The 57671-nt window shown below is 71.9% G+C and carries 49 protein-coding genes and 1 pseudogene (2 of these 50 only partly in view); 35 read left to right on the top strand and 15 right to left on the bottom strand.

Annotated features, from left to right (window positions below; translation table 11 throughout):
- From ACIQR3_RS04075 to ACIQR3_RS04060, 4 genes are all read left to right on the top strand, one after another.
- Window positions 1–474 carry the 3' portion of a GNAT family N-acetyltransferase gene (locus ACIQR3_RS04075; RefSeq protein WP_403534003.1) on the top strand. 51 nt of this gene lie to the left of the window's left edge, so 474 of the gene's 525 nt are visible here — the last part of the coding sequence; its start codon lies off the left edge, out of view; the stop codon is at window positions 472–474.
- A 99-nt stretch (window positions 475–573) separates the two neighbouring features.
- Window positions 574–873: a DUF4229 domain-containing protein gene (locus ACIQR3_RS04070; protein ID WP_403533689.1), complete on the top strand. Its 300-nt coding sequence runs from the start codon at window positions 574–576 to the stop codon at window positions 871–873.
- Between the two features lie 303 nt (window positions 874–1176).
- Window positions 1177–2493 (top strand): dicarboxylate/amino acid:cation symporter, encoded by a 1317-nt coding sequence (locus ACIQR3_RS04065; protein WP_403533686.1) that lies wholly within the window; start codon window positions 1177–1179, stop codon window positions 2491–2493.
- Window positions 2494–2579: 86 nt separating this feature from the next.
- Entirely contained in the window at window positions 2580–3293 is a 714-nt protein-coding gene (locus ACIQR3_RS04060; RefSeq protein WP_403533685.1) for a TetR/AcrR family transcriptional regulator, read from the top strand.
- On the opposite strand, the gene ACIQR3_RS04055 is transcribed toward ACIQR3_RS04060, so the two are convergent.
- Entirely contained in the window at window positions 3281–4141 is an 861-nt protein-coding gene (locus tag ACIQR3_RS04055) for a MaoC family dehydratase (RefSeq protein WP_403533682.1), read from the bottom strand. The genes ACIQR3_RS04060 and ACIQR3_RS04055 overlap by 13 nt on opposite strands.
- 1 nt (window position 4142) lies before the next feature.
- Window positions 4143–5438, bottom strand: coding sequence for a 3-oxoacyl-ACP reductase (locus ACIQR3_RS04050; protein ID WP_403533680.1), 1296 nt, complete (start codon window positions 5436–5438; stop codon window positions 4143–4145).
- A 90-nt stretch (window positions 5439–5528) separates the two neighbouring features.
- Here ACIQR3_RS04050 and ACIQR3_RS04045 point away from each other — a divergent pair, with 90 nt between their 5' ends.
- Together ACIQR3_RS04045 and ACIQR3_RS04040 are read left to right on the top strand one after the other, a co-directional pair.
- On the top strand, window positions 5529–6830 hold the full coding sequence (locus ACIQR3_RS04045) for an acetyl-CoA C-acetyltransferase (protein WP_403533678.1): 1302 nt from the start codon (window positions 5529–5531) through the stop codon (window positions 6828–6830).
- A 316-nt stretch (window positions 6831–7146) separates the two neighbouring features.
- Entirely contained in the window at window positions 7147–9102 is a 1956-nt protein-coding gene (locus tag ACIQR3_RS04040) for an AMP-dependent synthetase/ligase (RefSeq protein WP_403533675.1), read from the top strand.
- Here ACIQR3_RS04040 and ACIQR3_RS04035 read toward each other — a convergent pair.
- Both ACIQR3_RS04035 and ACIQR3_RS04030 read right to left on the bottom strand, forming a co-directional pair.
- Window positions 9099–9731, bottom strand: a complete 633-nt coding sequence (locus ACIQR3_RS04035; RefSeq protein WP_403533672.1) for a class I SAM-dependent DNA methyltransferase — start codon at window positions 9729–9731, stop codon at window positions 9099–9101. The two genes, ACIQR3_RS04040 and ACIQR3_RS04035, sit on opposite strands and share 4 nt — an antisense overlap.
- A 148-nt stretch (window positions 9732–9879) precedes the next feature.
- On the bottom strand, window positions 9880–10083 hold the full coding sequence (locus ACIQR3_RS04030) for a cold-shock protein (protein ID WP_003974443.1): 204 nt from the start codon (window positions 10081–10083) through the stop codon (window positions 9880–9882).
- Window positions 10084–10394: 311 nt separating this feature from the next.
- Between ACIQR3_RS04030 and ACIQR3_RS04025 the strand changes: the two genes are divergently transcribed.
- The 4 genes from ACIQR3_RS04025 to ACIQR3_RS04010 all read left to right on the top strand — a co-directional run bounded on the left by ACIQR3_RS04025 (window position 10395) and on the right by ACIQR3_RS04010 (window position 13996).
- The gene (locus ACIQR3_RS04025) at window positions 10395–11243 is read left to right on the top strand and encodes a menaquinone biosynthetic enzyme MqnA/MqnD family protein (protein WP_403533669.1); all 849 of its coding nucleotides are present in this window, start codon (window positions 10395–10397) and stop codon (window positions 11241–11243) included.
- A 252-nt stretch (window positions 11244–11495) separates the two neighbouring features.
- Window positions 11496–12224, top strand: coding sequence for a prepilin peptidase (locus ACIQR3_RS04020; protein ID WP_403533667.1), 729 nt, complete (start codon window positions 11496–11498; stop codon window positions 12222–12224).
- Window positions 12225–12345: 121 nt separating this feature from the next.
- Window positions 12346–13545, top strand: coding sequence for a cyclic dehypoxanthinyl futalosine synthase (mqnC, locus tag ACIQR3_RS04015; RefSeq protein ID WP_215165201.1), 1200 nt, complete (start codon window positions 12346–12348; stop codon window positions 13543–13545).
- A gap of 7 nt (window positions 13546–13552) precedes the next feature.
- Window positions 13553–13996 (top strand): imidazolonepropionase-like domain-containing protein, encoded by a 444-nt coding sequence (locus ACIQR3_RS04010; RefSeq protein WP_403533664.1) that lies wholly within the window; start codon window positions 13553–13555, stop codon window positions 13994–13996.
- 22 nt (window positions 13997–14018) lie between these two features.
- Here ACIQR3_RS04010 and ACIQR3_RS04005 read toward each other — a convergent pair whose 3' ends face one another.
- Window positions 14019–15047, bottom strand: a complete 1029-nt coding sequence (locus ACIQR3_RS04005; protein ID WP_403533661.1) for a chitinase — start codon at window positions 15045–15047, stop codon at window positions 14019–14021.
- Window positions 15048–15354: 307 nt separating this feature from the next.
- Here ACIQR3_RS04005 and ACIQR3_RS04000 point away from each other — a divergent pair, with 307 nt between their 5' ends.
- The 4 genes from ACIQR3_RS04000 to ACIQR3_RS03985 are packed head-to-tail and all read left to right on the top strand — an operon-like array spanning window position 15355 to window position 20127.
- Window positions 15355–15699: a hypothetical protein gene (locus tag ACIQR3_RS04000; RefSeq protein WP_403533658.1), complete on the top strand. Its 345-nt coding sequence runs from the start codon at window positions 15355–15357 to the stop codon at window positions 15697–15699.
- A gap of 20 nt (window positions 15700–15719) precedes the next feature.
- Complete coding sequence (locus tag ACIQR3_RS03995; protein WP_403533656.1) at window positions 15720–18041, top strand: bifunctional polysaccharide deacetylase/glycosyltransferase family 2 protein; 2322 nt, start codon at window positions 15720–15722, stop codon at window positions 18039–18041.
- Complete coding sequence (locus ACIQR3_RS03990; protein WP_403533654.1) at window positions 18038–19399, top strand: acyltransferase; 1362 nt, start codon at window positions 18038–18040, stop codon at window positions 19397–19399. Before ACIQR3_RS03995 ends, ACIQR3_RS03990 begins: the two co-directional genes overlap by 4 nt.
- 32 nt (window positions 19400–19431) lie before the next feature.
- Window positions 19432–20127 (top strand): demethylmenaquinone methyltransferase, encoded by a 696-nt coding sequence (locus ACIQR3_RS03985; protein ID WP_403533651.1) that lies wholly within the window; start codon window positions 19432–19434, stop codon window positions 20125–20127.
- 302 nt (window positions 20128–20429) lie between these two features.
- Here ACIQR3_RS03985 and ACIQR3_RS03980 read toward each other — a convergent pair.
- Window positions 20430–20696, bottom strand: a pseudogene (locus tag ACIQR3_RS03980) (PASTA domain-containing protein); the annotation flags it as partial.
- Between the two features lie 178 nt (window positions 20697–20874).
- Window positions 20875–21381: a GNAT family N-acetyltransferase gene (locus ACIQR3_RS03975; protein WP_403533648.1), complete on the bottom strand. Its 507-nt coding sequence runs from the start codon at window positions 21379–21381 to the stop codon at window positions 20875–20877.
- Window positions 21382–21480: 99 nt separating this feature from the next.
- Here ACIQR3_RS03975 and ACIQR3_RS03970 point away from each other — a divergent pair, with 99 nt between their 5' ends.
- Entirely contained in the window at window positions 21481–22764 is a 1284-nt protein-coding gene (locus tag ACIQR3_RS03970; protein WP_403533645.1) for a geranylgeranyl reductase family protein, read from the top strand.
- 47 nt (window positions 22765–22811) lie between these two features.
- Here the strand turns inward: ACIQR3_RS03970 and def are convergent, their stop codons facing one another.
- Window positions 22812–23438: a peptide deformylase gene (gene def, locus ACIQR3_RS03965; protein WP_403533642.1), complete on the bottom strand. Its 627-nt coding sequence runs from the start codon at window positions 23436–23438 to the stop codon at window positions 22812–22814.
- A gap of 175 nt (window positions 23439–23613) precedes the next feature.
- Window positions 23614–24453: a C40 family peptidase gene (locus ACIQR3_RS03960; RefSeq protein WP_403533639.1), complete on the bottom strand. Its 840-nt coding sequence runs from the start codon at window positions 24451–24453 to the stop codon at window positions 23614–23616.
- A gap of 721 nt (window positions 24454–25174) precedes the next feature.
- Here ACIQR3_RS03960 and ACIQR3_RS03955 point away from each other — a divergent pair.
- The 14 genes from ACIQR3_RS03955 to nuoN are packed head-to-tail and all read left to right on the top strand — an operon-like array spanning window position 25175 to window position 41258.
- Window positions 25175–25534, top strand: coding sequence for an NADH-quinone oxidoreductase subunit A (locus ACIQR3_RS03955; protein WP_003992243.1), 360 nt, complete (start codon window positions 25175–25177; stop codon window positions 25532–25534).
- Between the two features lie 14 nt (window positions 25535–25548).
- Window positions 25549–26103 carry an NADH-quinone oxidoreductase subunit B family protein gene (locus tag ACIQR3_RS03950; RefSeq protein ID WP_029381065.1) on the top strand — a complete coding sequence of 185 codons (555 nt, stop codon included), beginning with the start codon at window positions 25549–25551 and terminating at the stop codon, window positions 26101–26103.
- Window positions 26100–26840, top strand: a complete 741-nt coding sequence (locus ACIQR3_RS03945; protein ID WP_403533636.1) for an NADH-quinone oxidoreductase subunit C — start codon at window positions 26100–26102, stop codon at window positions 26838–26840. The genes ACIQR3_RS03950 and ACIQR3_RS03945 overlap by 4 nt, the downstream gene beginning before the upstream one ends.
- Window positions 26837–28159, top strand: coding sequence for an NADH-quinone oxidoreductase subunit D (locus tag ACIQR3_RS03940; protein ID WP_403533634.1), 1323 nt, complete (start codon window positions 26837–26839; stop codon window positions 28157–28159). Before ACIQR3_RS03945 ends, ACIQR3_RS03940 begins: the two co-directional genes overlap by 4 nt.
- Window positions 28156–29040 carry an NADH-quinone oxidoreductase subunit NuoE gene (gene nuoE / locus ACIQR3_RS03935; protein ID WP_403533631.1) on the top strand — a complete coding sequence of 295 codons (885 nt, stop codon included), beginning with the start codon at window positions 28156–28158 and terminating at the stop codon, window positions 29038–29040. Before ACIQR3_RS03940 ends, nuoE begins: the two co-directional genes overlap by 4 nt.
- On the top strand, window positions 29037–30389 hold the full coding sequence (gene nuoF, locus ACIQR3_RS03930) for an NADH-quinone oxidoreductase subunit NuoF (RefSeq protein ID WP_403533628.1): 1353 nt from the start codon (window positions 29037–29039) through the stop codon (window positions 30387–30389). Before nuoE ends, nuoF begins: the two co-directional genes overlap by 4 nt.
- Window positions 30386–32890: an NADH-quinone oxidoreductase subunit G gene (locus tag ACIQR3_RS03925; RefSeq protein WP_403533626.1), complete on the top strand. Its 2505-nt coding sequence runs from the start codon at window positions 30386–30388 to the stop codon at window positions 32888–32890. The genes nuoF and ACIQR3_RS03925 overlap by 4 nt, the downstream gene beginning before the upstream one ends.
- A complete protein-coding gene (gene nuoH / locus ACIQR3_RS03920; RefSeq protein WP_403533623.1) occupies window positions 32887–34290 on the top strand; it encodes an NADH-quinone oxidoreductase subunit NuoH in 1404 nt (467 codons plus the stop codon). Before ACIQR3_RS03925 ends, nuoH begins: the two co-directional genes overlap by 4 nt.
- Window positions 34283–34930, top strand: a complete 648-nt coding sequence (nuoI, locus tag ACIQR3_RS03915) for an NADH-quinone oxidoreductase subunit NuoI (protein ID WP_403533620.1) — start codon at window positions 34283–34285, stop codon at window positions 34928–34930. Before nuoH ends, nuoI begins: the two co-directional genes overlap by 8 nt.
- Complete coding sequence (locus tag ACIQR3_RS03910; protein ID WP_403533617.1) at window positions 34927–35760, top strand: NADH-quinone oxidoreductase subunit J; 834 nt, start codon at window positions 34927–34929, stop codon at window positions 35758–35760. The genes nuoI and ACIQR3_RS03910 overlap by 4 nt, the downstream gene beginning before the upstream one ends.
- A complete protein-coding gene (nuoK, locus tag ACIQR3_RS03905) occupies window positions 35757–36056 on the top strand; it encodes an NADH-quinone oxidoreductase subunit NuoK (protein ID WP_004927567.1) in 300 nt (99 codons plus the stop codon). The genes ACIQR3_RS03910 and nuoK overlap by 4 nt, the downstream gene beginning before the upstream one ends.
- Window positions 36057–36070: 14 nt before the next feature.
- A complete protein-coding gene (gene nuoL, locus ACIQR3_RS03900; protein WP_403533614.1) occupies window positions 36071–38035 on the top strand; it encodes an NADH-quinone oxidoreductase subunit L in 1965 nt (654 codons plus the stop codon).
- A 5-nt stretch (window positions 38036–38040) separates the two neighbouring features.
- Complete coding sequence (locus tag ACIQR3_RS03895; RefSeq protein WP_403533613.1) at window positions 38041–39612, top strand: NADH-quinone oxidoreductase subunit M; 1572 nt, start codon at window positions 38041–38043, stop codon at window positions 39610–39612.
- Window positions 39609–41258 (top strand): NADH-quinone oxidoreductase subunit NuoN, encoded by a 1650-nt coding sequence (gene nuoN, locus ACIQR3_RS03890; RefSeq protein WP_403533611.1) that lies wholly within the window; start codon window positions 39609–39611, stop codon window positions 41256–41258. Before ACIQR3_RS03895 ends, nuoN begins: the two co-directional genes overlap by 4 nt.
- Before the next feature lie 66 nt (window positions 41259–41324).
- On the opposite strand, the gene ACIQR3_RS03885 is transcribed toward nuoN, so the two are convergent.
- Complete coding sequence (locus ACIQR3_RS03885) at window positions 41325–41924, bottom strand: Uma2 family endonuclease (protein WP_403533608.1); 600 nt, start codon at window positions 41922–41924, stop codon at window positions 41325–41327.
- A 246-nt stretch (window positions 41925–42170) separates the two neighbouring features.
- On the opposite strand from ACIQR3_RS03885, the gene recQ reads away from it, so the two are divergent.
- Window positions 42171–44225 (top strand): DNA helicase RecQ, encoded by a 2055-nt coding sequence (recQ, locus tag ACIQR3_RS03880; protein WP_403533606.1) that lies wholly within the window; start codon window positions 42171–42173, stop codon window positions 44223–44225.
- A gap of 15 nt (window positions 44226–44240) precedes the next feature.
- On the opposite strand, the gene ACIQR3_RS03875 is transcribed toward recQ, so the two are convergent.
- Both ACIQR3_RS03875 and fahA read right to left on the bottom strand, forming a co-directional pair.
- Window positions 44241–45179, bottom strand: coding sequence for a M56 family metallopeptidase (locus tag ACIQR3_RS03875; protein ID WP_403533603.1), 939 nt, complete (start codon window positions 45177–45179; stop codon window positions 44241–44243).
- A 327-nt stretch (window positions 45180–45506) separates the two neighbouring features.
- On the bottom strand, window positions 45507–46718 hold the full coding sequence (gene fahA, locus ACIQR3_RS03870) for a fumarylacetoacetase (RefSeq protein ID WP_403533600.1): 1212 nt from the start codon (window positions 46716–46718) through the stop codon (window positions 45507–45509).
- 460 nt (window positions 46719–47178) lie between these two features.
- On the opposite strand from fahA, the gene ACIQR3_RS03865 reads away from it, so the two are divergent.
- The 5 genes from ACIQR3_RS03865 (at window position 47179) to ACIQR3_RS03845 (ending at window position 55026) form a co-directional block, all read left to right on the top strand.
- Window positions 47179–48399, top strand: coding sequence for a DegT/DnrJ/EryC1/StrS family aminotransferase (locus tag ACIQR3_RS03865; protein WP_403533598.1), 1221 nt, complete (start codon window positions 47179–47181; stop codon window positions 48397–48399).
- Window positions 48392–50875 (top strand): lipopolysaccharide biosynthesis protein, encoded by a 2484-nt coding sequence (locus ACIQR3_RS03860; RefSeq protein WP_403533596.1) that lies wholly within the window; start codon window positions 48392–48394, stop codon window positions 50873–50875. Before ACIQR3_RS03865 ends, ACIQR3_RS03860 begins: the two co-directional genes overlap by 8 nt.
- Before the next feature lie 686 nt (window positions 50876–51561).
- Window positions 51562–53397: a glycosyltransferase gene (locus ACIQR3_RS03855; protein WP_403534000.1), complete on the top strand. Its 1836-nt coding sequence runs from the start codon at window positions 51562–51564 to the stop codon at window positions 53395–53397.
- A gap of 4 nt (window positions 53398–53401) precedes the next feature.
- Window positions 53402–53860 (top strand): hypothetical protein, encoded by a 459-nt coding sequence (locus ACIQR3_RS03850; RefSeq protein WP_403533593.1) that lies wholly within the window; start codon window positions 53402–53404, stop codon window positions 53858–53860.
- 161 nt (window positions 53861–54021) lie between these two features.
- Window positions 54022–55026, top strand: coding sequence for a glycoside hydrolase family 26 protein (locus ACIQR3_RS03845; protein ID WP_403533591.1), 1005 nt, complete (start codon window positions 54022–54024; stop codon window positions 55024–55026).
- A gap of 28 nt (window positions 55027–55054) precedes the next feature.
- Here the strand turns inward: ACIQR3_RS03845 and ACIQR3_RS03840 are convergent, their stop codons facing one another.
- The 3 genes from ACIQR3_RS03840 to ACIQR3_RS03830 all read right to left on the bottom strand — a co-directional run.
- Window positions 55055–55810 (bottom strand): polysaccharide deacetylase family protein, encoded by a 756-nt coding sequence (locus ACIQR3_RS03840; RefSeq protein ID WP_403533589.1) that lies wholly within the window; start codon window positions 55808–55810, stop codon window positions 55055–55057.
- A gap of 137 nt (window positions 55811–55947) precedes the next feature.
- Window positions 55948–57381, bottom strand: a complete 1434-nt coding sequence (locus tag ACIQR3_RS03835; RefSeq protein ID WP_403533587.1) for a glycosyltransferase — start codon at window positions 57379–57381, stop codon at window positions 55948–55950.
- A 32-nt stretch (window positions 57382–57413) separates the two neighbouring features.
- A protein-coding gene (locus ACIQR3_RS03830) for a GNAT family N-acetyltransferase (RefSeq protein ID WP_403533584.1) crosses the window boundary here: on the bottom strand, window positions 57414–57671 show its 3' portion. The gene runs 807 nt beyond the window's last position; 258 of the gene's 1065 nt are visible here — the last part of the coding sequence; its start codon lies off the right edge, out of view; the stop codon is at window positions 57414–57416.

The following is a 57671-nucleotide window of genomic DNA, read 5'->3' as shown; positions in this document are numbered from 1 at the left end:
GGCGTCCTCGACCTGTGGACGGACGTGTCCAACGCGGGCGGCTCCGTCGGTTTCGTGCCGCCGGTGACGCGGGAGACGGTCCGCCCCGAGCTGGTCAAGCACCTGGTGGCCATGGCGGAGGGCCGCACCCGGCTGCTGGTCGGGCACGACGAGGAGGGGCGGGTGGCCGCCACCGCGTTCCTCACCCGCAACACCCACCGGCTGATGACCCACTGGCTGTGGCTCTACACCGTGATGGTGCACCCCCGGTACCAGGGCCAGGGGTACGGCCGTGACCTGCTGGCCGCCGCCGCCGACGCGGCCCGCTCCCTCGACGGCATCGAGGCGATACGCCTGACCTGCCGGGGCGGCCTCGGCCTGGAGCGGTTCTACGCCTCCTGCGGCTACAAGGAGGTCGGCCGCGTCCCCGGCGCGATCCGCGTCTCCCCCGGCGACGACCGCGACGACGTGATCATGCTGCTGCCGCTGAGCTGACCCCCGTACCGCCTCCCGTACCCCCGCTGACGCGCGGGCGCCCCGGCGTGCTTCACTGGACGGTGCCTCTTTGTGCCGGAAACGGAAGTGTGGATTGAGATGCTCCGCTACACGCTGATGCGCCTCGGGATCTTCGTGGGCTGCCTCGTGGTCGTCTGGGGCCTCGTCTACGCGGGGGTCTTCCCGAGCGGCCTCGGGGACTCCAACGGCATGTGGATCGTGCTGCTCTCCCTGGTGATCTCGGCCCCGATCAGCTTCGTCGCGCTGCGCGGCGAGCGCGACCGGGCCTCCGTCCAGGTGGTGAACAAGGTGGACCGCATGAAGGCCAACCTGGAGGCCAACCGCAGCCAGGAGGACGGCGTCGACGACGCGTCCCGGGCGCAGGGACAGACCTCGTAGCGGCAGAGCAACACGCGCGCAGCGCGCCAGCGCCCCGGTGATCGCCGGGGCGCTTTGCGTTGTGCGGGAGAACGTGGCCGGAAACCTCTCAAAGTCAGGCTATGGGCCTCTCAAAGTATTGGTGTTAAAGTCGGATGCATGAAGTCTGCAGCCGTGTCTCCTCTGCCCGTGAGCGTCCCGCTCGTGGCGCGGCTGCACGTGGACCTCTGCCGGTGCGCGTCCGCAAGCTGTCGCCCCTGACGTCCCCCGCTTCCCCCCTTCCGTGACGTCGGCTCAGCGCGTCCCGTCCCCCTTCAACGGAGCATGTCCGTGTCCTCACGCACGCAGTCCTTCAAGGTGCCCTTCTGGGCCCAGATCATCGCCGGTCTCGTCCTGGGCGTGCTGCTCGGCTGGCTCGCCCGCAGCCAGGACGTGTCCTGGCTGGTCACGACCCTGGAGAAGGTCGGCAGCATCTTCATCGGCCTGCTGAAGCTGGCCGTCGCCCCGCTGGTCTTCTTCGCGATCCTGGTCTCGATCACCAACCTCAGGAAGGTCAACAACGCGGCGCGCCTGGCGACCCGCACCCTCCTCTGGTTCATGATCACGTCGCTGATCGCGGTGGCCATCGGCCTCGTCATCGGCCTGGTCACCAACCCCGGCGCCGGTACCGGCCTCACGCCCAAGGACGGCTCGGTCCCCGACCACACGGGTTCCTGGCTGGACTTCCTCACCGGCATCGTGCCGACCGACGTGATCACGCCGTTCACCGAGCTGAACGTGCTCCAGATCGTCTTCATGGCCGCCGTCGCCGGAATCGCCGCCCTCCAGCTCGGCGACAAGGCCAAGCCGATCCTCACCCTGAGCGAGTCCGTCCTCGAACTCCTCCAGAAGGCCCTGTGGTGGGTCATCCGCCTCGCCCCGCTGGGCACCGTCGGCCTGATCGGCAACGCGATCGCCACCTACGGCTGGGACCTGATCGGCAAGTACGCGACCTTCACCGCCGACATCTACGTCGGCTGCGCGCTCGTCCTCTTCGTGGTCTACCCGGCGCTGCTCGCGGGCGTCGCCAAGGCCAACCCGCTGCAGTTCTTCAAGGGCGCCTGGCCCGCGATCCAGCTGGCCTTCGTCTCCCGCTCGTCGGTCGGCACCATGCCGCTGACGCAGAAGGTCACCGAGCGGCTCGGCGTGCCGAAGGAGTACGCGTCCTTCGCGGTGCCGTTCGGCGCGACGACGAAGATGGACGGCTGCGCCGCGGTCTACCCGGCGATCGCCGCGATCTTCGTTGCGCAGATCTTCGACATCCAGCTGGGCATCGGTGACTACCTGCTGATCGCCTTCGTCTCGGTGGTCGGTTCCGCCGCCACGGCCGGTCTGACCGGTGCCACGGTCATGCTGACCCTGACCCTCTCCACGCTGGGCCTGCCCATGGAGGGCGTCGGTCTGCTGCTCGCCATCGACCCGATCGTGGACATGATGCGCACGGCCACCAACGTGGCCGGCCAGGCGCTGGTCCCGGTCATCGTCTCGGCCCGCGAGGGCCTGCTCGACCGCGAGGCGTACGACAAGGCGCACAGCTCTCCGATCGACGAGCCGGAGCCCGTACGGGACCGCGAGCCGGAGCAGGTGCCGGCCGCCGCGTAGCTCTGCGGCGTATCGGAGCGGATACGGACAGAGCGGGGCGTACGGCCCGGGCGGGAGTGCTCCGCCCGGGCCGTACGCTGATGCGTATGGGTGTGGGTGTGGGCGCGGGCGCCGGAAGAAGCAAGCGGATGCCGCGGGCCGTCCGGGAGCAGCAGATGCTGGACGCCGCCGTGCGCACCTTCGGGCGGCGCGGGTACCGGGCCGCGTCGATGGACGAGATCGCCGAGCTGGCGGGCGTGTCCAAGCCGCTGGTGTACCTGTACCTCAACTCCAAGGAAGACCTCTTCACCGCCTGCATCCGCCGCGAGGCACGGGCGCTCACCGCGGCGGTGCGGGCCGGGGTGCGCCGCGAGCTGCCCGCCGACGGGCAGCTCTGGTCCGGGCTGCGCGCGTTCTTCGACCACACCGCCCGCAACCCGGACGGCTGGGCGGTGCTGCACCTTCAGGCCCGCACGCACGGCGCCCCGTTCGCCGCCGAGGTCGCCGCGATGCGCGAGGAGATCGTCGCGTTCGTGACGGAACTGATCGCCGCGGCGGCCCGGGAGGCCCGCCGCGACCCCGGCCTGCCCGGCCGCGAGGTCGCGGGGCTCGCCGAGGCACTGGTCGGCGCCGCCGAGTCGCTCGCCGACTGGGCGGGTGCCACCGAGGGCGTCACCGCCAAGCAGGCGGCGGCGACCCTGATGAACTTCGCCTGGGCCGGGCTCGGCGGCCTGATGGCGGACCGGCCCTGGACCGCGCCCGGCGACGCCGACGAGAACGAGAGCGAACACGCGGGGGAGGCGGTCGCTCAGGCCGGGTAGACGCTGCCCGTCAGGTGGACGCGGTCACGCGGGCCCCGCAGTTCGAACCGCCCGCCCCGCGCCCCGTACACCACCGTCCCCGGCAGCGGCACCGGTGCCCGGAACTCCGCCCGCACCCTGACCGCGTCCGGCGTGCCGTGTTCCGCCAGGCAGCGGGCGACGGTCCACATGCCGTGCGCGATGGCCCGCGGGAAGCCGAACAGGCGGGCGGTGAGCGGGTGGAGGTGGATCGGGTTGTGGTCGCCGGACGCGGCGGCGTAGCGGCGGCCGGTGCCGCCGGCCGGGTGCCAGGTGGCCCGGACGGGGAGCGGCTCGGGCTCCTCGCGGGCGGCTGAGCGGGCGGCTGAGCGGGCGGCCGCGGGGGCGGCCGGGTCCGTCCGGTGCCGGGCCAGGTACGTGCTGGCCGACTCCCATACGACGCCTGCGCCGGCCCGCACCTCGGTGACCACCGTCGCCTCGGTGCCCCGCCGGTGCGGTGCCAGCCCGGTGACGGACACGGCGAAGTCGTACGCCGCGTCGGCCCGCAGCGGTGCCCGCCGGGTGATGTCGATCGACGTGTGGACCAGGCCGAGCAGCGGCAGCGGGAAGTCCCGGGCGCTCATCAGCCGCATGGCCAGCGGGAACCCCATGACGTGCGGATAGGTGACCGGCAGGGTCTCCTCGCCGGTGGGGAAGCCGCAGACCCGCTCGTACGCCGTCAGCCGGGTCAGGTCGGCGCGCAGCCGGGGCAGCAGCAGCCGGGTGGGCGGGAAGCCGGCGTCCGGGCGGGGGCGTTTGAAGGGGGAGAGCAGGGCGCCCCGGGCCAGCAGCGGGGGCAGGGCGGGGACGGTCGACAGGGTGCTGGTCATCTCAGGCCCCCAGCAGGCTCTGGCCGCAGACCCGGACGACCTGGCCGTTGACCGCACCCGAGGCCGGGTGCGCCAGCCAGGCGGTGGTCTCGGCGACGTCGACGGGCAGGCCGCCCTGGGCGAGGGAGTTCATCCGGCGGCCCGCCTCGCGGATGAACAGGGGGACCGCCGCCGTCATCTTCGTCTCGATGAAGCCCGGCGCGACCGCGTTCACCGTCACCCCGTGCTCGGCCCGCGCGCGGGGGGCCAGCGCGCGGACCAGGCCGACGATCCCGGCCTTGCTCGCCGCGTAGTTGGTCTGGCCGGCGTTCCCGGCGAGCCCCGCGATGGACGCCGTCGCCACGATCCGGCCGCCGGTGCGCACCGCCCCGGCGGACAGCAGCGCGTCCGTGGTGCGCAGCACGCTCGCGAGGTTGACGTCGAGGACGGAACTCCAGCGGTCGGCGGGCATGTTGACCAGCCGGCGGTCGCGGGTGATGCCCGCGTTGTGGACGAGGACGTCCAGCCCGTCGGGGACCGCCGCCGCGATCCGCCCGCCCGCGTCGGCGGCGGTGATGTCGAGGGCGAGGGCGGTGCCGCCGAGCCGTTCGGCGACGCGCCGGGCGTCGGCCTCGGCCGCGGGGACGTCCAGTACGACGACGTGGGCGCCGTCCCGGGCGAGGGTCTCGGCGACCGCCTCGCCGATGCCGCGCGCGCCGCCGGTGACCAGGGCGGTGCGTCCGGCGAGCGGGCGGGCGGGGTCGGCCGGGGCGGCGGGCCCGTCGTCGCCGGGGCCGACGGTGATGACCTGGCCGCTGACGTAGGCCGACTTGGGGGAGAGCAGGAAGCGGAGCGTGGACTCGGCGGCGCGGGCGTCCGTGAGGCGGACCAGGTTGACGGTCCTGCCCCGGCCGATCTCCTTGCCGAGCGAGCGGGTGAAGCCCTCCAGCGCCTGCTGGGCGGCGGCCTGGTGGTGGTCGCCGGCGGCGGCCGGGGAGCCGAGCACGAGGACGCGCCCGCCCGCCGTGACCGACCGCACGACCGGGTGCAGGGCCGCGTGCACCCCGGCGAGCCCCGCCACGTCCCGGACTCCGGTGGCGTCCAGGACGACGGCGGCGGGGCGGTCGGAGGCGCCGGTCCGCAGGAAGGACAGGTCGTCCAGTTCGGACGCGCCCGCCGTCAGCAGCAGGACCTCGCCCTCCAGGGCCGGGCGCTCCGGCGACCAGCGGCGCAGCGGCGCGGGCTGCGGCAGGCCGAGCCGGCGGGTCAGGAAACGGCCCGGCGCGGTGCCGGTGAAGCTCAGATAGCGGTCGGCCATGCGTGACTCCCAGCGTCCGGTCTGCTTACCGTGGAGTAAGGTTACCGGAGGTAAGTGGTCGTCGCCGCGTGGATGAGGAGCAGGGTCGAGATGAGTCCCCTTGAGCCCCCGAGGGCCCGCCGGGTCGCGGTCGTCGGCGGTACGCGCATCCCGTTCGCCCGCTCGGACGGGCCGTACGCCACCGCCTCCGATCAGGAGATGCTGACCGCCGCCCTGGACGGACTGGCCGAGCGGTACGGGCTGCGGGGGCCCGGCGCGGTGGGCGAGTTCGTCGCCGGGGCGGTCCTCAAGCACAGCCGCGACTTCAACCTCGCCCGAGAGACGGTCCTCGGCTCGGTGCTCGATCCCCGTACGCCCGCCTACGACGTCCAGCAGGCGTGCGGCACCGGGCTCCAGGCGGTCGTCGCCGCCGCCAACAAGATCGCCCTCGGGCAGACCGAGTCGGCGGTCGCGGGCGGCGCGGACACCGCGAGCGACGCGCCGCTCGGCGTCAACGACCAACTCCGGCGCATCCTCCTGGAGGCCCGCCGGGCGAAGTCGACGGGCGCCCGGCTGAGGGCCCTGGCCCGCGTCCGCCCCGGCCACCTGGTCCCGGACATCCCGCGCAACGCCGAGCCGCGCACCGGACTGTCGATGGGGGAGCACGCGGCGGTCACCGCCCGGGCCTGGGGCATCACCCGCGAGGCCCAGGACGCACTGGCGGCCACCAGCCACCAGCGGCTGGCGGCGGCGTACGAACGCGGGTTCTTCGACGACCTGGTCGTCCCGTTCCGGGGGCTGTCCCGCGACCAGAACCTGCGGCCGGACTCGACGCCGGAGAAACTGGCCGCGCTGAAGCCGGTGTTCGGCACGGACGGGCCCGCGCCGACCATGACGGCGGGCAACTCCACGCCCCTGACGGACGGCGCGGCGACCGTGCTGCTGGCGAGCGAGGAGTGGGCGGCCGAGCGCGGGCTGGAGCCGCTGGCGTACCTGACGGCGTACGAGACGGCGGCCGTCGACTTCGTGGCCGGGGCCGCGGCGGGCAGGGATGCCGCGGGCGGCGAGGACGGGCTGCTGATGGCCCCGGCGTACGCGGTGCCGCGGCTGCTGGAGCGGACCGGGTACGGCATCGAGGACTTCGACCTGATCGAGATCCACGAGGCGTTCGCCTCCCAGGTGCTGGCCACACTGGCGGCCTGGGAGAAGCGCGGCCTGGCCCCCGTGGACCGGGCCCGCCTGAACGTGGCCGGCTCCTCGCTCGCCACCGGCCACCCCTTCGCGGCGACCGGCGCCCGGATCGTGGCCACCCTGGCGAAACTGCTCGCCGAACGGGAGGCGCCGGGCCGGGGGCTGATCTCGGTCTGCGCGGCGGGCGGACAGGGCGTGACCGCTGTCCTGGAACGCGCCTGACCCGCCCCTGGGCCGACGCGCGGGGCCGCTGACACGTGACTCCCGAGGCTACTTACAGGTAACTCCGGAGGTTGCACAACCCCGGCCCCGGACCGACCCGGAACCCGCACGAACTCCCCACGTGGGCCCCGTACGATCCCCAAGCCGACCGGCGGGGCCGCCACCCCGCCGGTCCACCGGTCCGCCGGGGTCCCACCGGTCCGCCGGGTCCTCCGGTCGCACCGGTTCCACCGCTGAACGCCGGCGCGCGTACGACATGCAGCCGTACGTCATGCAGCCGAGCGGAGCCGCCGCCGCCCGCCCCAGGAGCCGCCCCGTGTCCACTCCGCTTCCCGCCTTCGCCGTGTCCGCCGCCTACGGCGACGCCCCCGGACCCGTCCTCGTGGAGCCCGAGACACGGCGGCTGGACGGGGCCGTGCGGGAGGTGTACGTACCGCCGTTCGCCCCGCCGGTCCGGCACGGGTCGCTCGCCGACCTGCCGTTCGACAACGCGGCCGCGGCCCCCGGGTCGGTGGTGCTGGGCCGCAGGGCGGCGGACGGGCGGTGGGCCGACGTGACGGCCGCCGAGTTCGCCGAGCAGGTGCTGGCGCTGGCCAAGGGCCTGATATCCGAGGGCCTGGCGCCGGGCGACCGGATCGCCGTCATGGCGCGGACGACCTACGAGTGGACCCTCCTCGACTTCGCCGCCTGGGCCGCCGGGCTGGTGACCGTGCCGATCTACCCGACCTCGTCCCTCTTCCAGATCCGCTGGATCCTGCACGACTCCGGCGCGGTCGCCCTGGCCACCGAGACCACCGCCCAGGCCGCCGCCCTCGGCCCGGATCTGGACCGGCTGCCCGACCTCGAGCGCCTGTGGATCATCGAGCAGGGCCATGTGGAGCGGCTCGCGGAGCTGGGCGCCGGGGTGCCCGACGCCGAGATCGGCGTCCGCCGCGGCATGCTCAGCCCCAGCACCCTCGCCACCCTCATCTACACCTCCGGCACCACCGGCCGCCCCAAGGGCTGCGCGCTCACCCACGGCAACTTCTTCGCCGAGGTGGACAACGCCATCGAGCTGCTCTACCCGGTGTTCAAGGCGCAGGCGAAGGCCAAGGACAAGGACGAGGAACCCTCGATCCTCCTCTTCCTCCCCATGTCCCACGTCTTCGGCCGGATGGTCGCGGTCGCCTGCGTCCGGGCCCGGGTCCGCCTCGGCCACGCCCCGAGCCTGAAACCGGCCGAGCTGCTGCCGGACCTGGCGGCGTTCCGGCCGACCTGCCTGCTGACCATCCCGTACATGCTGGAGAAGGTCTTCAACACCGCCCGCGCCAAGGCCGAGTCCGGCGGCCGGGCGACGCTCTTCGACCGCGCGACGGACGTGGCGGTGCGCTACGGCGAGGCGCTGGAGGCCCGCCAGACCGGGGCGGGCGGCGGCCCGGGACGCGCCCTGCGGACGGCCCGCGCCTTCTACGACCCGCTGGTCTACCGCAAGATCCGGGCCGCCATGGGCGGCCGGGTCCGGTACGCCATCTGCGGCGGCTCCCCGCTGGGCCGCCGCCTGGCCGCCTTCTACGCCGGAGCCGGCATCGAGATCTTCGAGGGGTACGGCCTGACCGAGACGACGGCGGCGGTGACGGTGACGCCGCCGCTCAAGCCACGCCTGGGCACGGTGGGCTGGCCGCTGCCCGGCACCCGGCTGCGGATCGCCGTGGACGGCGAGATCCTGGTCTCCGGCGAGCAGGTGCTGCACGGCTACTGGGACCCGGCGGCCGGCGGTGTGGTGTCCGCCGCGCCGGACGGCTGGTTCGCGACCGGCGACCTCGGCACGCTGGACGACGAGGGGTACCTGACCATCACCGGCCGCAAGAAGGAGATGCTGATCACGGCGGGCGGCTCCAGCGTGGCCCCGGCCCCGCTGGAGGACTGGCTGCGCTCCCACCCCCTGATCTCCCAGTGCCTGGTCGTGGGCGACCGCCGCCCCTACGTCTGCGCCCTGTTCACCCTGGACCCCGACGGCATCACCCACTGGCGCCGCATGAACGGCAAGCACCCGGTGCCGCCGGAGCTGCTCGTCGACGACGAGGACCTGCACGCCGTCCTCCAGCGGGCGGTCGACGAGGCGAACAAGCTCGTCTCCCGCCCCGAGTCCATCCGCCGCTTCGCCGTCCTGCCGCACGACTTCACGGAGTACGCGGGCCACCTGACCCCCTCGATGAAACTCCGCCGCGATGTGATCATGCGGGACTTCGCGGACGTGGTGGAGGGACTGTACGAGGGGCGCCCCGCAGGTTAGCGGCGGGCGATCAGGCAGGCCTGCGGGACCTTCGAGGAGGTCTCCTCCTCCTGGATCCGCACCGTCCGCGACAGCACGGTGAACCCGGCCCGCTCCAGCAGCTCCGCCACCGGCTCCGGCCGCCTGCGTTCGAAGTCCAGGGTCACCGGGTGGCCGAAGGGGCGGTCCAGGAGCAGCGGCTCGTCGCCGACCTGGAAGGCGAGCAGCAGATGCCCGCCCGGGGCCAGCACCCGCCGCACCTCCGCGAAGAGGTCCGGCAGCCGCTCCCAGGGCGTGTGGATCGACGAGTACCAGGAGACGGCCCCGGCGAGGGCACCGTCGGGCAGGTCCAGCTCCAGCATGGAGCCCTGTTCGAACCGCAGGCCCGGATGCTCGCGCCGCGCGATCTCCAGCATGGCGGCGGAGAGGTCGAGGCCGAAGACGCGCAGGCCGAGCGAGGCGAGGTGCGCGGTGACCCGCCCGGGACCGCAGCCCAGGTCGGCCACCTCGCCCTCCGGCCCCACCAGCTCGGCGAAGGCGCCCATCAGGGCCCGGTCGAGGGGCGTGCCGGCGCCCGCGCCGCGGAAGCGGTCGGCGTAGTCCTCGGCGATGGCGTCGTAGAAGGCGCGGGTGGCCTCGGTCGTGGTCATGACCGAGGAGAGTAGGGGCCGAGCAGGGGCCCCACGGACAGCGCCGGTGGTTTTCGGCCGGGAAAGGCAGGAGCCCCACGCCGGAGGGCGCGGGGCTCCTTGGGTACTGCACTCGATCCGGATCGGGAGATCAGATCAACTGATCAGATCAGACCGGGGTGACGTTCTCGGCCTGCGGACCCTTGGGGCCCTGCGTGACGTCGAAGGACACCTGCTGGTTCTCCTCCAGGGACCGGAATCCCTGAGCGTTGATCGCGGAGTAGTGGACGAAGACGTCGGGGCCGCCGCCTTCCTGGGCGATGAATCCAAAGCCCTTTTCGGCGTTGAACCACTTCACGGTTCCGGTAGCCATAAGCCCTCCTTGGGCCCAAAGGGTTGCCCTGCTCCAGAACCAGCAAGTGTGAAGATTTAATTCTGCACAACTGCATACGTCTGAGAATGACGAGAGCCCGCGGTCACATGCTCCGCAGGCTCTGTACTGCAAGGGAAACCAAACTGCAACTTGCGGCGAGCCTAGCATGCAGGCACCCGAAAGCAACAGAGCGCAAGATCACTTCACTCGAAGGTTTGAACCCCCGTGGCGTCCGGCTGACGCCCGGAGCCCTGGGGAACCGCCCGGGGGTCGGCGCCCGGTGACCCCCCGGCGAGGGCTAGCCTCGCGATGTGGACAATTCTCGCACCCGGCCGCGTGTCGGCCACATCCAGTTCCTGAACTGCCTGCCCCTCTACTGGGGGCTCGCGAGAACGGGCACGCTCCTCGACTTCGAGCTGACGAAGGACACCCCGGAGAAGCTCAGCGAGCAGCTGGTGCGGGGAGACCTCGACATCGGGCCGATCACCCTGGTCGAGTTCCTCAAGCACGCCGACCGGTTGGTCGCCTTCCCGGACATCGCCGTCGGCTGCGACGGCCCGGTGATGAGCTGCGTGATCGTTTCCCAGCAGCCCCTGGAGCGGCTGGACGGTGCCCGGGTCGCCCTCGGCTCGACCTCCCGCACCTCCGTCCGCCTCGCCCAGCTGCTGCTCGCCGAGCGGTTCGGCGTGGAGCCCGACTACTACACCTGCCCGCCCGACCTCAGCCTGATGATGCGGGAGGCGGACGCGGCCGTCCTGATCGGCGACGCCGCGCTGCGCGCCAACATGCTCGACGGGCCCCGCTTCGGCCTGGAGGTGCACGACCTGGGCGCGCTGTGGAAGGAGTGGACCGGTCTGCCGTTCGTCTTCGCGGTCTGGGCGGCCCGCAAGGAGTACGCCGAGCGCGAGCCGGAGATCACCCGCAAGGTGCACGAGGCCTTCCTCGCCTCCCGCAACCTCTCCCTGGAGGAGGTCGACAAGGTCGCCGAGCAGGCCGCCCGCTGGGAGGACTTCGACGAGGCGACCCTCGCGCAGTACTTCACCACGCTCGACTTCCGCTTCGGGCAGCCGCAGCTCGCGGCGGTCACCGAGTTCGCCCGCCGGGTCGGGCCGACGACCGGGTTCCCGGCGGATGTGACGGTGGATCTGCTCCAGCCCTGAGCGGGCCACTACCCTGCTCGCAGGCCGCGTACCGGGGGACCGGGGGAGGGGGGACGCCATGCGCCCGCGGGAGACCGGCGCACCCACCGCCGTGGGGCCCTGCCGGGTGCACACGGAGGACGGGTCCACGGAGGACGGGCCCATGGAGAACGAGCTCACGGAGAACGAGCTCACGGAGAACGAGCTCACGGAGAACGAGCTCACGGAGAACGAGCTCACGGAGAACGAGCTCACGGAGAACGAGCCCACGGCATGAGCGTCGAGCTGCTGGTCGTCGTCGTGGCCGCGCTGTGGGGAGCGGCGGCGGGCGCGCTGCTGCCCCGCGCGGCCTACCGCTTCTCCGTCCCTCCCGGCGAGGACTGGCGGGGCACCTGCCCGGCCGGGCACCCGGTCGAGGGCTGGCTCGGCCGGGCCCGCTGCCCCCGGGACAGGACGGCGTACGGCCCCGGCGCCGCCGTCCCCGCCACCGTCACCGCCCTGGCCTGCGCCGCCCTCGCCGCCGCCACCGGCACCCGGCCCGAGCTGGCCGTCTGGCTGCTGCTCGCGCCGGTCGCGGTGCTGCTGACCGTCGTCGACGTCCGGGTACGGCGCCTGCCCGACCCGCTCACCCTGCCGCTGGTCGGCGCCGCCCTCGCCCTGCTCGGCCTGGTGTCCCTGGTGCCGGAGCACGCCGGGTCCTGGACCACCGCCCTGCTCGGCACCCTCGCGCTCGGCGCCGGCTACTACGCGCTGTTCCTGATCAACCCCTCCGGCATGGCCTTCGGCGACGTGAAACTCGCCCTCGGGGCGGGCGCGGTGCTCGGCTGGTACGGCTGGGCGACGCTCCTGCTGGGCGCCTTCGCCGGATTCCTGTTGGGCTCGCTGTACGGCATCGGCCTCGTCGTCGCCCGGCGGGCCGCGCGGGACACGCAGATCGCGTTCGGGCCGTTTCTGATCGGCGGGGTGTTCCTCGGTCTGCTGGTGGGGGCCTTCACGGCCTGAACCCCGCGGGGGACGGAGACCGCCACGGCCTGATGCAGGCCCGGAAGACCGCTGGCGTACGCTGGTTCGGTCCGTCCACACGGGACGATCTGTCCACAACCCTTGACGAAAGGGACGCCCGGTGACCGAGAAGGCCGACCTCCAGCCCGTCCTCGACCGCGCCGCCGCCGGTGGTCGGATCACCCCGGAAGAAGCCCTCGTCCTCTACCGTGACGCCCCGCTGCACGCGCTGGGCTCCGCCGCCGACGCGATCCGCCGGCGGAAGTACGCCGGGATCGAGCACATCGCGACGTACATCATCGAGCGGAACATCAACTACACCAACGTGTGCGTCACGGCGTGCAAGTTCTGCGCCTTCTACGCGGCCCCCAAGGACACCAAGAAGGGCTGGAGCCGCGACCTCGACGACATCCTGCGCCGCTGCGCGGAGACCGTCGAACTGGGCGGCACCCAGATCATGTTCCAGGGCGGGCACCACCCGGACTACGGCGTCGAGTACTACGAGCACCACTTCTCCGCCATCAAGAAGGAGTTCCCGCAGCTCGTCATCCACAGCCTGGGGGCGAGCGAGGTCGAGCACATGGCGCGGATCTCCAAGGTGAGCGCCGAGGAGGCGATCCGGCGCATCCACGCGGCCGGGCTCGACTCCTTCGCCGGGGCCGGCGCCGAACTGCTGCCCGCGCGCCCGCGCAAGGCCATCGCGCCGCTGAAGGAGTCCGGCGAGCGCTGGCTGGAGATCATGGAGATCGCGCACAACCTGGGCGTGGAGTCCACCAGCACGATGCTGATGGGCACCGGCGAGACCAACGCCGAGCGCATCGAGCACCTGCGGATGATCCGCGACGTGCAGGACCGCACCGGCGGCTTCCGCGCCTTCATCCCGTACACCTACCAGCCCGAGAACAACCACCTGAAGGGCCGGACGCAGGCGACCCTCTTCGAGTACCTGCGGATGATCGCCATCGCGCGGATCTTCCTCGACAACGTCGCCCACATCCAGGGCTCCTGGCTGACCACCGGCAAGGAGGTCGGCCAGCTCTCCCTGCACTACGGCGCCGACGACCTCGGCTCGGTCATGCTGGAGGAGAACGTGGTGTCGTCGGCCGGCGCCAAGCACCGTTCCAACCGGCTGGAGCTGATCGACCTGATCCGGAAGGCCGGGCGGGTCCCCGCGCAGCGGGCGACGACGTACGAGCACCTGGTGGTGCACGACGACCCGGCGAACGACCCGGTCGACGAGCGCGTCGTCTCGCACATCTCGTCCACGGCGATCGAGGGCGGGACCGCGCACCCCGAGCTGAAGCTGATCGCGGCCGACTGACCCGGCCGTGCTGACCATTCACGCCGCCGAAGAGGTCCGCGCCGACTGGGACGCGTCGCCGCTGGCCGACGGCGCGGTCGCCGTCGAGGGCGGGCGGATCGTCGCGGTCGGGCCCGCCGGTGAGATCGAGGCGAGGTTCCCGGGCGCGCGGGTCCGGCGCTGGCCGGGGGCGCTCGGGCCCGGGCTGCTGCACGAGGGGGCGCTGCCGGACGCGCCGAGCCCGCGCGAGCGCGTGCACGCCGTGCTGAAGTCGGGGGCGGTGGCCGTGCTGGCGGAGTACGTCGACGCCGGGCTGCGGGCCGCCGCCGGGCGCAATGACGTGGCGGTGCTGCCGGCCGCGCGCCGGCCGGTGCTGACCGCCGGCGGACGGGCCGACCTCGCCGTGTTCGACGCCGACGGCGCGTGCCTCGCGACGGTGTGCGCGGGGCGGCTGGTGCACCGGCGGCGGTGAGCCCGCCGGTGTTCGGTGGGGCTCAGCCCGCGAACGCCTCCCCGAACGCTCCCGACTCCTGGTCGACCCCGCTGCAGTCCGTCGCCGCGTCGCTGGAGTCCGTGTCGTCGTCGCACTGCTGGTCGCGGAAGGTCGACCACATCGACACCCAGGCGATCTCCTTCTCCTCGGCGAACGTCCGCACCTCCGCCGCGTCGGCGAGCGTGAACGTCTCCCCGTCGACGTCGTTGACGCCGATCATCGAGGTCAGCGCCATGCCCCGCCAGGCGTTCGCGTCGGAGAGGCCGAAGATCTCCTTCAGCTGGGTGTGCGCGGCCTTGGCGGAGGTGAGGGCGTAGTCGCCCATGTCGCCGTCGTAGGACTCGCCGTAGTTCATGGTCATCAGGTTGACCGTGGAGACCTGTACGGCGTGGTTGTTGGCGGACTCCAGCAGCGCGACGCTGTCGTCGTCCAGCCCCGAGGGCATCACGGGGAGGGTGAAGGAGACCGTCAGGTCCGTGCGCTCCTCCTGGAGCAGCGCGATCGCCTCCGAACGCAGGTCGACGGAGTCGGAGTCGGTCAGCTCGTCGCCCTCGATGTCGAAGTCGGCGAGGGTGGCGCCCCCGGCCGCGTCCAGCGCCTCGCCGTACGCCTCGGCCAGCTCCTCCGCGCTGTCGCAGGTCGCCGCCAGCTCGTCACCGGAGGCGCCGCCGAAGGAGACCCGGACCGAGGAGCCGTCCGCGGTGAGGTCCGAGATGCGGGAGGCGACCGACGAGTCGTCGATGGCGTGGCTGCCGTTCCACTCGGGGGTGCAGCCGCTGCCGGAGGAGATGACGAACGCCAGGTTGTACGTCGCCGGGGAGCCCGCCGAGTCCAGGTCGGAGGCGGTGGTGGCGCTGACGTACGGGGCGTAGCCGGTGGACGACGTGGTGCCGGACGACTCCGACGGCGTGCTGGAGGACGGGGCCTCGGGCGCCGCGTCTGAGGAGTCGTCACCTCCCGCAGAACAGCCCGCAGTTGCCAGGGCGAACAGACAGATCAGCCCTGCTGCGGCTTTTCGTGGACTCCTCATCGCGTACGCTCCCGCTCTCAAGATGTTTGTCCCAGGACGGAAACAGAACGTGTCTCCGAACCGGAAAGGTGCCACACGCGACTGTGCCCCTCCTGGCAAAGAGCCGCGTTTTCCTGCGGTTTCTCAGCGGAATGACAGGTCCGGCCGTTTCTCATGGGCGCCTCACAACAAAGGCAGAGTTTTGATCACATGAAGTGCTTCTAACATCTGAGGAATGCATTCCGAGCCTGCCATCGAAAGCCGCGCCGCTGCGCGCGGTCGCCGCCGCAAACGCGGCAACGGGTCCGCCGCATCGGTCGACGGTCCTGTGTTCGTTGACAACTCCGGACGCCGGGCCAAGCTGCTGCGCCGGCTCGGCATCCTCGTCGGCGTCGTCTGTATGGGGTACGCGGTCGTGCTGGGCCTGGCCTTCATGGGCATCGGCACCTCCATCAACCCGTCGTCGCTGCTGCCCTTCGGAGGCGGCGGCAACGCCTCCGCCCCCGGCGGGGGCATGCAGCCGCAGGGCGGCGTCGCCCCGACCGGGATGCCCAGCGGTGCGCCCAGCGGCGCTCCGTCCGGCGCCCCCACCGGTGTTCCGCCCACCGGAGCCGCGACCGGCTCCGCTTCCGCCACCGCTTCCGCCCCGGCCGCCTCCGCGACCGCCGACTGACCGGAATCGCAGCCAACTCCATGACCACGACACCACCTTCCCGCGGCCGCCGCCGGGCACCGAGCCGGATGGAACGCGCCGCCGGCCGGGCCGCCGCGCTGCAGAAGCCGCGGGTCATCCTCGCCCTGCTGCTCCTGCTGGCCCTGACCTGCGTCATGCTGCTGGACGGCTACCTGCGCGCCGAGGTCGGCGGCGACCAGCGCGTCCGTACCGGCGCCAGCTCCAGCGACGTCCCCGACGACGTGCTGGAGGGCGGGCCGATCCTGTCCTTCCGCGGCGGCCAGGCCACCACCGTCTCCGTGCCGGACAAGACGATCGCGCTGACCTTCGACGACGGGCCGAACCCGACGTGGACGCCCCAGGTGCTGGAGATCCTGGAGGAGTACGACGTCCCGGGCACCTTCTTCATGGTCGGGTCGATGGTCTCGCGCTACCCGGACATCGTCGACGACCTGGTCGACCAGGGCAACGAGGTGGGCATCCACACCTTCACCCACGTCGACCTCTCCTACCAGAGCGACGCCCGCATCACCCGGGAGATCGAGCAGACCCAGCTCGCGCTGGCGGGCGCGGCGGGGATCACGACGACGCTGTTCCGGGCGCCGTACTCCTCGGAGATGGACGCCATCGACAACTACAGCTGGCCGGTCTACAAGAAGCTCGGCGAGGACGGTTACACCAGCGTCTTCATCGACACCGACAGCGACGACTGGAAGAAGCCCGGCGTCTCGAAGATCATCAAGTGGGCGACGCCGGAGGACGGCGAGGGCGCCTCCGTGCTCTTCCACGACGCGGGCGGGGAGCGCTCGCAGACGATCAAGGCGCTGCCGAAGTACATCGAGAAGATGAAGGCGAAGGGCTACACCTTCACCACCATCAGCGGTGTCATGGCGGAGCAGGGCGCGGGCGCCCCGGCCGCGGCGGCGGCCGGAGCCGGGCAGGGCACGGCGCCGGGCGCCGAGGCCGCGCAGGGCGGCACCGGTACCGACAACGGCACCGGCACCGGTACGGGCGCCGACAGCGGATCGCAGCTCCAGGCCGCCCACCGCGAGGCCACCGGCACGACCCTCTACGAGGGCAAGGCGCTCATCGCGGCGGTCCGCGTCGCCGAGTGGACGGTCCCGGCGCTCTCGGTCGGGCTGATGGTGGTGGGCGTCGCCGTCATGGGCCGGTTCGGGATGATGCTGATCCTCGCCCGCCGGCACTACAGACAGCGCAACAAACGCCGGTTCAGCTGGGGTCCGACCGTCACCCGCCCGGTGAGCGTGATCGTCCCGGCGTACAACGAGAAGGAGTGCATCGCCAACACCCTGAAGTCGCTGGCGCAGAGCACCCACCCGATCGAGGTCATCATCGTGGACGACGGCTCCTCGGACGGCACCTCCGAGATCGCCCGCGAGGCCGCCGACGCGCTCGGCATGACCAACGTCCGCGTCATCCGCCAGGAGAACGCGGGCAAGCCGGCCGCCCTCAACAACGGCGTCCGCAACGCCAGCCACGACATCGTCGTGATGATGGACGGCGACACCGTCTTCGAGGCGGAGACCGTACGCCACCTCGTCCAGCCGTTCGCCGACCCCCAGGTCGGCGCGGTCGCGGGCAACGCCAAGGTCGGCAACCGCAACACCATCATCGGGGCCTGGCAGCACATCGAGTACGTGATGGGCTTCAACCTCGACCGGCGCATGTACGACCTGCTGCGCTGCATGCCGACCATCCCCGGCGCGATCGGCGCGTTCCGCCGCGAGGCGGTCCTGGAGGTCGGCGGCATGAGCGAGGACACCCTCGCCGAGGACACCGACATCACCATCGCCATGCACCGTGCGGGCTGGCGGGTCGTCTACCAGGAGCACGCCCGCGCCTGGACCGAGGCGCCGGGTTCGCTGAAGCAGCTGTGGTCGCAGCGCTACCGCTGGTCCTACGGCACCATGCAGGCGCTGTGGAAGCACCGCAAGTCCCTGACCGACAAGGGGCCCTCGGGCCGCTTCGGGCGGGTCGGCATGCCGCTGGTGGTGATCTTCCAGATCATCACGCCGGTCTTCGCGCCGCTGATCGACGTCTTCACCGCGTACTCGATGATCTTCGTCGACTTCAAGGCCGCGCTGCTGGCGTGGCTGGCGGTGCTGGGCATCCAGCTGTTCTGCGCGGCGTACGCCTTCCGGCTGGACAAGGAGAAGTACCGGTACCTGCTGATGATGCCGCTCCAGCAGCTCGCCTACCGGCAGATGATGTACCTCGTCCTGATCCACTCCTGCATCACCGCCCTCACCGGCGGCCGGCTGCGCTGGCAGAAGCTGAAGCGGACGGGCGAGGTCGGTACCCCGGCGGGGGCCGGCGGATGAGCTGGGAACAGTACGGGCAGGGGCAGTACGGGCAGGGGTACGGGTACGGCGACCAGGGGCAGGCATACGTGCCGCCGCCCCAGCAGTACGGGTCTCCGCAGCCGTACGCCCAGCCGCAGCCGCAGCCGTACCCGCAGCAGCACGGCGCGTACGGCGCGTACGGCGACTACGGTGCGTACGGGCAGCAGCAGGCGCCGTCGGCCGAGTCGACGGCGCAGCTGCCGCAGGTGGAGCCGGAGACGGAACCGGAACCAGAGGTTCCGTCGGGCCCGGGCCCGGGCCCGGACCCGAACCCGGAGCCGGCGCCGCCGCCCGCGGCCCGGTCCGGCGGCCGGGACCGGTACTTCGACACCCTGCGCGCGGTCGCCCTCGTCCGCGTCGTGACGTACCACACCTTCGGCTGGGCCTGGGCCGGGATGGTCTTCCCGTCCATGGGGATCATGTTCGGCCTGGCCGGCACCCTGATGGCGAAGTCGCTGGAACGCCCGGCCCTGAAGGTGGTCAAGAGCCGCATCCGCCGGCTGCTGCCGCCCTTCTGGTTCTGGGGCCTCTTCGTCGTCGTCGCGATGCTGATCCACGGCTGGATGCCGGGCTGGCAGATCGTCTACTGGATCGTGCCGCTCGGCGACCCGCCGGGCAACGCGTGGGGCGAACAGGCCTGGGAGATCCTCTGGTACCTGCGCACGTACCTGTGGTTCGTCCTCCTCTCGCCGCTGCTGCTGAAGGTGTTCCGGCTGGCGCCGGTCCCTGTGCTGCTGGGCTCGCTCGCCCCGATCGTCGTCTTCCAGTTCCTCTGGCAGCCGCCGGACAACCGGTTCGGCACCGGGCTGCTCGACCTGGCGACGTACCTCTTCTGCTGGGTCCTCGGCTTCGCCCACCGCGACGGGGTGCTGGCCCGGCTGAAACCGGCCGCGGTCGTGGTCCTGTCGCTGGCCGCGCTCGCCTACGGCGGCTGGTACGCCCTCGCCCACCAGGCCGAGTACGGCACCTACGACCTGGACGACATCCCGCTGGCCCAGGCGTTCTGGTCGGCCGGCTTCGTGACGCTGCTGATGTACTCCAAGGCCAGGCTGAACGTCGACTTCGCGGGCCTCGCCCGCTTCCGGCGGCTGGACCGGCTGGTCAGCGTCTTCAACGCGCGTGCCGTCACGATCTACCTCTGGCACGAACTGGCGCTGATCCTGGCCGTGCCGCTGGTCGACCAGTTCTGGAAGGTGCCCGCGTTCGAGACGTACCTGCCGCTGGAGAGCCAGTGGTTCATGTTCGGCATCGGCTGGGTGCTGATCGCGCTGTTCGTGCTGGCCTGCGGCTGGGTGGAGGACGTGGCGGGGCGCAAGAGGCCGCGGCTCCTGCCGTGAGTCCGGCCGGCGCGGCCTGTAAGAATGGGCGGGTGACCCGCGCCTCCCTGAACAAGCAGCCGCACGAAGTCGCCTCGATGTTCGACCACGTGGCGGCCCGGTACGACCTCACCAACGACGTGCTGTCGCTCGGCCAGGACCGGGTGTGGCGCAAGGAGGTCGCCCGGGCCGTCGATGCCCGGCCTGCGCAGAAGGTCCTCGACCTGGCCGCGGGCACGGCGACCTCCTCGCTGCCCTTCGCCCGTACCGGCGCGTACGTCGTCCCGTGCGACTTCTCGCTCGGCATGCTCCAGGTCGGCAAGGGGCGCCACGCGTGGCTGCCGTTCACGGCGGGCGACGCGACGCGGCTGCCGTTCGCCGATGACGTCTTCGACGCGGTCACCATCTCCTTCGGGCTGCGCAACGTCCAGGACACGGACGCGGCGCTGCGCGAGCTGTACCGGGTGACCAAGCCCGGCGGCCGGGTCGTCATCTGCGAGTTCTCGCACCCGACCTGGGCGCCGTTCCGCACGGTCTACACCGAGTACCTGATGCGCGCCCTGCCGCCGGTCGCCCGCGCGGTCTCCTCCAACCCGGACGCGTACGTCTATCTCGCCGAGTCCATCCGCGACTGGCCCGACCAGCCCGCCCTGGCCGAACGGCTGCGCGAGGCCGGCTGGTCCAAGGTGGCCTGGCGCAACCTGACCGGCGGCATCGTGGCCCTGCACCGGGGCTTCAAGCAGAGCTGACCCCGAAGCTCCCCCCGGCGCGGCCGACCTCAGTGCGCGTCGAGTTCCGCGTGCGTGTCGAGTTCCGCCTACGTGTCGAGGACCGCGGGTGCGTGTCGAGTTCCGCCTACGTGTCGAGGACCGCGGGCGCGTGTCCAGGGCCGCCTACGTGTCCAGGACTGCCTACGGGACGGAACCGGCGCGCCCGCCGCACCCCCCACCCCCGCCACGCTTGCCGCACCCGCACCCGCACCCGCACCGGCACCCGCTGCCGCACACGCCGTGCCCGCCGCCGCCGCTCCCGCCCCGCCCCCCGCCGCGTCCGGCGTGCCCGGCTCGTCCAGTGCCCGGCGCAGTCCGCCGCCGGGCGGCGTTGGAGTCCGGGGCTCGCGCACCCCGGCGCCCCCGCCGCCCTCGCCCGCGCCGAAGTCGAACCACACGGTGACCGCGGCCCCGCGCGGTACCTCGGCCCCGGGCGGCGGGTACTGGCGTACCACGTACTCCACGACCACGCGGTGCAGTTCGGGCCGGTCGGGGGCGGCCAGCAGCACCCCGCGCGCCTCGGCCGCGCGGCGCGCGTCCACGGCCATCAGGCCGACCAGACGCGGCACGCGTACCTCGGGCGTTTCGGATGTATCGGGTGTCCCGGGTGCGTTGCGCACAGAACCTCACCCCCAGCGGTACGGGCAGGGTAACTCCCGCCGCGCACCCGCCGGAAGCTTTTTGTAGCGATCCGTAGTCGAAGTCTGTCCTGTTCGTTACCCTCCGTTACAAGTCCAGGCGATAGCAGTGCCCCTGCCGCTCCGACCGAGGCGTGGTGAACACCTCCGCCAGCCGCATCCCCAGCCGCCGCGTCACCGCGATGGAGCGCTCGTTGTCCGCGTCGACCATCGCGACCACCCCCGGCAGCCCCGCCGCGCGCAGCCGCCCCACCGTCTCCCGGGCCGCCGCCGTCACGTACCCCTTGCCCCAGTGGGGCCGGGCGAGCCGCCAGCCGATCTCGATCTCGCCCTTGGGGCCCCAGTCCCGCGGCCACGGCTGGGCGCCGGTGAAGCCGATGACCTCGTCCCGCTCGTCGAGGACGGTCCACAGGCAGAAGCCGTGCTCGGCGTCGTGCCGGCGCTGGCGGGCGGTGAGTTCCTCGTACACGGACAGCTCCGCCGGCCGGCCGCCGTGGAACTCCATGACCTCCGGGTCGTCGAAGGCCCGGTGCCAGGCGACGGCGTCCTCGTCGGTGGGAACACGCAACCGTACAGCGGGGAGAGCTCGTTTCACGGGGCAGCCCTTCAGCCGGGTGATCGGTGACGCTGAATAGACTGCCCATGTCCGGTGCCCGTCGGCACGCAGAATTCCGAACCCGTGGGAGACCCCGCCGTGACCGAGCCCCTCTCCGACAACACCGCCGATGTGATCGTCGTGGGCGCGGGGCCAGCCGGCTCCACCACCGCGTACTACCTCGCCAAGGCCGGACTCGACGTGCTCCTGCTGGAGAAAACCGCGTTCCCCCGGGAGAAGGTCTGCGGTGACGGACTGACCCCCCGCGCGACCAAGCAGCTCGTGGCGATGGGCATCGACATCTCCGAGGAGGCCGGCTGGCTGCGCAACAAGGGCCTGCGGATCATCGCCGGCGGCACCCGCCTCCAGCTCGACTGGCCCGACCTCGCCTCCTTCCCCGACTACGGTCTGGTCCGCAAACGCGACGACTTCGACGAGCAGCTCGCCCGGCAGGCCCAGAAGGCCGGCGCCCGGCTGTACGAGCGCTGCAACGTCGGCGCCCCGGTCGTGGACGACCGCACCGGCCGCATCACCGGCGTCCAGGCCAAGCTCGGCGAGGAGAAGCAGGACGTCACCTTCCACGCCCCGCTGGTGGTGGCCGCCGACGGCAACTCCACCCGGCTGTCGCTGGCGATGGGTCTGCACCGCCGCGAGGACCGCCCGATGGGCGTCGCGGTCCGCACTTACTTCACCTCCCCCCGGCACGACGACGACTATCTGGAGTCCTGGCTCGAACTGTGGGACCGCCGCGGCCCCCAGGACCGCCTCCTCCCCGGCTACGGCTGGATCTTCGGCATGGGCGACGGCACCTCCAACGTCGGTCTCGGCGTCCTCAACACCTCCTCCTCCTTCAAGGACCTGGACTGGCGCGAGGTCCTCAAGGCCTGGTGCGCCTCCATGCCCGAGGACTGGGGCTACACCCCGGACAACATGACCGGCCCGATCCGCGGCGCCGCCCTCCCGATGGCCTTCAACCGCCAGCCCCACTACACCCGCGGCCTGCTGCTCGTCGGTGACGCCGGCGGCCTGGTGAACCCCTTCAACGGCGAGGGCATCGCCTACGCCATGGAGTCCGGCCAGATCGCCGCCGACGTCATCGTCCAGGCACACGCGCGAGCCACGCCCGCCCAGCGCGAGACCGCCCTCCAGCGCTACCCGCGCGTCCTGAAGGACACCTACGGCGGCTACTACAACCTCGGCCGCGCCTTCGTGAAGCTCATCGGCAACCCGAAGGTCATGCAGATCGCCGCCCAGCGCGGTCTGACCCACCCCGTGCTGATGAGGTTCACCCTGAAGATGCTCGCCAACCTGACGGACCCGACCGGCGGCGACGCGATGGACCGCATCATCAACGGACTGACCAAGGTGGCCCCGAAGGCGTGAGCCTCCCGGCCGCGGGGCACCGGGTCACCCGCTGACCCCCGGCCCGCTCACCCCGTGAACCGCGCGGCTCTGGCGGCCCGGCGTGCGAACACCTCCTCGCGCCGGTCCGCCGACTGCCGCAGCGCCGCCTTCCGTTCCCGCGCGGAGAGCCGGTCCAGGTAGACCCGCCCGTCCAGGTGGTCGCTCTCGTGGGCGAGGCACCGGGCGAAGTAACCGGTGCCCTCGACGAGCAGCGGTGCGCCGTCCTTGTCCAGCCCCCGCACCACCGCCCGGTCCGGGCGCGGTACGTCCATGACGGCGCCCGGCACCGACAGGCATCCCTCGCCCTCGTCGAGCAGCCGCCGCCCGTCCGGACCGACGGGTTCCAGCACCGGATTGACGATGTGCCCGACATGCCGGACACCGTCGTCGTCCGGGCAGTCGTAGACGAACAGGCGCAGACCGACGCCGACTTGGTTGGCCGCGAGTCCGGCCCCTTCGGCGACGTACATGGTCAGGAACATGTCGTCGATGAGCGCGGCGAGGTCGGGTCCGAACTCGGTGACGTCCCGGCAGGGCTTGTGCAGCACCGCCTCGCCCACCTCGGTGACCCGCCGCACGCTGCCGCGCCGGGCCTCGGGCGCGAACGGCGGGTAATCGGCGGCGGGCCGACCCTGTACGAACACACTCGGCATGGTCTCTCTCCTTCGACTGGTGCGACCGGCTGATGCGACCGGCTGATGCGACCGGCTGATGCGACCGGCTGATGCGACCGGCCGGCGACAGACCGAGCATGGCAGGAGAGGGCGAAGGGCCGCTGCCCCTGTGGACAACGGCCCTTCGACTGTGCAGAGCTGTGGAAAACTCGGATCAGAGCACGCGCACCGCACCGCTCGGCGGGTCGTAGGAGAGCGGCTTCTCGACGACGCCGGTGGACGAGTTCTGGGCGCCGACGAACATGCCGTCGCCGACGTAGATGCCCACGTGGTAGGCGCTGCCGGCGCCACCCCAGTAGAGGATGTCGCCCGGCTGGAGGCTGTCCAGCGAGACCTGGGTGCCGGCCACGGACTGGTCCTGGGAGACACGGGGCAGGCTGACGCCCACCTGCTTGTAGGCGGCCTGGACCAGGCCGGAGCAGTCGTAGGCGGACGGCCCGGTGGCGCCGGAGACGTAGGCCGCGCCCACCTGGGCCCGCACGAAGGAGACGACCGCGGCGGCGGAACCGGTGGCCGTGGACGTGCTGGTGCTCGCGGAGGAGCCGCCGGTGTCGCCGGAGCCGGTGCCGGTGTCGGCCGAGACGGTCAGGGTGGCGCGCTCCGCGTCGCGGGCGGCGCGCTCCGCCGCGTCCCTGCGGGCCTCCTGCGCGGCCTTCTTCTTGGCCGCGGCCTTCGCCTTGGCCTCCTTCAGGTCCGCCTTGGCTTCCTTGGCGGCCTTGGCCGCGGCGGCGTCACGCTCGGCCTGCAGCTCGTAGTTCGCGGCGGCCTGCTGGGTGGCGTCCGCGGACTGCGCGACCTGGGCGGCCATCTCGGCCGTCAGGGTGGGCAGCTCCAGGGTCTGCGTCACCGGCTCGGCCGCGTTCGCCGAACCCGATGCTCCGGCCACTGCCAGCGTGCTGAGGACGCCACCGGCAACTCCGGCCCGCATCGCGACGGTCGTCGACGCGCTGCGGCGGGGCTTCCGGTGGCTGCGTATGTGAGCGGTGTGGGACATGGGTACAACCGGTATCAGGAGCTCCTCCATACCTACAAGAAACGTGTGCTGCGCCACAGTTGTTCAGCCGACGCCGCGAAAGCTCGGCGCACCGCCCTTTTCTGACGCCGTAACGGACATAGCGGGCGGCTGTAACAAGCCTGTGATCACGGTCTTTGATCGTTACGCCCGAATTGCTCCCCGCCTACCACTGGTTGAGGCAGATGGCCAAGCCCGCTTCTCATGCGCCTCTCATGGATGTGGCGGAGGTCACGGAACGGTCACCTGGGCGCGCGCGTCCGCTCGTGAACGCGCGCACGCGTTCACACCGGACCCCTCGCCCGGCCCCGAGGTGTGAACGCGGCCCCACTATCAAGTGATCGAGTCCAGCGCCAATTTGCATGCGCGGGAAGCTTCTTGATATTGAGACGCCCGCGCTGAGCAGCGTCGACGAGGGAAAATGTCACCACTGGTGATCAGTCGGAAGCTTCCTGTGTGAAGATCACCGCTCATCCGACTTCATGATCCTTCGTCAGGTGGTGGAGATCACAAAGCTTGTGCGATACCCCGTGTCGCAGATCACAGAGGCACAGGCATAAGATGCGGAGCAGTTGGGCTTGTGACCTGCTTCACATGTTCGCGATCTTCGCCGGGACCAGCGGGGCTCGTGGGGCTGCTGAGGCGGCTGTGAGCCCAGGCAAAACCGCCAGCAGTCAGTGCCGACTGAGAGGAGCGAGGAGCGGTGAACGCGTATGCGCCCATCCTCGTACTGGGAGCCCTCGGGGCAGGCTTTGCGATCTTTTCCGTGGTCATGGCCACGTTGATCGGTCCGAAGCGGTACAACCGGGCCAAGCTCGAGGCCTACGAGTGCGGAATCGAGCCGACCCCCACGCCGGCCGGCGGCGGGCGCTTCCCCATCAAGTACTACCTGACGGCGATGCTCTTCATCGTCTTCGACATCGAGATCGTCTTCCTCTACCCCTGGGCCGTCACCTTCGACGCCCTGGGGATTTTCGGGCTCGTGGAGATGCTGCTCTTCGTGCTCACCGTCTTCGTCGCGTACGCGTACGTATGGCGGCGCGGCGGCCTGGAATGGGACTGAGGGGCCTTTTAGTCATGGGACTCGAAGAAAAGCTGCCGAGCGGCTTCCTGCTGACCACCGTCGAGCAGGCCGCGGGCTGGGTGCGTAAGTCGTCGGTCTTCCCGGCCACCTTCGGCCTCGCCTGCTGCGCCATCGAGATGATGACCACCGGGGCCGGCCGCTACGACCTGGCGCGCTTCGGCATGGAGGTCTTCCGCGGCTCGCCGCGCCAGGCGGACCTGATGATCGTGGCCGGCCGGGTCAGCCAGAAGATGGCGCCGGTGCTGCGGCAGGTATACGACCAGATGCCGAACCCCAAGTGGGTGATCTCCATGGGGGTCTGCGCCTCCTCGGGCGGCATGTTCAACAACTACGCGATCGTCCAGGGCGTCGACCACATCGTCCCGGTCGACATCTACCTCCCGGGCTGCCCGCCACGGCCCGAGATGCTGATGGACGCCATCCTCAAGCTCCACCACAAGATCCAGAACTCCAAGCTCGGCGTCAACGCCGAGGAAGCGGCCCGCGAGGCGGAGGAGGCGGCGCTCAAGGCCCTGCCCACCATCGAGATGAAGGGGCTGCTGCGATGAGCGACGCGAACGGCACCGGGGCCAACCCCGAGAAGGACCTCTCCGCCGAGAACCTCCCGGGCCAGCGCGGTCAGGGCGGCGAGGAGATCCGCGTCCAGCGCGGCATGTTCGGCGCGAACAACGGCGGCGACACCTCCGGCTACGGCGGCCTGGTCCGCTCGGTCCGACTCCCGGGGCCGGCGAGCAGGCCGTACGGCGGGTGGTTCGACGAGGTCGCCGACGAACTGGAGGGCGCGCTGGAGGAGCAGGGACTGCTCCCGGACAACGCCATCGGGAAGACGGTCGTCGACCGCGGCGAGCTGACCTTCCACATCGAGCGCGAGCACCTGGTCCGCGTCGCCCGGACCCTGCGCGACGACCCGGCCCTGCGCTTCGAGCTGTGCACCGGCGTCAGCGGTGTCCACTACCCCGGCGACAAGGGCCGCGAGCTGCACGCCGTCTACCACCTGCGCTCGATCACCCACAACCGGCTGATCCGCCTGGAAGTCAGCGCCCCCGACGCCGACCCGCACATCCCGTCGCTGTTCGAGGTCTACCCGACCAACGACTGGCACGAGCGCGAGACGTACGACTTCTTCGGCATCGTCTTCGACGGTCACCCGGCGCTGACGCGGATCATGATGCCGGACGACTGGCAGGGCTTCCCGCAGCGCAAGGACTACCCCCTCGGCGGCATCCCCGTCGAGTACAAGGGCGCCCAGATCCCGGCTCCGGACCAGCGGAGGTCGTACTCATGAGCACGCAGCACGCTTCCCCCAGGGAGACCACCGAGGGCACCGTCTACACGGTCACCGGCGGCGACTGGGACGAGGTCGTCCAGTCCGCGGCCCGCGCCGACGACGAACGCCTGATCGTCAACATGGGCCCGCAGCACCCGTCCACCCACGGCGTGCTCCGGCTGATCCTGGAGATCGAGGGCGAGACCGTCACCGAGGCCCGCTGCGGCATCGGCTACCTGCACACCGGCATCGAGAAGAACCTCGAGTACCGGACGTGGACCCAGGGCACGACGTTCGTGACGCGCATGGACTACCTGACGCCGTTCTTCAACGAGACGGCGTACTGCCTGGGCGTCGAGCAGCTCCTGGGCATCGAGGACCAGATCCCGGACCGCGCCTCCGTCGTCCGGGTGCTCCTGATGGAGCTGAACCGGATGTCCTCCCACCTGGTGGCCATCGCCACCGGCGGCATGGAACTCGGCGCCACCACGATCATGATCTACGGCTTCCGGGACCGGGAACTGATCCTCGACATCTACGAGCTGATCACCGGCCTGCGCATGAACCACGCGTACATCCGCCCCGGCGGCCTCGCCCAGGACCTGCCGCCCGGCTTGGTGGACCAGATCCGCGAGTTCGTGAAGAAGATGAAGAAGAACCTCCCGGAGTACGACAAGCTCGCCACCGGGAACCCCATCTTCAAGGCCCGCATGCAGGACGTCGGCTACCTCGACCTGGCCGGCTGCATGGCCCTGGGCGCCACCGGCCCGATCCTGCGCTCCACGGGCCTGCCGCACGACCTGCGCAAGTCCCAGCCGTACTGCGGCTACGAGACGTACGACTTCGACGTCCCGACCGCCGACACCTGCGACGCCTACGGCCGCTTCCTGATCCGCCTGGAGGAGATGCGGCAGTCGCTGCGCATCGTCGAGCAGTGCCTGGACCGGCTGAAGCCCGGCCCGGTCATGGTCCCCGACAAGAAGATCGCCTGGCCGGCCCAGCTCGCCCTGGGACCGGACGGACTGGGCAACTCCCTCGACCACATCAAGAAGATCATGGGCACCTCCATGGAGGCCCTGATCCACCACTTCAAGCTGGTCACCGAGGGCTTCCGGGTGCCGCCGGGACAGACGTACACCGCGGTCGAGTCCCCCAAGGGCGAACTCGGGGTGCACGTCGTCTCCGACGGCGGCACCCGCCCCTACCGGGTCCATTTCCGCGACCCGTCCTTCACCAATCTCCAGGCCATGGCGGCGATGTGCGAGGGCGGCCAGGTCGCCGACGTCATCGTCGCGGTGGCCTCCATCGACCCCGTGATGGGAGGCGTCGACCGGTGACCACCAGTTCCTCTCAGCGGGGTGTCGGACTCGGCATGCCCGAGCTGCCCGCGCCCGACTACCCGGCCGACGTACGGGCCCGCCTGGAACCCGACGCGCGCGAGATCATCGCCCGCTACCCGGACTCCCGGTCCGCCCTGCTGCCGCTGCTGCACCTCGTGCAGTCCGAGGAGGGCCACGTCACGCGCACCGGGATGCGGTTCTGCGCCGAGATGCTCGGCCTGACCACCGCCGAGGTCACCGCGGTGGCGACCTTCTACACCATGTACCGGCGCCGGCCCAGCGGCGACTACCAGGTGGGCGTCTGCACCAACACGCTGTGCGCGGTCATGGGCGGCGACGCCATCTTCGAGGAGCTCCAGGAGCACCTGGGCGTCGGCAACGGCGAGACCACCGACGACGGCAAGATCACCTTGGAGCACATCGAGTGCAACGCGGCCTGCGACTACGCGCCGGTCGTGATGGTCAACTGGGAGTTCTTCGACAACCAGACCCCGGCCAGCGCCCGCCGCATGGTCGACGACCTGCGGGCCGGCCGGCCGGTCACGCCGACGCGCGGCGCGCCCCTGTGCACGTTCAAGGAGACCGCCCGGATCCTGGCGGGCTTCCCCGACGAACGGGAGGGCGCCGTCGAGGCCGGGGGAAGCGCGGGACCCGCCTCCCTGGCCGGCCTGAAGCTGGCGAAGGGCGAGCCCGCCGCCGCGCGCGTGGTGCACCCGCGCGGCGCGGCGCCGCACGGTGAGGCCGTGCACGAGCCCCCGCACGAGCCGCCGCACGATCCTTCGCCGACCGAGCACCTCAGCTCGCACGACGCGCCGCAGGACACATCGGCCTCCGACCCCTCCCACCCGGCGGGGCCCACTGCCGAGGAGGGGGAGTGATGACCTTGGCCGCCGAGATCAAGGACACCGGCCCGGAGAAGCTGCTCGCACCCGTACTGTCGGCCTTCTGGGACGAGGACAGGTCCTGGACGCTGGACGTCTACCGACGGCACGAGGGCTACGAGGGGCTCCGCAAGGCGCTGGCCATGTCCCCGGACGACCTCATCGCGTACGTCAAGGAAGCCGGTCTGCGGGGACGCGGCGGCGCCGGGTTCCCCACCGGGATGAAGTGGCAGTTCATCCCCCAGGGGGACGGCAAGCCGCACTATCTCGTGGTCAACGCCGACGAGTCGGAGCCGGGGACCTGCAAGGACATCCCGCTCCTCTTCGCGAACCCGCACAGCCTCATCGAGGGCATCGTCATCGCGTGCTACGCCATCAGGTCGTCGCACGCCTTCATTTATCTACGGGGTGAAGTCGTCCCCGTGCTGCGGCGGTTGCACTCGGCGGTCGCCGAGGCGTACGCGGCGGGCTTCCTCGGCGAGAACATCCTGGGCAGCGGACTCGACCTGGACCTCACCGTGCACGCGGGCGCGGGCGCGTACATCTGCGGTGAGGAGACCGCACTGCTCGACTCGCTCGAAGGCCGCCGTGGTCAGCCGCGACTGCGTCCCCCCTTCCCCGCTGTGGCCGGCCTCTACGCCTGCCCCACTGTGGTGAACAACGTCGAGTCGATCGCGTCGGTTCCCGCGATCCTGAACAAGGGCAAGGACTGGTTCAGGTCGATGGGCAGCGAGAAGTCCCCGGGCTTCACGCTGTACTCCCTCTCCGGCCACGTCGCCTGCCCCGGCCAGTACGAGGCGCCGCTCGGCATCACGCTCCGCCAGCTCCTCGACATGAGCGGGGGCATGCGCCCCGGCCACCGCCTGAAGTTCTGGACGCCGGGCGGCTCCTCGACGCCGATGTTCACCGAAGAGCACCTCGACGTCCCCCTCGACTACGAAGGAGTGGGCGCCGCCGGTTCCATGCTCGGCACGAAAGCCCTCCAGTGCTTCGACGAGACCACCTGCGTGGTCCGCGCCGTCACCCGCTGGACCGAGTTCTACGCCCACGAGTCCTGCGGCAAGTGCACGCCCTGCCGGGAGGGGACGTACTGGCTGGTGCAGTTGCTGCGCGACATCGAGGCCGGCAAGGGCCGCATGGAAGACCTCGACAAGCTGAACGACATCGCCGACAACATCAACGGCAAGTCCTTCTGCGCCCTCGGCGACGGCGCCGCCTCGCCGATCTTCTCCTCGCTGAAGTACTTCCGCGAGGAGTACGAGCAGCACATCACGGGCCGCGGCTGCCCCTTCGACCCCGCGAAGTCGACGGCCTGGGCCGACCACCGTACGGAGGTGAAGGCATGACGGTGACCACGAACGCCCCCTCCGGCGGAGGAGAGGCCGCGGTCCCGCCCGAGGACCTGGTGTCGCTGACCATCGACGGCGTGGCGATCAGCGTGCCCAAGGGCACCCTGGTCATCCGGGCCGCCGAGCAGCTCGGCATCGAGATCCCCCGGTTCTGCGACCACCCGCTCCTCGACCCGGCCGGCGCCTGCCGGCAGTGCATCGTCGAGGTCGAGGGCCAGCGCAAGCCGATGGCGTCCTGCACCATCACCTGCACCGACGGGATGGTGGTCAGGACCCACCTCACCTCGCCGGTCGCGGAGAAGGCCCAGAAGGGTGTGATGGAGCTGCTGCTCATCAACCACCCGCTGGACTGCCCGGTCTGCGACAAGGGCGGCGAGTGCCCGCTGCAGAACCAGGCGATGTCGCACGGCAACGCCGAGTCCCGCTTCGAGGGCAAGAAGCGGACCTACGAGAAGCCCGTGCCGATCTCCACGCAGGTGCTGCTCGACCGCGAGCGGTGCGTGCTGTGCGCCCGCTGCACCCGGTTCTCCAACCAGGTCGCGGGCGACCCGATGATCGAGCTGATCGAGCGCGGCGCGCTCCAGCAGGTCGGCACCGGCGAGGGCGACCCCTTCGAGTCGTACTTCTCCGGGAACACCATCCAGATCTGCCCGGTCGGCGCGCTCACCTCGGCGGCGTACCGGTTCCGCTCCCGCCCCTTCGACCTGGTCTCCTCGCCGTCGGTGTGCGAGCACTGCGCCGGCGGCTGCGCGACCCGCACCGACCACCGGCGCGGCAAGGTCATGCGGCGCCTGGCGGCCAACGACCCCGAGGTCAACGAGGAGTGGATCTGCGACAAGGGGCGGTTCGGGTTCCGGTACGCGCAGCAGCGCGACCGGCTCACCACGCCCCTGGTGCGCAACGCCGAGGGCGAGCTGGAGCCCGCCTCCTGGCCGGAGGCCCTCCAGATCGCCGCCCAGGGACTGCTGGCCTCGCGGGGCCGCACCGGGGTGCTGACCGGCGGGCGGCTCACCATGGAGGACGCCTACGCGTACAGCAAGTTCGCGCGCGTGGCGCTCGACACCAACGACATCGACTTCCGCGCGCGCGTGCACAGCGCCGAGGAGGCCGACTTCCTGGCGGCCCGGGTGGCCGGCCGGGGCCGCGACCTCGACGGTACGGGGGTGACGTACGCGGCGCTGGAGAAGGCGCCCGCGGTGCTCCTGGTCGGGTTCGAGGCCGAGGAGGAGGCGCCCGGCGTCTTCCTGCGGCTGCGCAAGGCGTGGCGCGGGCACGGGCAGCGGGTGTTCGCCCTGGCGACGCACGCCACGCGCGGTCTGGAGAAGGCCGGCGGCACGCTGCTGCCCGCCGCGCCCGGCACCGAGACCGAGTGGCTGGACGCGCTCGCGGGCGGTGTCGGCCTGGAGGACGACGGGACGCGGGCCGCCGAGGCGCTGCGTGCCGAGGGCGCGGTCATCGTCGTGGGTGAGCGGCTGGCGGCCGTCGCCGGGGGCCTGACCGCCGCCGTACGGACCGCGTCCGCGACCGGCGCCCGGCTGGTGTGGATCCCGCGCCGGGCCGGGGAGCGTGCCGCGATCGAGGCGGGCGCGCTGCCGACGCTGCTGCCGGGCGGGCGCCCGGCCACCGACCCGCGCGCGCGGGACGAGGTCGCCGCGCTGTGGGGCGTGGCCGCGCTGCCGCACCGCTACGGCCGGGACACCGGCCGGATCATCGAGGCCGCCGCCGACGGCGAACTCCAGGCGCTGCTGGTCGCGGGCGTGGAGGTCGCCGACCTGCCCGATCCGGCACGCGCGCGTGCGGCACTGGCCGAGGCCGGGTTCGTGGTGTCGCTGGAGCTGCGGCCCAGTGAGGTCACCGAGCTGGCCGACGTGGTCCTGCCCGTCGCGGCGGTCGCCGAGAAGGCGGGCACCTTCGTCAACTGGGAGGGCCGGGTCCGCTTCTTCGAGGCCGCGCTCAAGCCCGACCAGATGACCCGGCGCCTGGCGCCCACCGACGCGCGGGTGCTCCAGATGCTGGCCGACGCCATGGACGTACACCTCGGGCTGCCGGACCTGCGGACGGTGCGCGCGGAGATCGACCGGCTCGGGCCCTGGGAGGGGCCGTCGGCCACCGGACCCCTGGAGCGGGCCGCCGCGCTGCCCCGGCCGGCCGCCGGTGAGGCGGTGCTCGCCGGGCACCGGCTGCTGCTGGACCAGGGCCGCCTCCAGGAGGGCGACGAGGCGCTGGCCGGCACCCGGCACGCGGCACGCGCGCGCGTGTCGGCCGCCACGGCCGCCGAGGCGGGCGTCAAGGACGGCGACGTCCTGGCGGTCACCGGCCCGGCGGGAGTCGTCGAACTTCCGCTCCAGGTGACCGAGATGCCCGACCGGGTGGTGTGGCTGCCGCTGAACTCCACCGGCGCGGGCGTCGCCTCCGACACCGGGGCGCTGCCCGGCTCCCTCGTCCGCATCGGCCCGGCGACCACCGTCGGCGCGGCCCTCAAGGAGGTGGAGGCATGAGCAGCCCGTACCTCGCCGCTGAAGACCTCTCGATGTTCGGCCAGGACCCCTGGTGGCTGGTCGTCGTCAAGGCGGTGTTCTGCTTCGCGTTCCTGATGGTGACCGTGCTGATCGCCATCGTCATGGAGCGCAAGGTCGTCGCCTGGATGCAGTTGCGCATCGGCCCCAACCGGCACGGCCCCTGGGGCATGCTCCAGTCGCTCGCCGACGGCGTGAAGCTGATGCTCAAGGAAGACGTCGTCGTCAAACGCGCCGACAAGGCGGTGTACGTCCTCGCGCCGGTCGTCGCCGCGATCCCCGCCTTCATGGCGTTCGCCGTGATCCCCTTCGGACCGGCCGGCAACGAGGTCTCGATCTTCGGTCAGCGCACCACCATGCAGCTCACCGACCTGCCGATCGCCATGCTGTACATCCTGGCGGTCGCCTCGGTCGGCATCTACGGCATCGTCCTGGCGGGCTGGAGTTCCGGTTCCACGTACCCGCTCCTCGGCGGGCTGCGCTCCTGCGCGCAGATGATCTCCTACGAGATCGCCATGGGCGCCGCGTTCGCCTCGGTGTTCCTCTACTCGGGCTCCATGTCCACCTCCGCGATCGTCGAGCAGCAGGCCGACCGCTGGTACATCCTGCTGCTGCCGGTCTCCTTCCTGCTCTACGTCGTCACGATGGTCGGCGAGACCAACCGCGCCCCCTTCGACATGCCGGAGTCCGAGGGCGACCTGGTCGGCGGCTTCAACACCGAGTACTCGTCGATCAAGTTCGCGATGTTCATGCTCGCCGAGTACGTGAACATGGTGACGGTCTCGGCGGTCACCACCACCCTCTTCCTCGGCGGCTGGCGGGCCCCCTGGCCGGTCAGCACCTTCTGGGAGGGCGCCAACCACGGCTGGTGGCCGATGCTGTGGTTCGTCGTCAAGCTCCAGCTGCTGCTGTTCTTCTTCGTCTGGCTGCGCGGCACGCTGCCCCGGGTCCGCTACGACCAGCTGATGAAGCTCGGCTGGAAGGTCCTCATCCCGGTCTCCCTGGTCTGGCTGATGCTCGTCGCGACCGTCCGGGCCCTGCGGAACGAGAACTACGACTTCGCCGACATCGCGCTCTACGTCTGCGGCGGCGTGATCGTCGTACTGCTGCTCTCCTTCCTCTTCGACCTGTTCCGGGACAAGGGGAAACGGGCCGAGCAGCCCGCCGAGGAACCGGCCGCGTTCGACCCGATGGCCGGCGGGTTCCCCGTGCCGCCGCTGCCGGGACAGGAGTTGCCGCCGGTGCCCAGGCGCGGTCCGCGCCGGGAGCGGGAGCTGATTGTCAGTGGTGGGGTCGATACTCACAGTGACGGACCCGTGAGCGGATCCACGGGCGGATCCACGGGCGGACCTACGGATGGAAAGGAGGCGTCCGATGGCTGAGGAACAGGAACCCAAGGAGACCAAGCCCGGTTTCCAGAACCCCGTGGCCGGCTTCGGCGTGACCTTCAAGGCCATGTTCAAGAAGCGGCTGACCGAGCAGTACCCGGAGCAGGAGAAGACCACCGCTCCGCGGTTCCACGGACGGCACCAGCTCAACCGCCATCCGGACGGCCTGGAGAAGTGCGTCGGCTGCGAGCTGTGCGCCTGGGCCTGCCCCGCCGACGCGATCTACGTCGAGGGCGCGGACAACACGGACGAGGAGCGGTACTCGCCCGGTGAGCGGTACGGCCGCGTCTACCAGATCAACTACGCCCGCTGCATCCTGTGCGGGCTGTGCATCGAGGCGTGCCCCACGCGCGCGCTGACGATGACCAACGAGTTCGAGCTGGCCGACTCCAGCCGCGCCAACCTCATCTACACCAAGGAGCAGTTGCTCGCCGGGCTCGACGACAACATGGTCGACACCCCGCACGCGATCTACCCGGGGACGGACGAGCAGGACTACTACCGGGGCCTGGTCACCGAGGCGGCGCCCGGTACGGAACGGCAGGTCGCCCACTCCAAGGGCGAGGGCGTCCAGGAGGCGGCTTCCAGCTTCGGCGAGGACGAACCGGCGTCGGAGAAGGTGATCCGCCGATGACCGCGCAGCTCGCCGCCGCAGCGACTCTTTCCGCCGGCACATCCACCGGAGAGGCCGTCCAGTTCTGGATCCTCGGCACGGTCGCGGTGATCGGCGCCCTGTGCACGGTGTTCATGAAACGGGCCGTGCACAGCGCCCTCTGCCTCGCCGGGACCATGATCGTCCTGGCCGTGTTCTACCTGGCCAACGGCGCCTACTTCCTCGGCGTCGTGCAGATCGTCGTCTACACCGGCGCGATCATGATGCTGTTCCTGTTCGTGGTGATGCTGGTCGGCGTCACCGCGGCGGACTCCCTGAAGGAGACCATCAGGGGGCAGCGCTGGCTGGCCCTGCTGTGCGGGCTCGGCTTCGGCATCCTGCTGATCGCGGGCATCGGCAACGCCTCCCTCACGGAGTTCACCGGCGTCGGACAGGCCAACGCGGGCGGCAACGTGGAGGGCCTGGCGGCCCTGATCTTCACCCAGTACGTCTTCGCGTTCGAGATCACCGGCGCTCTGCTCATCACGGCCGCGGTCGGCGCCATGGTGCTCACCCACCGGGAGCGCACCGAGCGGGCCAAGACCCAGCGGGAGCTGGCCGAGGAGCGGGTGCGGGAAGGCAAGTACCTGCCGCCGCTGCCCGCGCCCGGGGTGTACGCCCGGCACAACGCCGTGGACATCGCGGGTCTGCTGCCCGACGGCACCCCCTCCGAGCTGACCGTCAGCAAGACGCTGCGCGACCGGGGCCAGATCCGGGACGTGTCGACGGAGGCGCTCGACGACCTGAAGGCCCTGGAGCAGCGGGCCGAGGAGCGCCTGGAGCGCACGAGCAACGGGGAGGCGGCCAAGTGAACCCGGTCAACTACCTCTATCTCGCGGCCCTGCTGTTCACGATCGGCGCCACCGGGGTGCTGATCCGGCGCAACGCCATCGTGGTGTTCATGTGCGTGGAGCTGATGCTCAACGCCTGCAACCTGGCGTTCGTCGCCTTCTCCCGGATGCACGGCAATCTGGACGGCCAGATCATCGCCTTCTTCACGATGGTCGTCGCCGCAGCGGAGGTCGTGGTCGGGCTCGCGATCATCGTGTCCCTGTTCCGTTCCCGCCACTCGGCCTCGGTCGACGACGCCAGTCTGATGAAGCTGTGAGGGGTCGCTGAATCGTGGAATCTCTCATCGCGCTGCTGGTGGCAGCGCCCCTGCTGGGAGCGGCGGTGCTGCTGTGCGGCGGCCGCCGGCTGGACGCCGTGGGCCACTGGCTCGGCACGCTGCTGGCCGCCGCGTCCTTCGTGATCGGCGCCGTCCTCTTCACCGACATGCTGGGCAAGGGCGGTGAGGAACGCACCCTGACCCAGCACCTGTTCAGCTGGGTCCCGGTCGAGGGCTTCCAGGCCGACGTCGCCTTCCGGCTCGACCAGCTGTCGATGACGTTCGTGCTGCTGATCACCGGCGTCGGCTCGCTGATCCACCTGTACTCGGTCGCGTACATGGAGCACGACGAGCGCCGCCGCCGCTTCTTCGGCTACCTCAACCTGTTCCTGGCGGCGATGCTGATCCTGGTCCTCGCCGACAACTACCTGCTGCTCTACGTCGGCTGGGAGGGCGTCGGTCTCGCCTCCTACCTGCTGATCGGCTTCTGGCAGCACAAGCCCAGCGCCGCCACGGCCGCGAAGAAGGCCTTCCTGGTCAACCGCGTCGGCGACATGGGCCTGTCCATCGCGATCATGCTGATGTTCCTCTGGTTCGGGACGTTCGCCTTCGGGCCGGTGCTCGGCACGGTGGCGGAGCCCGGACTCGCCGGGGAGGCCGGCGAGGGCAAGCTGACCGCGATCGCGCTGATGCTGCTGCTCGCCGCGTGCGGCAAGTCCGCCCAGGTGCCGCTGCAGTCCTGGCTCGGGGACGCGATGGAGGGCCCGACCCCGGTCTCGGCCCTCATCCACGCCGCGACCATGGTGACGGCGGGCGTGTACCTGATCGTCCGCTCGGCCGCGATCTTCAACGGGGCGCCGGACGCGCAACTGGTCGTCACCATCGTCGGCGCGGTCACGCTGCTGTTCGGTGCGATCGTCGGGTGCGCCAAGGACGACATCAAGAAGGCACTGGCCGGGTCGACCATGTCGCAGATCGGCTACATGGTGCTCGCCGCGGGCCTCGGCCCGATCGGCTACGTCTTCGCGATCATGCACCTGGTGACGCACGGCTTCTTCAAGGCGGGGCTCTTCCTGGGCGCCGGTTCGGTCATGCACGGCATGAACGACGAGGTCGACATGCGCCGCTACGGCGGCCTGAGGAAGTACATGCCGGTCACCTTCGTCACCTTCGGCCTCGGCTACCTCGCCATCATCGGCTTCCCGGGCCTGTCCGGCTTCTTCTCCAAGGACAAGATCATCGAGGCGGCGTTCGCCAAGGGCGGCAGCGAGGGCTGGATCCTCGGCGCCTGTGCCCTGCTGGGCGCGGCCATCACGGCGTACTACATGACGCGCGTGATGCTGATGACGTTCTTCGGCGAGGAGCGCTGGCGCAAGGCGCCGACGCCGTCCCCGGCCGAGCCGGACGTGGAGCCCGCCGCCGAGACGCGCGGCGAGTACACACCTCCGCACCCGCACGAGTCGCCGGGCGTCATGACGATTCCGATGATCGTGCTGGCCGTCGGGTCGGTCGCGGGCGGCGCGTTCTTCAGCCTCGGCGACCGGTTCCTGCACTGGTTGGAGCCGATCACCGCGCACGAGCACGGGCATCCGCCGGTCAGCGCCCTGACGGTCACGCTGTCCACGGTCGCCGTGATGGTGATCGGCGTCGCGCTCGCCTGGGCGCAGTACGGGCGCCGCCCGGTCCCGGCCGTCGCCCCGCGCGGTTCGCTGCTCACCCGGGCCGCCCGGCGCGACCTGCTCCAGGACGACTTCAACCACGTCGTCCTGGTCCGCGGCGGCGAGCACCTCACGCGCTCCCTGGTCTACGTCGACCACACCCTGGTCGACGGGGTCGTCAACGGCACGGCGGCCTCGGTCGGCGGGCTGTCCGGCCGGCTGCGCAAGGTGCAGAACGGGTTCGCGCGCTCCTACGCGGTCTCGATGTTCGGCGGTGCGGCGGTCCTCGTCGCCGCGACCCTGCTGATGAGGGCGGTCTGATACCGATGTCTTTCCCCTTGCTGACAGCGACCGCGGTGCTCCCGGCCGTCGGGGCGATCGCGACGGCCGCCGTGCCGGCCGCGAAGCGCACCGCGGCCAAGTGGCTCGCGCTGCTGTTCTCGCTGGCCACGCTCGTCCTCGCGCTGGTGATCCTGGTCCGCTTCGATCCGGACGGGGACCGTTACCAGCTCACCGAGTCGCACTCCTGGATCGCCGACTTCGGCGTCCGCTACGAACTGGGCGTGGACGGCATCGCGGTGGTGCTGATCGCGCTGACCGCCCTGCTGATCCCGTTCATCGTGCTGGCCGGGTGGCACGACGCCGATCCGCTGGAGACCGGCAGCAGCCGGTGGCGGCCGACCCAGGGCTTCTTCGCCCTGATCCTGGCCGTCGAGGCGATGGTGATCATCTCGTTCGAGGCCACCGACATCTTCCTCTTCTACATCTTCTTCGAAGCCATGCTCATCCCGATGTACTTCCTCATCGGCGGCTTCGGCGACCGGGCCCACGAGCACGGCGAGAAGACGGCGGCGACGCAGCGGTCGTACGCGGCGGTGAAGTTCCTCCTGTACAACCTGGCCGGTGGCCTGATCATGCTGGCCGCGGTGATCGGGCTGTACGTGGTCGCCGGGAACTTCTCGCTCACCGAGATCGCCGAGGCGCGGGCCAACGGCACGCTCGACATGGCGACCAGCACGGAACGCTGGCTGTTCCTCGGGTTCTTCTTCGCCTTCGCGGTGAAGGCGCCGCTGTGGCCGCTGCACACCTGGCTGCCCAACGCCATGCAGGAGTCCACCGCGCCGGTCGCCGTACTGATCACGGCGGTCGTCGACAAGGTGGGCACCTTCGCGATGCTCCGCTTCTGCCTCCAGCTCTTCCCGGAGGCCAGCAAGTGGGCGACGCCGGTCATCCTCGTCCTGGCGCTGATCAGCATCCTCTACGGGGCGCTGCTCGCGGTCGGCCAGCGGGACATCAAGCGGCTGGTGGCGTACGCGTCGATCTCGCACTTCGGCTTCATCATCATGGGCATCTTCGCGATGACCAGCCAGGGCCAGTCCGGCGCGACGCTCTACATGGTCAACCACGGCATCTCGACCGCCGCGCTGATGCTGGTGGCCGGCTTCCTGATCTCCCGGCGCGGCTCGCGGCTCATCGCCGACTACGGCGGTGTGCAGAAGGTCGCCCCGGTGCTCGCGGGCACCTTCCTGATCGGCGGCCTGGCCACCCTGTCGCTGCCGGGACTGGCACCCTTCGTCAGTGAGTTCCTGGTCCTGGTCGGGACGTTCACGCGCTACCCGGTGGTCGGCATCATCGCGACCTTCGGCATCGTGCTCGCCGCGCTCTACACCCTCGTCCTCTACCAGCGGACGATGACCGGCCCGGTGAAACCGGAGGTGGCCGCGATGCCGGACCTGCGGGTGCGTGAGCTGGCGGTCGCCGTGCCGCTGGCCGCGCTGCTGATCTTCCTGGGCGTCTACCCCAAGCCCGTCACGGACATCGTCGACCCGGCGGTCAAGCAGACCATGTCCGACGTACAGCAGAAGGACCCCCGGCCCGAGGTGGAGGCGGCCAAGTGAGCGCAACAGCCGTCCACAGCCTGTGGACAACGGCGGCCGATCCGATTTCCAAGATCGACGCGCCGAAAATCGAGTACGGCCAGCTGTCACCCGTCCTGATCATCGTCGCAGCGGCGGTCGTCGGAGTCCTCATCGAGGCGTTCGTACCGCGCAGAACGCGCTACTACGCGCAGATGTTCGTCTCCGCCGTCGCGCTCGTCGCCGCCTTCGCCGCGGTCGTCGCACTCGCGGCCGGCGGCTACGGCACGACCAAGGCGCACATCGCCGCGATGGGCGCCATCGCCGTCGACGGACCGGCCCTGTTCCTCCAGGGCACGATCCTGCTCGCGGGCCTGGTCGGCCTGTTCACCTTCGCCGAACGGCGGCTGGACCCGGCGGCGCACGGCAACCGGGTGGACTCCTTCGCCGCGCAGGCCGCGTCCGTGCCGGGCAGCGAGAGCGAGCAGAAGGCGGTGAAGGCCGGGTTCACCACCACCGAGGTCTTCCCGCTGCTGCTCTTCGCCGTCGCCGGCATGCTGGTCTTCCCGGCCGCCAACGACCTGCTGACCCTGTTCGTCGCCCTGGAGGTCTTCTCCCTCCCGCTGTACCTGATGTGCGCGCTGGCCCGCCGCAAGCGGCTGATGTCGCAGGAGGCCGCGGTCAAGTACTTCCTGCTGGGCGCGTTCGCCTCCGCGTTCACCCTGTTCGGCATCGCCCTGCTCTACGGCTACTCGGGCTCCATGTCGTACGGCACGATCGCGCAGGTCGTCGACGGGTCGATCACGGAGGTCACCCCGGCACTCGCCGACACCATGGGCAACGACGCGCTGCTGCTGGTCGGCGCCGCGCTGATCGTCATGGGCCTGCTGTTCAAGGTGGGCGCGGTGCCGTTCCACATGTGGACGCCGGACGTGTACCAGGGCGCGCCGACCCCGGTGACCGGGTTCATGGCGGCGGCGACCAAGGTGGCGGCGTTCGGCGCGCTGCTGCGCATCCTCTACGTCGTCCTGCCCGGCCTGCGCTGGGACTGGCGGCCGGTGATGTGGGGCGTGGCGATCGTCACCATGCTGGGCGGCGCGATCGTCGCGATCACCCAGACCGACATCAAGCGGCTGCTGGCGTACTCGTCGATCGCGCACGCCGGGTTCATCCTCGCGGGTGTCATCGCGACCACGCCGGACGGCGTCTCGTCCGTCCTCTTCTACCTGGCGGCCTACTCCTTCGTCACGATCGGCGCGTTCGCGGTGGTGACGCTGGTGCGGGACCCGGGCGGCGAGGCGACGCACCTGTCGCAGTGGGCGGGGCTGGGCCGCCGGTCGCCGCTGGTGGCGGCCGTCTTCGCGGTGTTCCTGCTGGCCTTCGCGGGCATTCCGCTGACCTCCGGTTTCGCCGGGAAGTTCGCCGTGTTCAAGGCGGCGGCGGAGGGCGGAGCTGCCCCGCTGGTCGTGATCGGCGTGATCTCCTCGGCGATCGCGGCGTTCTTCTACATCCGGGTGATCGTGCTGATGTTCTTCAGCGAGCCCCGGCCCGAGGGCCCGACCGTCGCGGTGCCGTCACCGCTGACGACGACGGCGATCGGGGTGGGCGTGGCGGTCACCTTGGTGCTGGGGGTGGCGCCGCAGTACTTCCTGGATCTGGCGGGGCAGGCGGGAGTGTTCGTGCGCTGACCCTGCCTCCGGTCGTGCGGCGGCCCGGCACTCTCACGGGGGGTGCCGGGCCGCTGTCGTGCCGCGCTACGCGGAGCCGCGGCGCGGCTTGATGCCGGTGAGGTCGAGGTCCAGCGGGAAGGGGGCGGCCACTTTCATCCGCTCACGGAAGATGCCGACGCTGGTGTAGGCGCCGGTCGTGGGTTCCAGTTCGAAGGCGTGCACGGCGGCGAGGCCCTTCTCGTTCTCCACCCGCCAGTAGTGGCGAATGCCGGCGCGGGCGTACTTCAAGGGCTTGGTCTCGCGGTCACGGGACACGGACTCGGCGGAGACGACCTCGATGGCCAGCAGCACGGACTGGGCGGGGTAGCGGGTCTGCTCCGGGTCCTCCACCACCTCCGCACCGACCACGATCACGTCCGGCTCGGGCCGGTTCTGCCGGTCGATGTCGATGGTGAACTCGCGGACGACCTCGTACTCCGCCGGGGCGAGTGACTGCAACTGCCATTCGAAGAAGCTCACAGCGCGTGAGTGGAAAAGGGTTTGCGGACTCACGAAGACGAGACTCCCGTCGATCAGTTCCGTGTGCGGAGGAAGATCCGGGAGGCGGTCCAGGTCGTCGGCGGTCCAGCCGCCTTCCGGCGGGGTCGGCCAGGTGGGCTTGGACGCCTTCGGTGCGACGCTCATCAGTGCTCCCATGCGACGGAGTCTCGCGGGCGTATTCAGACTATCGGCCGGAAACGGGCAGGTCTCCCGCGAACGTATGAACGACCTTCGTGACCTTGACGGCAGTGAGGGACGGTGAGTGGGCGGGGTGGCCGGGGCCTGTGGATAACTCCGTGGCTGTCGGTGCGGACCCCTATCGTGGAGGCAGTGGTCGGGGCAGGACAGACGGGCCGGGCAGACGGGGCAGGACGTACGGGGGACAGGACGATGGGCGGGACGAGCGTGATCGGCGAGACGGCAGGGACCAGGGCCGCGGACGGCGGGGACAGCGAGGCGGTCGCCGCGCTGCGCCGGGTCTTCGGGTACGAGGACTTCCGCGGCGAACAGGAAGCGGTCATCGAGCACGTGGTCGCGGGTGGCGACGCGGTCGTGCTCATGCCGACCGGCGGCGGCAAGTCGCTGTGCTACCAGATTCCGTCCCTGGTCAGGCCGGGCACCGGCATAGTGATCTCCCCGCTCATCGCGTTGATGCAGGACCAGGTGGACGCGTTGCGGGCGCTCGGGGTGCGCGCCGGGTTCATGAACTCGACGCAGGACTTCGACGAGCGCCGCACGGTGGAGGCCGAGTTCCTCGCCGGAGAGCTGGACCTGCTCTACCTGGCGCCCGAGCGGCTGCGGCTGGAGAGCACCCTCAACCTGCTCTCCCGGGGCAAGATCGCGGTCTTCGCCATCGACGAGGCGCACTGCGTCTCCCAGTGGGGTCACGACTTCCGGCCGGACTACCTCGCGCTGTCCCTGCTGGGCGAGCGCTGGCCGGACGTGCCGCGTGTCGCGCTCACGGCGACGGCCACCCACGCCACCCACCGGGAGATCACCGAGCGGCTGAACATGCCGGCGGCCCGGCACTTCGTGGCCAGCTTCGACCGGCCCAACATCCAGTACCGGATCGTGCCGAAGACCGACCCCAAGAAGCAGCTGCTGACCTTCCTGCGCGAGGAGCACCCGGGAGACGCGGGCATCGTCTACTGCCTCTCCCGGAACTCGGTGGAGAAGACGGCCGAGTTCCTCTCCCGTAACGGCGTCGAGGCGGTGCCGTACCACGCGGGACTGGACGCGGGCACCCGCGCGGCGCACCAGTCGAGGTTCCTGCGGGAGGAGGGCCTGGTGGTCGTGGCGACCATCGCCTTCGGCATGGGCATCGACAAGCCGGACGTGCGGTTCGTCGCCCACCTCGACCTGCCCAAGTCGGTCGAGGGCTACTACCAGGAGACGGGCCGGGCCGGCCGGGACGGACTGCCCTCGACGGCCTGGATGGCCTACGGGCTCAACGACGTCGTGCAGCAGCGCAAGCTGATCCAGTCCGGCGAGGGCGACGAGGCGTTCCGGCGGCGGGCCCAGTCCCACCTGGACGCCATGCTCGCCCTGTGCGAGACCGTCCAGTGCCGGCGCGGCCAGCTCCTCGCCTACTTCGGACAGGACCCGGAGGCGTCCGGCTGCGGCAACTGCGACACCTGCCTCACCCCGCCGGAGACCTGGGACGGCACGGTCGCGGCGCAGAAGGCGTTGTCGACGGTGGTGCGGCTGAAGCGGGAGCGCGGGCAGAAGTTCGGCGCCGGGCAGATCATCGACATCCTGCTGGGCAAGCGCACCGCCAAGGTCATCCAGTTCGACCATGACCAGCTCTCGGTGTTCGGCATCGGGGACGAGCTGAGCGAGGGCGAGTGGCGTGGCGTCGTCCGGCAGCTGCTGGCCCAGGGACTGCTGGCGGTGGAGGGGGAGTACGGCACGCTGGTGCTGACCGACGACAGCGCGGCCGTGCTGCGCCGGGAGCGGGAGGTTCCGCTGCGCAAGGAGCCGAAGAAGCCCACGGCGCTGAAGGCGTCCGGCGGGGGACGCGGTGAGCGCAAGGCCAAGGCCGCGGCGGCGGAGCTGCCCCAGGCGCTGGTGCCCGCCTTCGAGGCGCTGCGCGCCTGGCGTGCCGAGCAGGCCAGGGAACAGGGCGTCCCGGCCTACGTGATCTTCCACGACGCCACGCTCCGGGAGATTGCCACGGTGTGGCCCACGTCGATCGGGCAGCTCGGCTCCATCAGCGGTGTCGGCGAGAAGAAGCTGATGACGTACGGCGAGGGCGTGCTGGAGGTGCTCGCGGGGCTGGGTGGACCGGCCGGCGGTACCGAGCCCTCCTCGGCTCCCGCACCCACCGCGGTCCCGTCCGCGGTCCCGTCCGTGGGCCCGTCCGTGGGCCCCGCCACGGACCTCGCGTCGGACATGGGTCCGGACGACTGGCCCGAGCACGAGCCGGAGCCCGACGACTGGATATAGCCGGGCCCGGGCGGCTCAGGACAGAGCCGTGAGGCCCGGGGCGAAGGTGATCAGCAGGGGGAGGAGCGGGACCAGGGCGGCCGTCGCCGTGGTCATGGCGCGGTGGCGGCGGCCCAGGCGGGGCTGCGGCTCCAGGAGGCGGTCGACGCGTTCCCCGAGGAGGCGGTGGCTGGAGGCGCAGGACAGGACGCCCCGGTGCTGGTTCAGCTCGATCAGGGCGAGGGCCGTGGTCAGGTGGCCGCAGCGCCGGGAGGCGGTGTCGTCGGCGGCGAGTTCCACCAGACGGTGGGTCTGGTCGCAGAAGTGGGCGAAGAGCGGGACACGGGGGAAGCCGGTGGCCAGGGCGGTGGAGAGGTGCAGCAGCCAGTCGTGGCGGGCGCGGGCGTGGCCACGCTCGTGGGTGAGGACCGCGTCGATCTGGTGGTCGGTGAGACGTTGCAGGGCACCGGTGGTGACGATCAGCTGGGGCGGGCTACCGGGCATCCACCAGGCGTCCGGGTACTCGTCCTCCAGCACGAGGAGAGGCCCGCGCGCGGTGGGGAGCCCGGCGGGCAGGTCGGGGGCGCGCTCGCGCAGATGCGAGCGGGCCCGGGCTCGGCGCCGGCGGGCTTCGGCCAGTTCCCGGGCGAGCATGGCGGTGGTCCAGGCGGCTCCGCAGGCCAGCAGGACGGTGAGGGCGGCGGTCCAGGGCGGGCCGGCGGAGAGGTTGTACGCCTCGGTCACCGCGGGCGGCGCCGGGGCGAAGAGCTGGGCGCGGACCGTGCCGAAGACGGCGGCGGCGCCCAGGGCCAGGGCGGTCAGACAGCACAGCAGGACCGTGGCGACCAGGCACTGCCACACCCACAGCGCGACCACCGGGTCCCGTTCCGGCCAACTGGCCCGGGTCAGCGCGCGGGGCGCCGGCACGGCGGCGGTCAGGGCGACGACGCTCAGCAGAAGCAGGCTGACGGTCATGCCACGGGCTCCGGATCCTGGTCGGAAAGGCGGCTCGGCTCTGGATCGTGCGGGGGCGGAAAGGTGCTCGCGCACCGTCCGCCGACAGTATGACGGTGCGGGGCGGTGGGAGTCAGGTCCGAGGACCGCCAAGTGTCCGTTGTCTCGCTCGGCCTTCGTTTCGGCGGTCACCTTCTCTTCGCGGGCTCCTTGTGCTTCGGCGGTCCCCTTCTCTTCGCCGGTCCCTTGTGCTTCCGCGGTCCCTTTCTTTCCGTCGGTCCCTCGGCCGTTCCCTCCGTCGGTCCCTTGCCGTTGCCGTTGCCGTCGCTGCCGGCCCGGGCGTTCTGGTCAGCTCGCGACCACCCGCCCCGTCACCTCGCCCAGTCCCACCCGGGTGCCGTCCGGGCCGGGAGCCCAGGCGGACAGGGTGACCTCGTCGCCGTCCTCCAGGAAGGTCCGCTTGCCGTCCGGGAGTTCGAGGGGGTCGCGGCCGTTCCAGGTCAGTTCCAGCAGGGACCCGCGTTCCCGTTCGGAAGGGCCGCTGACGGTGCCCGAGCCGTACAGGTCGCCGGTGCGCAGCGAGGCGCCGTTGACGGTCAGGTGGGCCAGTTGCTGGGCGGCCGTCCAGTACATGGTGGCGAAGGGCGGCTGGGAGACGACGTGGCCGTTGACGGCGACGGAGATCCGCAGGTCGTAGCCGCTCGGTTCCTCGTCGGCGTCGTCGAGGTACGGCAGCAGCCGGTGGGTCCGCTCCGGCGGGGCGGTCCGTGCGGCCTCCAGGGCGTCGAGCGGGGTGATCCACGCCGAGACCGACGTGGCGAAGGACTTGCCGAGGAACGGGCCGAGGGGGACGTACTCCCAGGCCTGGATGTCCCGTGCCGACCAGTCGTTCAGCAGGCAGAGCCCGAACACGTGCTCGCGCCAGTCGTGGAGCGGGACCGGCCGGCCGGGCTCGCTCGGCGTCCCGACCACGAAGCCGACCTCGGCCTCGATGTCCAGGCGTACGGACGGGCCGAAGACGGGGGCCGGGTCGGTGGGGGACTTGCGCTGACCGGAGGGGCGTACGACGTCCGTGCCCGAGACCACCACCGTGCCGGAGCGGCCGTGGTAGCCGATCGGCAGGTGCTTCCAGTTCGGGGTCAGGGAGTCGGCGGCGTCGGGGCGGAAGATGCGGCCGACGTTCCGGGCGTGGTTCTCGGAGGCGTAGAAGTCGACGTAGTCGGCCACCTCGAAGGGCAGGTGCAGGGTGACCGAGGAGAGGGGGTGGAACAGCGGGGCGAGGGTCTCGCGGTGTGCGGGGACCGTCACCCAGGCGGTCAGCGCACGCCGTACGTCTGACCAGGTGGTGCGGCCGGCCGCCAGCAGCGGGTTGAGGGTGGGCCGGGCGAGGAGGGAGGCGTACGGCGATCCGAGGGCACGGGCGGCCGCGCCGGCGTCGAGGACGTGGTCGCCCAGCCGGACGCCCACCGTCCGCTCCTCCTTCCCGGGGGTCGAGAACACGCCGTACGGGAGGTTGTGCGGGCCGAAGGGGTGGCCTTCGGGGATGTCGGAGAGGGGCATCTGTGCTGCCTCGCTTTCGTACTCGGCGGTGGGTGCCGGTGCCTGCGGTGCGTGCCGGCGCGTGCCCGCGGGTGTCGGGGCGTGTCGGTGCCGGGTGCGCACCGCCCGTGCTGGGGGTTCCGGGTGGCCGGGCCACACGTTACGGCGGTCGGGGCGCGTCGGGGCAGAGCGCGGGCCGACGGTGTGTACGGCGGGGTGAGTGACGGGTGAGGTGCCCGGTCGGGTGCCGGACGGGGCGGCCGGCGGGTAGCGCTCCGCTTCCGTTTGTGTGCGGGAAGTTGTCCACAGGCCGGTCCGCAATCTTGACGGAGCGGTGCGAACGGGGAGAGTCTGGACGGGTGCCGGAAGGCCTCGGGGAGGGGGCGTTCCGACGGCACATCAGGGGGAGCGGATGGCCATTGGGGAGGCCGGTCCGGGTTCGGTGTCGTCGCATGCCAGGCCGAAACGCCCGGCGCGCACCATGCGCGACAGACTCGGCCGGGAATGCGTGTACGTACCGTCATGCCGGTTCGGGCTGTACGCGGCACTGCGGCACTGGTGCCCGCCGGGCGGCCGGGTGCTGATGTCGCCGGTCAACGACGACGTCATCTTCTTCGTCGTCCTGGCGGCCGGACTGCGGCCGGTGCAGGCGCCGTTGAACCCGTGGGACGCGTCCATCGACCTCGACGCCGTGCCCGAGGAGACATGGGGCTCACTGTCCGCCGTACTGACGACCAACCTGTACGGGAACCCGGACCCGGCGCCCGAGCTGCGGGCGCGGTGCGACGCGTTGGGCATCCCGCTGTTCGAGGACGCGGCGCACGCCATCGGCAGTGCGGTGGGCGGCCGTCCGGTCGGGACCTGGGGCGACGCCTCCGTCTTCAGCCTGTCCAAGCACGTCGGGGCGCACGCCGGGGGGATTCTCGCGGTCGCCGATCCGGGTGTGCGGGACGCGCTGGAGAAGGCGTGCGAGGACCTGCTGGCGCCGCGCCGGACGACGGCCGAACTCGCTTACGCCGTCCGGCCGTATGCGGAGGCGGCCGTGCGGGGGCTGCGGCTGCGGCGGGCCGCCTGGGCGGCGCTGCGGGTGCTGGGCATGGCCGAGCGGGAGGAGATCCGGATGCCGCTGCGGCCCGAGGCGCTGGCCCGCGCGGTCGCCGCCGCGCCGGATCTGGACGCGCACGACCCCTGGGTCCGCGTCGACATGCACGACTACCGGCTGAGATCCGGCCGGTTCCGGCTCGCTCGCGTCGGCCGCAAGCTCGACCGGCTGGACGAGGTGCTCGCCGACTGCCGGACGGGGACGGAGCGGTTGCTGGCGACGCGCTGGGCACACGCCGGGCGCGGGGGGCCGGACGGCGCGGTGCAGCCGTTGTTCCGGGTGCCGCTGCTCGTGGCGGACCGGGACGCGGCGGCGGCGGCTCTGGCGCGGCGGGGCATCGTCGTCGGGTACCTCTACGATCCGCCGCTGGACGACTACGCCGGCCCGGAGTTCACCGACCCCTCGCCCGCTCCCGAGGGGGCGCGCTGGTTCGCGCGGCATGCGCTGCCCGTGGACCCGCTGCGCGCGCGGGAGGCCATCGAGGCCCTGGAGGATTCCGGCGTCCGGCCGGCCGAGCCGCCCGAGGGCCTGAGCAGGCCGGGGCCGGTGCCGGAGGGACCGGGTCCGTTACCGCGAGGGCCGGGGCCGTTCCGTGACTGAGGCGCAGGTGCAGGAGACGGCGGAGGCGCGGGCGGACGACGGGGACCGGCCGTCCGACGGGGCGCACGGCTCCGACTCGCTGTTCAAGAACGCCTACTTCCTCATGCTCAGCACCGGCGTGTCCGCCGTGCTCGGGCTGGGGTTCTGGCTGGTGTCCGCCCGGTACTACACCGAGGAGGCCGTCGGCCAGGGCTCCGCCGCCATCGCGGCGATGCGGCTGCTCGCCAGCATCACGGCGACGACGATGATCGGCGCCGTGGTCCGCTTCGTGCCACGTGCCGGACGGGCGACGGGGTCACTGGTCTGGCGTGCCTACGCGGCCAGTTCGGTGGTCGTCGCGCTGGCGGCCGGCGTCTTCCTGCTCACCCTCGACCGCTGGGGCGACTCGTACGCGCCGCTGGGCACGCCGGTGGCGGGGACGCTGTTCGTCGCCGCCTGCGTGGCCTGGGCGCTGCTCACCCTCCAGGACGGCGTGCTGACCGGGCTGCGCAAGGCCGAGTGGGTGCCGGCCGGCAACGCGGTGTTCTCGGTCGGGAAGCTGATCCTGCTCGCCGTCTTCGCCTCCGCGCTGCCGGTGCTCGGCATCTTCGTCTCGTGGGCCGTGGCGATCGCCTTCTCCACGCTGCCCCTCGGCTGGCTGATCTTCCGCAGACTGATCCCGCGGCAAGCCGCCGCCGACCACGACCTCGAACCGCCCGCCTACCGCGAGATGGGCCGTTTCCTGGCGGGGGACTCGCTGGGCGCGCTGTTCAGCCTGGCCATGATCAACCTGCTGCCGGTGATGGTCGCCGTCCGCTTCACCGCCGCGGAGAACGGCTACTTCTACGTGGCGTACACCGTCGGCGGCACGATGGAGTTCATGGCCATCAACATGGCCTCCTCGCTCACCGCGCACGCCTCGCACGACCCGCGCCGCCTCGCCGACGGCGTCCGCGGGGCGCTGCGCCGCATGACGCTGCTGCTGGTGCCGGTCGTGGCGTTCCTGGTGGCCTTCGCGCCGCAGATCCTCGCCCCGTTCGACGACGACTACGCCGAGCACGGCTCCGCGGTGCTGCGGCTGCTCGCCCTCGGTGCGCTGCCGCGGATCGTGGTGGAGCTGTACATAGGGGTGCTGCGGGTCCAGGGCCGGACCGGCGCGCTCGCCGCCGTCCAGGGCGCGATGTGCGCCCTCGTGCTGGGCAGCGCGACGGTGCTGTTCACTCCGGCCGGGATCGCGGGCGCCGGCTGGGCGGTGCTGCTGGGGATGACGTTGGTCGCCGCCGGCTGTGTGCCCGGCCTGCGCACGGCGCTGCGCGGCGGCGGCGCCTCCGGCCGGGGGCCGGGCGGCGGAGCCGGCGACGGGGAGGCGCCGGGGGGCCGCCGGAAGCCGACGGCACCGGGCACGCCCTCCTACGGCACCCGCTGGGCACGGCTGAACGCCACCGCCGGGTACGGCACGAGCTGGGCCCGCAAGGCCGCGTACGCGGTTGATCCGGCGGACGGGAGGCAGGGGGAGGGGCGGGAGGACACCGTCACCCTCTTCATCGGGCGGCCCGGTTATGAGCGGGAGGCGTTGGAGGCGGACCCGCTGGCCGTGATCGTCCGGTCGCCGGACGGTGCGGGGGACGGCGCGGGGAACGGGCCGGCCGGTGGCCCGCCGGACCGGGAGGGCGGGGACGGCGGGGGCACCGGGGGCGGGGATTCCCCGGGGGCGCAGGGCTCCCCGGGCTCACTGGGAGCGCAGGGTGCCGAGCCCGTCGGGTCTGCTCCGTCCGCTTCGTCCGCTCCGTCCGCCGGGGCCGTCCGGTCTGCCAGGTCCGTCGGGGAAGAGACCTGGGACAGGCGGCTGCGGATCGGCCTCTGGGTGGTGCTCGGCGTCGCCACCGCGGTCTTCTGGACGGCGCTGCGCGGACTGCCCTGGCTGGACGGGGTCTCCCGGACCGCACTGACCGGCCGAGAACTGCTGGAGGAGCTGCCGCTGGCCGCGCTCGTCGCGGGCGGGATGCTGCTCGTCGTGTTCGTGGCCTCCGTGACCCTGAGCGCGCGCCTCGACTGGCGGCTCCCCGGAGCCGCCCTGGGCGCCGCCGTGATCGCCCTGTACGCGGCACCTGTCGCCCTCGGCCGGGAACCACAGCCGGTGGACGGGACGTTCTACACCAAGACGGCCGGATTCCTCGCGGACGCGGTGGGGCTCGACGGCCCCGAGCCGCTGCTGCGCTGGGCGCCGCCCGTTCTGCAACTGCTGTGCCTCGTGCCGCTGTGGCCGCTGCTCGCGTACGCGGGCGACCGGCTGCCGTGGCCGGGACGCTGGGGGGTTCTGTATCTCGCCGCGGTGGGCGGCTGGGTGTGGCGGCAGGCGCTCGCGCCGGTCGCGCTGCCCCTTCTCCTGCTGCTCGCGCTGCTCGTCCTGCTCGTCCTGGTCCTGCCACCGCGCCGACCGGCCCCGACGCCCGAGCCCCCGCACCGCTCCAGACCGAACGACAGATCCAGGGACTGATCGAGCACAGAGCCGAACCGCCAGGGGGGAACGTCGTGCGTCCGCCAGCAACTCCACGGGAGAGATCCGCACCGGAGCCCGTGCCCGCACCGGAGGCCCCGGACGCGTCGTCCCGGGACACGCCGTCCCCGGAGGCGTCGGCCCCGGACGCACCGCCCGAACGTGCCGAGGCGGTGGTGACCGACGAAGCGGTCGGGAGGGGCGAAGAGGAAAGGCCGGACGAAGCGGCCGAGAAGCCCGGCGGCACGGACGTCGGCGCTGCCGGCGATGCCAGCGATGCCAGTGCTGCCGTAGACGCCGTAGACGCCGTAGATGCCGTAGACGCCTTAGATGTCTTAGGCGTTGGAGATGCCGTAGATGCCGTAGATGTCGCAGGCGTCATGGACGTGGTCGATGCCGACGACGTCGCCGAGGCGGTCCCGGAGGCCGAGGCGACCGAAGCGGCCGAGACGACCGAAGCGACCGAGGCGACTGCCACGCCCGCCTCCCAGGAGCCGGCGGACCGCAGTGCCGAAGACGTCTCCGCCCGCCCGCCGGGAGACGTGACCGTCCGGCCTCCCGGAGACACGTCCGCCCGGTCCCAGGGGGCGCGGCGGCAGGCGGGTGCGCGGTTTCGTGGCGCCGTGCGGACCACGCGCCGCCGTCCCCCCACTGCCCCGGAGCCACCGGGCCCCGCCGCCGATTCCATGACGGACCTCTCCGACCTCTCGCCCGCCTGGCGGTCCCGGTACCGCGCTGCCGGGGCCTGGCCGGCCCTGCCCCTGCTGGCGGCGCTCGCCCTGTGGGCGTACGCGATCGGCCACACCGACGTCTCCCACCTCGACGACTTCGGCCTCGTCAGCGCGGTGCACCCGGCCTTCTGGGCCGGCCTGGCCGTGCTCACGGCCGGCTTCTGGTTCACCGCCCGCGACCCGAGGCGCCCGCAGGGCTGGTCGTTCGCGTACGTCGTCGGGCTGCTGCTGATGGAGCGGGCCACCCAGGCCCTGGTGTACCCGACCCCGCTGTACGCCTGGGCGTGGAAGCACGACGCGGTCATCGACCACCTGCTGACCTCCGGCGGCCTGGGGACCGAGGAGCAGCTGGGCGACATGGCCGTCTACGACCAGTGGCCGGGCTTCTTCGCCGCTCAGGCGGCGCTGGTGCGGCTGCTCGGCGTGGACAACACCGCGATGTACATGGCGTGGTGGCCCCTGGTCTCCAGCCTGATGCTGCTGCTCCCGCTGCTGCTGATCTACCGCACCTTCACCACCGACCGCCGGCTCATCTGGACCTCGGTGTGGCTCTTCTACGTGGCCAACTGGGTGGGTCAGGACTACTTCTCCCCGCAGTCCGTCGCCTTCGCGCTGCACGTGGGCGTGCTGGCCGTCGTCCTGCGCCGGTACGGCGGCCGGCGCGGCGGGCGCGGCCGGCAGCGGCCGGCGGTCTGGACGGTGCTGCTGACCGTGCTGGTCACGACCATCGTCGTCTCGCACCAGCTGACGCCCGGCATGCTGGTCGTCTCCCTGCTGGCGCTGTGCCTCGCCCGCCGCTACCGCGACTGGGTGCCGACGGTCACCACGGTCGTCCTCTTCCTGGCCTGGTGCCTCACGGCGGCGCTGCCCTTCCTGTCCGCCGCGATGCCGGACATGATCCGCTCGGTGGGCGACGTCGGCGCCAACGTGGAGACCGGGTACGGCGCCACCCCGACCGGCACCGGGGCGATCGCCACCTCCTGGGCGGCCCGTCTGCTGTCGGGCTCCGTCCTGCTGCTCGCGGCGCTCGGCGTGCTGCGCCAGCCGGTGCTGCGCTACCGGGCGCTGCCCCTGCTGCTGATCGCCGCGGCCCCGCTGCCCATGTTCGTGGCCAGCAGTTACGGCAGCGAAATGATCTTCCGGGTGCTGATGTTCATGCTGCCCGGCGCGGCCTTCTTCGCCGGGGCCGCGCTGCTGCCCAAGGTGCGCACCCTGGCCGCCGACCTCGCCGCGCGCGAGTCGGCCGGGCGGCCCGCGGTCACCGCTCGGCGACGGCGGCTGCCGCTGCCCGACCTCAGGTACGGCGTGTGGGTGCCGCTGGTCACGCTGCTCGCCGGGACGCTCGCCTTCGTGCCGGCCTACTCCGGCAAGGACCGGATCAACTACTTCCCGCCGCAGGAAGTGGCCCTGGTACGCCAGCTGTTCGACCAGGCACCGGAAGGGTCGCTCGTGGTCGCCGCGAACCGGAACTACCCGCTCGCCTACGACTCGTACTGGAGCGTCGACCACTACTGGTTCCTCGACGACGGCCGCAGTCACGTCGACCGGATCGTGCGCAGCCCGGCCGCCACCCTGGCCCGGGACATGAGCGCCGTGGAACCGCCCGCCCGCGCCTATCTCCTGCTCACCCAGGGGCAGGTGGCCAACTCGGAGATGAACGGCCAGCTCGACGGCGAGCAACTGGACCGCATACGCCGGTCGGTGGCCGCGTCACCGCGCTTCCAGCTGGTGGCGGAGAACAGCGCGGGGACGGTCTACGTCCTTCGACCGGACGAGCCGACGGGGGAGTGAGCCGATGACACCGCAGGACCTCGTGATCCGCATGCTGCCCGCGTTCGGCGGCTGGCTGGCCCTGGCCGCGCTCGCCCTGCCCGGCGGTTCACCGCCGCGCGGCGCCGCGGTGGCGCTCTTCCTGGCAGCCGGTCCGGGCGCGGCCCTGGTCCGGATCTGCGGCCCGGCGCTGCGGTCCCGCCCCGCCGAGGGCCCCGTCGACCGCCGGACCGCCGACTTCGACCGCCACTCGGACCTGCTGGAGCGGCTGATGCTGGCCGTGCTTTTGAGCGTCGGCGTCGTCATCCTCGTCTCGACGGTGCTGATCGCTACGCACGCCTTCAGCGGGGAGCGCGTCCTGCTGATCCTCACCCTGCTGACCACGCTCGCCGCGTTCTGCCCGCGCCTGCGCGCGTCCCCGGCTCCGGCTCTGGCTCCGGCTCCGGGGACGCCACTGAGGACACGGAAGGGTTCCCCTCTGTGAACGTGCCCCGCCAGCCCGACCCGCCCCGCCGACACAGCCCGCCCCGCCGACACAGCCCGCCCCGCCGACACAGCCCGCTCCGCCGGCCCCGTCCCCTCCGGCGCGCAAGGCGCCGCCTCCTGCTGACCTCCGCCACCCTCGCGTGCGCGGCCCTGCTGGCGGTGCTCGCCCTGCGCGACACCGCCGGACCGGACGACGGCTCCGGGACGAGCCCGTCCGGCCAGGACGAGAGGTGCCGCCCGACCGAACTGCTCGAACCGCCCTGCGGCGCCTGGTTCGGCGCCTTCGTGCCGCACGACAAGTCGGACCTCGCCGAGAAGGTGCACGCCTACGAGGAGAAGGCCGGCCGCAAGCTCGACATCGTGTACACGTACCACGACATGTCCGCCGTCACGGACACCAGGCTGGAGGGCCAGCTGCTGACCGAGCAGGAGCAGCGCGTCGGCGAGGACCGGATGCTGCTGCTGTCCTGGGAGAGCAAGTGGTGGGGCGGCACCAAGAAGCAGCAGCCGACGTGGCGGCAGATAGCCGGCGGCGAGCTGGACGACACCGTCATCGACGTCCAGGCGGCGCGGATCAAGGAGTACGGGGAGCGCACCGGCAAGAAGGTGTTCCTCTCCTTCGACCTGGAGATGGACACCCGCACCCCGGCCAGCGGCAGCCCGGAGGAGTACGTCCGCGCCTACCGGCACATCCACGACCGGTTCCGCGACCTCGGCGTGGACAACGTGGTGTGGACGTGGGTGATCACCGGCTACCTGAACCACGCCGATCTGTTCGAGCGGCTGTATCCCGGCGACGAGTACGTCGACTGGATCGGCTACAACCAGTACAACTACTACCTCTGCCACAAGACGGAGTGGCTGAGCTTCGCCCAGACGCAGAACGCCACGCACGACTGGATCCGGACGCACCTGTCCGACGACAAGCCGCTGATGCTCTCGGAGTTCGGCAGCGCCTCCGACCCGGACCGGCCGGACCGGCAGGCCCAGTGGTACGCGCAGGTGCCCCGGGTCCTCAAGGGCCTGGACGGCGTCAAGGCCGCGCTCCAGTGGAACTACCGGGACCCGGGACCGCACTGCGACCTCTCGGTGGCCGGCGACGCGTCCTGGCGCAGTCTGCGCGAGGTGGCCGCCGACCCGTACCTCAACCAGCCGTTGGAGTGACCGGTCCCCCGTGGGCCGTCACGGGCCTTCACCCGGCGAACTCGGGGCCCCGCACCAGCGCGCGGCCCCGCCGGTACCACCGCCAGGCGACCGTCCTGGGGCTGTCGCGGTAGGGCGCGATCCGCGCGCCCCGGCCGGCCAGCCAGCCCTGGACGTCGGCGACGGTGTGGGTGCGCCGGACGATGAGGCGGGCGATGCGGTAGCGCTCGTCGCGGTCGGAGCTGAGCGCGTGCCGCACCGCCGTCGCCGTCTCGTAGCCGGCGCGGGCCGACAGGGACCGCACCTTGGCGCTGTTGTAGCCGTGCGGGTAGGCGAGGTGGCGGACCGGGTGGCCGAGGGCGTCCTCCAGTACGGCCTTGGAGGAGCGGAGTTCGACCGCCAGCGCCGCGGTGGACAGGGTGTCCAGCTGGGCGTGGGTGACGGTGTGGCTGCCGATCTCCATGCCGTGGTCCTCCAGGCCGGCCGCCTGGTCCAGGGTCATCATCGGGGCGGGCGGCAGCAGACTGCGTCCACCGGGCGCGATGGCACCGGTGGTGAGGTAGGCGGTGGCGGCCAGGCCGCGCCCGGCCAGCGTCTCGGCGGTCGGCCCCGGCAGGTCGGCGAAACCGTCGTCGAAGGTCAGCAGCACCGGACGGGGCGGCAGCGGGGCCCGTCCGGCGAGGTGGTCGGCTAGCGCGCTGATGGTCAGGGGGGTACGGCCGCTGTCGGCGATCGCGTCCAGGTGCGCGGCGAACTGGCGCGGGGTGACCGTGAACTCCGCTATCCAGGCGGGCGGGTCGTCCATCACGGCGTGATAGAGGAAGACGGGAATGTGCGCCCCCCGCCCGGCACCCTCTGTTCCCCCAGTTCCCCCAGTTCCCCCTGTTCCCCCCGTCCCCGCCGTGCTGTCCCCGGTGGTTCTCGCGGGCTCTCCTGTCATGATCAGCGCCTCCCCGATGTCCTCGCGCCCCGGCCCACCGCGGCCCCGGGCGACTCCAGTCCGACCGTGCGCAGGGCGCGCCGGGCCCGCAGATAGCCGAGGGGGCCGTACAGCATGCCCCGGCGCTGGAGGCGCGACAGACGCCGCGGCCAGGGGTGGGTACGGGCGTCGTGCCCGCCCGGCACCCCGGCGCCAGCCTCCCCGCCACCGCCCTCCCCGTCCCGTACGGCCGTCAGGGCCCGCGCGTGGGCCAGCCCGCCCGGCAGCCGGGCGAGGAACGCCGGCAGCAGCCCCGGGCGGTTGACGAGGACGGCCGTGAGGTACGCGGTCAGCCCCGCCCCGTAACCGAACGCCTGGGTCTCCAGGTCCCGCCAGGTCTCCCGGTGGTGGTGCCAGACCAGGGCGTCCGGGACGTAGCGCAGCCGGTACCCGTGGGCGAGGACGCGGACGAAGCCGTAGAGGTCGTCACCGCCCCGGGCGTGCGTGCCCGCGCCGGTGGCCGGGTCGAAGCCGCCGACCTCGCGCAGCACCGCCGTACGGAAGGCCATGCCCGCCCCGGAGCCGAACCGTCCGGCGGTGAACGGGAACAGCGGTTCGTCGGCGGGCGGGTCGGCGGGGTCGTACGTCCGTGGGGTGAAGCCCTTGGCGAAGCCGCCGTGGCTCTCCAGGAGCACCTGGGCGGGGGTGCGCAGCCGCGCGGGCAGGATCAGGCCGGTGGCGCAGCCGAGACCCGGATCGGCGGCGAAGGGCGTGGTCAGCTCGGCCAGCCAGCGCGGGTCGGCGACCACGTCGTCGTCGGTGAAGGCGGTCACCTCGCCGCGTACGACATCGAGCCCCCGGTTGTGCGCGGTCGCGAGGCCGGGCACCGGTTCGCACACGTAGCGCACCCGTTCGCCGTACTTCCGCTCGACCAGGTCACGGGTCTCGTCGGTCACCGGCGCGTTGTCCACGACGACGATCTCGAAGTCCGGGTGGTCCTGGGCGAGCAGCGAGTCGAGGGCGCGGGCCAGCTGGCCCGCCCGTTCCCGGGTGGCGACCACGACACTCGCGGACGGCGGCACGGGCGCGGTCCCCTTCTCCGGCACCGGTCCTGTCGCCGGCACCGGCCCCTTCTCCGGCACCGGTCCTGTCGCCGGCACCGGCCCCTTCTCCGGCACCGGCCCGTCCGCCAGATCCTGGGCCAGCTCCGCCAGCACGGACACCGCGTCGGCCCCCTCCGGCACCCGCCCCACCAGTGTGCCCACCGGCCGCCCCGCCCGCCGTACCAGGACGAACACCTCACCCGCGGCCACCGGCGGACTGCCCGGCCCCGGTCTCAGCGAGGCCCCCTCCCCGTCGTCCCCGAGTTCCAGCTCGGCCACCTGCACCGGTCCGATGCTCAGGAACTCCGCTGTCTCCCGTTCCGTCTCCCGCCGTGCACGCGCTGCCCCGAACATGCGCATCCCCCCTGGATCGCCTGCGATCGTCCTCACGTGCGACGCAGCCGCGCCGCACCCTTCAGCGTCCGTGCCGCGAGCGACGCGAGCCGCGGCCGGTCGCGCACGAACCCATGCGCCCGGCGCGCGGGCTCGCGGCCGAGCCAGTACAGTGCCGCGCCCGCCCCCCAGCGCGTCACCGCGCCCTCGTACACGGGCAGTTCGCCCGTCTTCAGCGAGTCCTTGTACTCCGCCGCGCCCCGCCCCATGTCCAGCAGGCCGATCCCCTCGGCGGCGGCGGCCTCGGCCAT

Source organism: Streptomyces sp. NPDC090994 (assembly GCF_044768905.1).
Taxonomy (GTDB): Bacteria; Actinomycetota; Actinomycetes; order Streptomycetales; family Streptomycetaceae; genus Streptomyces.
Note: the sequence above shows the minus strand (reverse complement) of the source record. Positions and strands in the feature narration are given on the sequence as shown.

Coding starts and splice junctions, on each gene's coding strand:
- ACIQR3_RS04070 (WP_403533689.1), top strand. CDS start 574: ATGCTCCGCTACACGCTGATGCGCCTCGGGATCTTCGTGGGCTGCCTC.
- ACIQR3_RS04065 (WP_403533686.1), top strand. CDS start 1,177: ATGTCCGTGTCCTCACGCACGCAGTCCTTCAAGGTGCCCTTCTGGGCC.
- ACIQR3_RS04060 (WP_403533685.1), top strand. CDS start 2,580: ATGGGTGTGGGTGTGGGCGCGGGCGCCGGAAGAAGCAAGCGGATGCCG.
- ACIQR3_RS04055 (WP_403533682.1), bottom strand. CDS start 4,141: ATGACCAGCACCCTGTCGACCGTCCCCGCCCTGCCCCCGCTGCTGGCC.
- ACIQR3_RS04050 (WP_403533680.1), bottom strand. CDS start 5,438: ATGGCCGACCGCTATCTGAGCTTCACCGGCACCGCGCCGGGCCGTTTC.
- ACIQR3_RS04045 (WP_403533678.1), top strand. CDS start 5,529: ATGAGTCCCCTTGAGCCCCCGAGGGCCCGCCGGGTCGCGGTCGTCGGC.
- ACIQR3_RS04035 (WP_403533672.1), bottom strand. CDS start 9,731: ATGACCACGACCGAGGCCACCCGCGCCTTCTACGACGCCATCGCCGAG.
- ACIQR3_RS04030 (WP_003974443.1), bottom strand. CDS start 10,083: ATGGCTACCGGAACCGTGAAGTGGTTCAACGCCGAAAAGGGCTTTGGA.
- ACIQR3_RS04020 (WP_403533667.1), top strand. CDS start 11,496: ATGAGCGTCGAGCTGCTGGTCGTCGTCGTGGCCGCGCTGTGGGGAGCG.
- ACIQR3_RS04005 (WP_403533661.1), bottom strand. CDS start 15,047: ATGAGGAGTCCACGAAAAGCCGCAGCAGGGCTGATCTGTCTGTTCGCC.
- ACIQR3_RS03995 (WP_403533656.1), top strand. CDS start 15,720: ATGACCACGACACCACCTTCCCGCGGCCGCCGCCGGGCACCGAGCCGG.
- ACIQR3_RS03990 (WP_403533654.1), top strand. CDS start 18,038: ATGAGCTGGGAACAGTACGGGCAGGGGCAGTACGGGCAGGGGTACGGG.
- def (WP_403533642.1), bottom strand. CDS start 23,438: ATGCCGAGTGTGTTCGTACAGGGTCGGCCCGCCGCCGATTACCCGCCG.
- ACIQR3_RS03960 (WP_403533639.1), bottom strand. CDS start 24,453: ATGTCCCACACCGCTCACATACGCAGCCACCGGAAGCCCCGCCGCAGC.
- ACIQR3_RS03950 (WP_029381065.1), top strand. CDS start 25,549: ATGGGACTCGAAGAAAAGCTGCCGAGCGGCTTCCTGCTGACCACCGTC.
- ACIQR3_RS03945 (WP_403533636.1), top strand. CDS start 26,100: ATGAGCGACGCGAACGGCACCGGGGCCAACCCCGAGAAGGACCTCTCC.
- ACIQR3_RS03940 (WP_403533634.1), top strand. CDS start 26,837: ATGAGCACGCAGCACGCTTCCCCCAGGGAGACCACCGAGGGCACCGTC.
- ACIQR3_RS03925 (WP_403533626.1), top strand. CDS start 30,386: ATGACGGTGACCACGAACGCCCCCTCCGGCGGAGGAGAGGCCGCGGTC.
- nuoH (WP_403533623.1), top strand. CDS start 32,887: ATGAGCAGCCCGTACCTCGCCGCTGAAGACCTCTCGATGTTCGGCCAG.
- nuoI (WP_403533620.1), top strand. CDS start 34,283: ATGGCTGAGGAACAGGAACCCAAGGAGACCAAGCCCGGTTTCCAGAAC.
- ACIQR3_RS03910 (WP_403533617.1), top strand. CDS start 34,927: ATGACCGCGCAGCTCGCCGCCGCAGCGACTCTTTCCGCCGGCACATCC.
- ACIQR3_RS03895 (WP_403533613.1), top strand. CDS start 38,041: ATGTCTTTCCCCTTGCTGACAGCGACCGCGGTGCTCCCGGCCGTCGGG.
- ACIQR3_RS03885 (WP_403533608.1), bottom strand. CDS start 41,924: ATGAGCGTCGCACCGAAGGCGTCCAAGCCCACCTGGCCGACCCCGCCG.
- recQ (WP_403533606.1), top strand. CDS start 42,171: ATGGGCGGGACGAGCGTGATCGGCGAGACGGCAGGGACCAGGGCCGCG.
- ACIQR3_RS03875 (WP_403533603.1), bottom strand. CDS start 45,179: ATGACCGTCAGCCTGCTTCTGCTGAGCGTCGTCGCCCTGACCGCCGCC.
- fahA (WP_403533600.1), bottom strand. CDS start 46,718: ATGCCCCTCTCCGACATCCCCGAAGGCCACCCCTTCGGCCCGCACAAC.
- ACIQR3_RS03865 (WP_403533598.1), top strand. CDS start 47,179: ATGCGCGACAGACTCGGCCGGGAATGCGTGTACGTACCGTCATGCCGG.
- ACIQR3_RS03855 (WP_403534000.1), top strand. CDS start 51,562: ATGACGGACCTCTCCGACCTCTCGCCCGCCTGGCGGTCCCGGTACCGC.
- ACIQR3_RS03850 (WP_403533593.1), top strand. CDS start 53,402: ATGACACCGCAGGACCTCGTGATCCGCATGCTGCCCGCGTTCGGCGGC.
- ACIQR3_RS03840 (WP_403533589.1), bottom strand. CDS start 55,810: ATGGACGACCCGCCCGCCTGGATAGCGGAGTTCACGGTCACCCCGCGC.
- ACIQR3_RS03835 (WP_403533587.1), bottom strand. CDS start 57,381: ATGTTCGGGGCAGCGCGTGCACGGCGGGAGACGGAACGGGAGACAGCG.